Here is a 57,671-nt window from a genome sequence, read left to right as displayed (position 1 = left end):
AAAAACTCAAACAATTGTTGCAACTGGCCGTCGAACATACGCCCTGGCATGCCGAACGCATAATCAATTCCGGAATCGATTTACACCCGGACAGTCTGCCGGATTTCGAAGACCTAGCGCGGCTGCCGACGATGACCAAACAAGATGCCCAGCTCAATGGCGCACAAATGGTATGGCGTGAAGTACCGGGCGGCGCCTATCAATATACAACTGGCGGATCGAGCGGGCAGCCATTGATTTTTTATTACGGCAAATGGCGTCAAGCCTCCGATGCCGCCGGTAGGATACGGGCAAGACGTTGGTGGAATATTGATATCGGAGCGAAAGAAGTATTTCTATGGGGGGCCCCCATTGAGCTCGGTAAAACTGATCTGATCAAACGACTACGTGACAGTATCATGAATCAGGTCATTTTGAATGCGTTCGAAATGTCGCCTAAAAACATGAAAACTTATTTGCAATTTCTTGAGAAATTTCAACCAAGCTGTATCTATGGCTATGCCAGCAGCCTTGCTCTATTAGCTAAATTCGCTCAAGTTGAGAAAAAACACATAAGACTTCCTAAACTCAGAGGAGTTTTTACAACCGGTGAACCGCTTTACCCTGATCAGCGAAAATTAATTCAGGAAACATTCCAAGCTCCTGTAGCCAATGAGTTTGGCAGTAGAGACAGCGGTTTTATTGCCCATGAATCGCCAAATGAGCAAATGCTCTTGATGAGCGAAAGCAACATTCTGGAAATACTTGACCAATATGGTAAACCGGTGAAACCAGGTAAAATCGGGGAAGCCGTGATAACCGGTTTATGTTCGCAAGCACAACCCTTTATTCGTTATCGAACCGGTGATATGATCAAGGCCACAGATAATACCTGTCGAGAAGGCCGAGGATTACATGTCATCGAAGAAGCATTAGGGCGCTCAACCGATTTCATCATAAAAAAAGACGGCACTATAGTACACGCACTAGCGGTTATCTACGTTCTGAGAGCCATCGAAGGCATAGAAGCCTTCAAAATTATTCAACATACAATTAGCGAACTGGAAGTGCAGATAGTAACGAATGCATTATGGCAGCAAAGCTGCCGACATCAAATAGTCGACCAACTTCAGCAACGCCTGGGTGACGTTGATATTATGATTAACCAGCTAGATGCGATTTCTGCGGAAAAATCCGGCAAACATCGCTATGTCGTCAGTCATGTACCGCTACCCACAGGCATTTAAAAAAGAAGTGTCATGCAAATAAAATGCTACATAAAAATGGCTTACTCAATAAATATTGTTTACCATCGTAAATCAAATGGTTCAACTAACTTGATTATTCGAACATAATTCACTTAAAGAAAATACCACCTCAGAATTTAAAAATTAATGTCAGCCGCAAAAAAAAGCATCTTCGCCTATCGTGAACTCATCGCCGCTCTGGCATGGAAAAATATCGTCGTCCGTTATAAACAAGCCTATTTGGGTATTTTATGGGCGGTGCTGAAACCCGTCATGCTCATGCTGATTTTCACTGTAGTCAAGAGCTTTGTCGGCATTGAAACCGGCAATATCCCCTATCCTATACTCACTTTTGCCGCCCTCCTACCCTGGATTTTCTTTCAAGAATCCGCGTCTGAAGGCGTCAATAGCGTTACCTCTAATGCCGCGTTGATAAAAAAAATCTATTTTCCCCGGGAAGTCTTTCCCTTGACGGCCATGGTCACTAAACTAGTCGAACTGACGATCAGCTTTTTCATCCTAGCCGGCTTGATGATCTATTACGAAATGATGCCCAGCATTTATGCCTGTTGGGTGCCCGCCATTATTCTTTACACGATGATCGTAGCACTTACCATCAGCTTTTTTGGCGCGGCGATGAATGTTTATTACCGCGATATAGCTCAAGCGTTACCCGTCGCTTTATCGCTGTTAATGTATGGTTCTCCGGTAATGTATCCGTTGAGCTTGGTCCACAAAAAATTAATCGAAGAACAGGCAGCTGGCATTTGGTCCAATGATTTATATACTCTGTACACCTTAAACCCTCTAGCCGGCATTATCGACAGCTTCCAGCGGGTATTGCTTAAAGGCTTGCCTCCAGACTTCGAAGCTATTTACCCCGGACTGATATTAACTTTAGCCATGCTCCCTTTTAGCTACTTATTTTTCAAGCGGGCGGAAAACTGGTTTGCCGATGTTATCTGAAATCCGATAGAAAAACATACATTTCTTAAAATATTAAACCATCAAAGTTAGAAGAAGACACCCTATACCCATGCCCATCATCGAAGTCAATCATCTCACCAAAGAATATCAACTCGGCCATTTAACGAGCCTGAAAGAAACCGCATTGAATTCTTTGAGAAGACTGACCTTTCGCACCCCGCATGAAAGAGAGCGCTTCAAGGCCCTGGACGACGTCAACTTCCATATCGAAGAAGGCGAAGTCGTCGGCATCATCGGCCACAACGGCGCAGGCAAGAGCACCTTGTTGAAACATCTTGCCAACATCAGCAAACCGACTAAGGGTGAAGTGATCGTGCGCGGCAGCGTCGCCCCGTTGATCGAAGTCGGCGCCGGCGTCAATCCGGAATTGACCGGACGGGAAAATATTTTTTTGAATGGCGCTATTCTTGGCATACCTAAAAAAGTCATCAAGCAAAAACTGGATGAAATTATCGAGTTTTCGGAGCTAGAGAAGTTCATCGATACGCCGGTTAAACGTTATAGTTCAGGGATGACCGTTAAATTGGGCTTTTCTATTGCGACTAGCATGGATGCTGATATTTTGATAGTGGATGAAGTGTTAGCGGTGGGGGACCTTGCTTTTCAACGGAAGTGTTTTGATCGGATGGAAAGCTTAATTAAACGCAGCGGAAAAACTGTATTGATAGTCAGTCATAACCTTCGCCAAATTCAACGTTTATGTTCAAGAGTTATTATGCTTGATCACGGACATGCGGTTTCTGATGGAAAACCCGATACAGTATGCGGTCAGTTTTATGAATATAGTAACGATAGAATCTACAATACAACTCTTAATCAACAAAGCCGGCAACGCTCTGATTTCAAATCTTCGGGTGAAATCGAAATTAAATCTATAGACATCCTTGACTCAAATAATAATCATATAGAAAAAATCAAGACGGGGGATCCTTTACATTTACAAGTTGAACTTAATTTTCAAAACTTCGTAGAAAAACCCGAATTTGTTTTCGGCACCCACACGACGGATTTTATATATCTCACCGCCTGCTCTACCGCCATCATCGACAATCATCCCAGCTTTTCCAAAGGTGAACATACAATAAATTGTTTCATACCATCCTACCCCATGGCTCCCGGTGTTTATTGCATACGTATCGCCATTTTCGACCAGAATCGGCGTATCATTTATGCTGGAGAGACCCTGAAAATTTTCTCAGTCTTACCCAAAGGCAATGAAATGAAAGAAGCACCGCTCAGATTGATTGATCTTCAATCTTCTTGGTTTTTTGATAATAATAAAACTCCTGAAAGTTTTTCTAGAATAGATTATCCAAGTGAAAAAATATCTAATAATTTATAATTAATTTTCTTTATTTGAAAATACTATTTTCCTTCTATGAATAACCAAGCATTTCAACCTCCAGCTTTTATTGTTGGAAAAGAAAGGAGTGGAACGACTCTTCTCTCGGCCATGCTCAATCGACATCCAATGGTATGTGTTACCCCGGAAACTGATTTTCTTTATAAGTTATTTAATTATCCTGGAGGAGATGCTGGCTTTATAAAAGATTGGCCTCAATCACTATATTCAATAATAGATAAAATGGACCCCACTGCCCATTGGAACAAACCTGCAAAGCAGGTTTATGATTATTTGAATGGACACCCCGTCTCGGGCAAAGAGGCTTTTATGTCATTAGGAAAAATAATTTGCAATAGATACGGAAAACCACTTTGGATAGAAAAAACACCAAATCATATTTTATGCTTACCGTTTATTCGTCAATTATTTCCTAAATCTCCAATCATACATATAGTTAGGGATGGACGTGATGTTTCAAATTCATTAACCAAGGTAAAATTCGGAAGTCAGAATTTTTTTGAAAATCTCTGGTTGTGGATGGATGCCGTTAGAAAATTTAATTCCTTTAGTGAAAACGATGGTAACAACATAACTATACGCTATGAAGATTTAATACAGAACCCTGAAAAAACGATACGTGAAGTTTGCAAATTTTTAAATATAACATATAACCACGAAATATTAACTCCAAACGGGTCTGAATCCGCATTGATAATTAAACATGAAAATCATATGAATCAAGCTTCAGAACCTATTGACACAAGTAAGTTAGCGAATTGGAAAAAATCCCTAACACCCGAATTGCAAAAAGCTGCATTGATGATTGCTCATAAAGAACTTATCCAATACGGATATGAAAACGCTTCTTCCGACAATCCAAAAACTTTATGTATCTCAGTGCTTCTATTGCTATCTAAGCAGCATCGACAACTCTATGATTCAATTCTTTATACAATAGCCAAAACTACCCCCCCCTATACTTTTGAATCGACATATTCTCTTAATGATTATATTCCAAAAAAACAGCCATCATTATGGATTATTGATGATATTCCTCTTCCCAACCCTGATCAAAGAAAGAGTTCTATAGTTTTTTTTCTATATCTAATAAAAACATTGATATATATTTTAAAATTTAAAATAACGGGAACCCGGTTTGTATGGATACTGCACCCCAACCAAGAGAAATCTCGACATTGGCTTATCCATAGAGTTGGAGAGCTATTTTTGGCTAAAATAGCAAATATAATAATATTGGTTAAAGATAATAAACATAATATTGAAGAAATATATAGATTTTACCGGTTAGATAAAAATAATTGCATCTTAAGTGACAGCCCTGACCTATGCAATAGACTAGTAAATCACATCAAATAGCTTGATTATATTTCAATTTTACCAATAATATACTGACAAAATTAAAACATCACTTAATAGATAAAAACATTGAGAATCATATGTTAAAACCAATATATTGGAAGTTAGCGCCAAAATTGAAAAGATTTCTCGTAAAAAAACTGAAACAATTTTCAATGTTGGGGAAAATAAATTTTGTAGTTACATTATCCATTAATAGCACCCCCTTTCGAATTCCTATGTCCAATGGCATTGGTTATGAAAATGTATTTATGACCGAAATGTGGATGGTGGAAGTGCTAAAGCGAGTTTCTACTTTAAATTCGGGTAGTTTTTTAGATATTGGCGCCAATATTGGTCAATCATTGTTAAAATTACGAGCCGTGTCAAAAACAACCCCTTGGCTTGGGTTAGAACCGAACCCAGCTTGTTCAGCTTATTTAAGCAATTTAATCCGTATAAATAATTTCGAAAAGTCGTTATTGATTCCTATCGGACTGTACAATTCTTGCGATTTGCTGCAACTGGATTTCTTTGCTGAAGGCAATGCGGTAGACAGCGGGGCATCTCTGGTAAAAAACCCTGCGTTTAGGCCGTCACGGCCGGTTATATTCAGTCAAACGGTTCCTGTTTTCACTTATTCAGACATACAGAAATTTTCACCTGAAGCTCCCGGAATCATAAAAATTGATGTTGAAGGCGGGGAATATGAAGTACTGGAAAGCTTAGTTGATCTACTTCAAAGCGAACACCCCATTATTCTGATAGAAATTCTCCCTATGAGTAGCGAAGAAGATACTTTTGCTAAGAATATTCGCCTTGAAACATATTTTAACGATATGAATTATCTTCTATATAGAATAGAGAAAAATCAAGAGCGATTTTCACATCTTGTGTTGTTGGAGGCCATTGGTACTAACAAGGAGCCCACAGGATGGGATTACTTGGCAGTGCCATTGGTAATGCAAGAAACAGTAGAAAAGAATTTCCCCTGTTAAAGGAAATTGGGATGACTATTTATTACCTCTGTCCCGACATCAAATTTCCCTGCGGCGGCATAAAAATAATTTACCGCCATGTGGATCTGTTGAATGCTAATGGCTTTGATGCGTATGTCTTACATCACAAAAAAGGTTTCCGGTGCAATTGGTTTAATAATCGGACTCGTATAGCCTATTTAAAACCGGAACCTTATAGGCGAATTTATAATAAAGTAGGTAAGATGCTGCAACCCGAAGCCATGCGAAAAATACCAATTTCTCAGGGTAAACAGACATTTATTGATGTCGGCGACATTCTCGTAATACCTGAAATGAACGGTCCTGATATCGCCCAATTTGGAAAAGGTATAAAAAAAATAATCTTGAATCAAAATGGTTTTATGACTTTTAAAGGTTATTCTTTTGCAAAAGATCGCTTGTTTAATCCTTATACGGATGAGGACACTTTGGGAGCATTGGTAAATTCTCAGCATTGCGAAGATTATCTGCATTACACATTTCCTGAAACGCAATTGTATCGTTTCTATCTTTCTGTAGATCCCGATCTATTTTCCTATCAAGAGCAAAAGAAAAAACAAATCTGTTTTTCCAAGGTAAAAAACGCTCAGGACGCCATGCAAATTATTAACATTTTAAAGTTCAGAAATGCTCTTGATAATTTTGACATAATCCCTTTTGTTAATATCCAGGAAAAAGAAGTTGCCAAACTAATGAAAGAGTCTTTGATTTTTCTTAGCCTGGGAAACCGCGAAGGTTTTGGCCTACCACCGGCAGAGGCTATGGCCTGCGGATGTATCACAATAGGCTATCATGGCTGGGGAGGTGAAGAGTTTTTCAAGCCTGATCATTCCTTTCCAATCGACGATGGAAATATCATTGGTTTTGCGGATACAATCGAGAAAGTGATTCGTGCATATAATCAAGATAACACCTTCTTTCTTAGCGAAAGAAAACAGGCAGCTGATTATATTGCAAAAACTTACTCCCTTGAAAATGAAAAACAGGCACTCATAAGTATCTGGAATACGTTAATTCATTGAGATACTCATTATTATCAAATGTTATGAAAAAAAAAGCTCGTGTAATCTCCTTTTACCTTCCCCAGTTCCACCCAATCCCGGAAAATGATGAGTGGTGGGGCAAAGGTTTTACCGAGTGGACCAATACGGCTAAAGCCAAACCGCTGTTTCACGGACATTACCAACCCCATGTTCCCGCCGATCTTGGTTTCTACGACTTACGCCTACCGGAAACGAGAATAGCGCAGACCGAGATGGCCCGGCAGTATGGTATCGAAGCGTTCTGCTATTACCATTACTGGTTCGCCGGCAAACGTTTACTTGAACGCCCATTCAATGAGGTGCTGCAGTCGGGAGAACCGGATTTCCCGTTTTGTCTATGTTGGGCGAACGCGACATGGTCAGGGATCTGGCACGGCAATCCCCACCGGATTCTGATAGAGCAATCTTATCCCGGCACCGAAGACTACGAGGCACATTTCCGCGAACTATTGCCAGCCTTTAAAGACAAGCGCTATCTAAAAGTTGACGGCAAACCATTGTTTGTCATCTATAAGCCAAAGGATATCCCGAATGTTCAACACATGGTTCGGCTATTTCGCCAGATGGCAATAAAAGCCGGTTTTCCGGATATCTATCTTGTCGGGGTATCACATCACGATGGATGGGATCCAAAAGTTAATGGCTTCGATGCGGCAATTATGCAAAACTTACCGGGCTTAACGGGGTCAATCCCATGGCGCCACCCACTGCTTAAGTTGAAGTCCAAGATCAAGGACGGCCGGCTCTCAATATACCGCTATAAAGACGTATTAAACAGTCTCATCCCTGATAAAACCAAACAATTAGAATACCTGCCATGCGTGCTCCCTAACTGGGACAATTCACCGCGTAGCGGTATCAATGGCTTGATTATTGAAGATTCGAGTCCGGAACTTTTTAAACAAAGCTTAGATAAAGCATTTGAAAATGTTTCGGCTAAACCCGCCTCTCACCAGCTTGTCTTTCTCAAATCCTGGAACGAATGGGCGGAAGGAAACCATATGGAGCCAGATCTGAAATACGGTCATGCTTATCTCGAAGCCTTAAAAAGCAGTTTGGAAAAATGAGCAACTCCCCCATTTTTATCTTTTCAGCAGGATGGCGTTCCGGAAGCACATTACTGCAGCGTCTCATTTCCTCATCCGGTAAGGTATTGATTTGGGGGGAGGCCGGCGGCGCTTTGGATTGTTTCTCTGACTCCTTTGATCGCTATGGACAGATGCTTGGCGATGGAAACCAACGGTTTAAGCACGGATTTGGTGGAAATGGCGCCAAAGAATTTTCTCGATTCATCGAGGCGGGAGACAAACGAAACCACCATTGGAGTGCTTGCATGAACCCTCCGGCCGAACATATCGCCTCAACGTATAAAAATTTTCTCGATCATCTATATGGACAGCCTGCCTTTGATCTAGGATATTCATCGTGGGGTGTAAAAGAGGTTCGCTCTGGTATTGAAACCGCCTATTTCCTAAAAAACATATATCCGGATGCGAAATTCATATTTTTAGTAAGGAATCCATTTGATGTTATTTTATCCATCAAGAAGCGTAATTGGATGGATTATGTTGATCATCCTGCTCCGTTGCTTTTTTATCTAAAGCACTGGAAAAAACTAGCCAATGAATTCAGAACGGCGACGCTTGGTTTGCCGATCAAATACGAAGACTTAGTGAACGACCCGACAACGATAAACAAGCTAAGCGACTATCTTCAATTATCTGATATTCCACACGATTTCATTCAGGAAAGCCATGCTGACTGGGAATCAAATACTCAAGTTGAATTATCTCTAATTGAAAAAACAGTTTTATCTTATATGCTTAAGACTGAGTTAAAGACTTATCACTATCAATGTCCAAGTAAATAAAAATGCCGATTATCGATCCGTTATCAAAAAGACTTTTGTGCGGAGCCGGTCACAACGGTCCTGTTTCGTTAATGTACCACGCCATTACACCAGGGACTTCTCAACCTGATTGGCCATGGGCTTTGAGTTTTAAGAAATTTTGTGGCCAGCTTACTTTATTACAAGATCATGGCTGGTCAACCTTGTGTGCTAATCGGTTGTATGTGGATCTTAGGACACTCCCGGCAAAGTCCGTTTTAATCACGTTTGATGACGGCTATGCGGATAACTATCAAGCATTTGAAGAACTGGCCAAACGCGATATGAAAGCCACATGGTTTGTGGTTACCCAAGACATCGGAAAAATGTCTTCATGGATCGATGAAGGTGTCCCCTCCAGCACTTTGCTGACTGAATCGCAGTTATTGGAAATGCGGGATGCGGGTATGGAAATCGGCTCACATACTCTTACCCATTGTCGCCTGACTCAAGTCAGCCAGCAACAAATGGAGCATGAGACCTCAGAATCAAAGAAGTTTTTGTCTAATCTATTAAACCAGCCCATCACCGCTTTTGCTTATCCTTACGGGCTTTATAATCAAGACATAATTAACGCGGTGCAAAACGCCGGTTATAAAACTGCCTTTACTACCCGCACCGGTTTCGGACTCGTTAATCACAACCCTCTTGAAGTCCGGCGTATTTCGATAATGGCAAGTGATTCATTGGCTACTTTTGCCCGAAAATTGGCATTTGCAGACAACAGTGTGGGCTGGAAAAAAATGACCCATTATTCTTTTTCTAGAATAAAAGACAGGTTAAAAAGACAGTGAAATTGCCTTCCCCCCTTATTTCAGTGATTATGCCCTGTTTTAACGGTTCAAAACATATATGGAACAGTATATCCAGTGTTTTGCATCAAACCTTCACAAATCTGGAATTAATAGTTGTTAACGACGGCTCTACGGATAACACCTTAGAAATATTAAATACCATAGAAGATAACCGATTATGGGTTATCAACCAGAAAAATGCCGGTGTCTGTAAAGCCAGAAATAATGGACTAAAGGCCGCAAAAGGAGAATTCATTGCTTTTCTAGATGCCGATGATACCTGGGCGCCTGACTGTTTATCTAAACTTTATCAAGGGCTCATTAATCACCCTCATGCGGCTCTCGCTTATTGCGGATGGCAAAATATCGGTTTAACCGGTGGCCAGGGCAAACCTTTTATACCCCCTAACTACGAATTATTAGAAAATAAAAAAGCATTGTTGTTCGAAAACTGTCGTTGGCCTATTCATGCGACTTTGACACGCCGTCTCGCCATTGAAGAAGCCGGTTTATTCGACGAGCGTTTACTGACCTCGGAAGACTTTCTGCTTTGGTTAAAAATTGGAACTCGACACCAAATAACTTTAGTGCCTGAAGTATTGGCATACTATCATCACCATGATGGTGTGCAAGCAACCAAAAATTCAGAAAAAACCGCGATAAACCATTGGCTTGCCCAGCAACTCTTTATTAAAGAAAATAAAACGTTTTCGCAAAATTTTGACACACAACAGCTTCGTAAATTAATGCACGGCGAACTTTTAAGACGCGGCTACGAGTGCTACTGGAAAAGAGACTTAAAAGCGGCCCGCACCATTTTCAGATCCGTCATGAAAAACCACTATGGTTCTTGGCGGGACTGGAAGTATATGCTACCGTCATTACTGCCTTATCAATTACATCGCGCGCTTATTGAAAAAATGGATTCCACACCATGAAAAAGCTGACCGTCGCCATATGCAGTTATAACCGTGCGCAACGATTACCCGAACTCATTCGTGCTTTAAGGGCGCAATCCTGCTCTGTCCCGTTTGAAATCCTGATTATCGATAATAACAGCACCGACAACACGCAAACGGTTGTGGCCGAATTATCACATGACGAGGGCGCTCCTGTCCGTTCAGTTATCGAGAACGAACAGGGTATACCTTTCGCCCGTAACCGGGCCATAGCTGAATGCTTGCATAGTGATTATATGCTATTCATCGATGATGATGAATTGCCTTGGCCGCACACACTGGAATCGGCTGTTCATTCACTGGATGTCGAAGGCGCTGAATGTGTTGGTGGACGTGTAAACATCAATTTTGGAGCATATATTAGGCCAAATTGGTTAACTGACGATTTGTTACCTTTTTATGCGGAAATAAATTATGGAACAAAACCGTTTTGGATAGATGATGCATCGACCCCCGTTTGGACTAGCATCGTCGCTTATAATATGGATTTATTTAGAAATAATCCCGATCTGCGTTTTGATTATCGATATAACCGGAGAGGAAAAGGAATTGGCGGAGGTGAAGACGGTATTCTGTTTCAGGAATTATTGAAAAGGAAAGTTAAAATCCGCTATCAGCCGGACATGGCTGTCGATCATTTTGTTGAGGACTGGAAAATGAAACGAAGTTATTTTTTAAAGCTTCACTTCATCGCCGGTCGAAAATACGGCCAATTTCAGATGGATGATTATGATCGCACGATACTTGGCGTTCCCCCTTTTATGATCCGGCAATTGCTGCAGCAAATCGGCAAGACGCTGAACTTATATCTACGGAACAAGCCCGGCGCACTACGGCAAGCGATGAATGCCTCCCATGCCATGGGCAGCATCTGGGGAAAATTCCTGGCTCGCAATGAAAAAAAACATACAGCTGATGCCGCCTGAATTTCAAGCTATCGAGGTTTTGATCTGCACACATAACAGATCGGAGCTTTTACAACGAGCCATCAATTTTTTAAATAAAGCCGAACGCCCCCGCCATTTAGAAATTTCGCTATTTATTGTAGCCAATGCCTGCACCGATGAAACCCATCAGTTTCTAAGGCATTACCAGGAAGAATCCGATCCCGACTTACTTCCATTGAAATGGCTGGAAGAGCCCCTCCCCGGCAAATCCAACGCCTTGAACAGTGCGATACCTAAGTTGACGGCCTCGGTGATCGCCATGGTAGACGATGATCATAGAGTCGATACGCAATATTTTATGGCTATCGATCAGGCTTTAACACAATATCCCGATGCTGATTTTTATTGCGGAAAAATCATTCCGGACTGGAACGGTTCCGAACCCCAATGGGTGCATGACCAAGGAAAATACCGCATTTATCCGCTACCGGTGCCTCGCTTCGAGCTAGGCGGCGAAGCCATTCAAGTCACGCGCGACATCGCCGTACCGGGCGGCGGGAACCTGGTAGTCAAGAAAAAACTGTTTAAACTGATTGGCGACTTTTCAACCGATTTTGGACCTGTTGGTCATAACCTAGGCGGAGCGGAGGATCTCGAATGGGTTATTAGAGCTTACAAAGCCGGAGCGCATCTGCAATATATTCCTAATATGGCTCAATATCATTATGTGGACTCAGAACGAATGACGCTTTGTTATGTAATGAAGAAAGCGTATGAACGCTCATCATCGACTATCAGGCTAAAAGATGATGCGCGAAATTATGCCGGATTGTTTCCCCGTTATTTAATCAGGAAATTAATGGAGTATTCCGTTTATATCCTATTAAGTTTATCCTGCTCAGCTCGCAGATTTTACCTGGTGAGACTTGCGGCTACGCTGGGAGAAATCAAAGGCTTTCTCATGGCAAAAAGGAAAAAGGCATGAATGCATTAACAAAAACCGCAAAATTATTTGATCGAGAAATCATTCGGAAGAATTTAATCGAACTTAATTATCGGGTGAAAGAAAATATCTATTATCTTACCCATCCTTTCATGCCCGATCCAGTATTTATCGTCGGCTGTTCGCGCGCCGGCACAACCGTCACTTTTGAAACGATCCGGACTTCCCCAGACCTTCTTTCATTTCCTTTTGAAATCCCACAATTTTGGCACAGCTTGGTAGGCCCCTTGAATAAAGACTGGGATTCAGAGGCCGCATCGAGTCATGACGCTCGTTCTCAGCATCGAGAGCAGGCGTTTGCTTATTTTTATTCCAGGCTTGGAAAGGGTCTAGTGCTGGATAAAAGCTGCATCAATGTCATGCGCATACCTTACCTGAAAGCCTTGTTTCCCAATGCTTATTTCATCTATATCCAACGTGATGGCCGCGACAATATCAGTTCCTTGATGGAAGGATGGAAGCAACGTGGACGTTTTGACTTACACCAGTACTTGGGCAAACTGCCTGAGACAGTACAGATTAATCAAGGTAAATTCAAAGACTGGTGCTTTTTTCTCCCTCCCGGCTGGCGAGATTACAACAACGCTTCCCTTGAAGAGGTTTGCGCCTATCAATGGTTGACGGCAAACCGTATGGCTTTGGAAGCTAGAACCCTTATTTCCGACGATAAATGGATTCATCTTCGCTATGAAGATATCTTCGAAGATCCCGTCGAAATGTTTAAAAGCGTTTTTGAACGGTTGCAACTGCCATTCTCCGAAAAACTCAAGTCACATTGCGCCACTCTGAATAAACGCCCTACCAGCATAGTCAGCGGACCGCCGAAAAAAGAAAAATGGAAAAGCCAAAATCCTGAGGCCATAGAGAAGATTCTACCGGTCATTGAACCTATGTTGAAGGAATTGGGATACGAGTAAATTCTAATTGGAATTATTGTATTGGTGTGATTATTTTAAACAATGAGTAACACTAACCTTGAGTGATACGCCGGTACTAAACTTACATTATCGACATAATACTAACAATGCCCCATTCTCAATCATTAATCAGCATAATCATCCCGGCCTATAATGCTGAAACATACATAAAAAAAGCACTCGATAGTGTGTTGACTCAAAGTTATCGCCATTTTGAAGTATTAGTCATAAATGATGGCAGCACCGATAACACCGAAACTATCGCTAGAAGTTATGATGACACAAGAATAAGGCTAATATCACAACCGAATGGAGGACTAAGTAATGCCCGCAATACCGGTATTCGCTCCGCCAAAGGCGATTATCTGGCTTTTCTCGATGCCGACGATTACTGGATGCCTGAAAAACTGGCTCTTCAATTAGAGCTATTAAATCATCATCCTGAAATTGGTTTTTGCTCTACTCGGACTCGGGTAGAAACACCGACAGGTGAATTTATTAACGACTGGCCTTGCCCTAATATCAATACTTCTACCTTGCATACCATTTTTGCCCAAAATGCCGCCATTGCCGGCAGCGGCTCCAGCGTTATGGCGAGAAAAAAACTACAACAGCAGGCCGGATTTTTTGACGAATCGCTAGCCAGCCTTGAAGATATAGATATGTGGATGCGCTATGCGGCACTTGCCGAATATGCCTGCTTGCCGGAAACAGTAACCGTCATCACCAAACGCCCAGACAGTATGAGCCGTAACTTGAAAACAATGCGAGATAATGCCATTAAAGTATTACGAAAAAACAGATCATTATTGGACCAATCTGCGCAGAAAAGTTTTTGGCGATCCTGTTATGCCAGCATGTTAACGGATTATGCTAAATGGGAGGCCCGAAGTGGAGACAACGTACAAGCCATTCTTCATCTATTGGAAGCCTTTATTTACGCCCCTCTGCATAAAGGCCGGCTATGTCTGGGACTATTATTTGCGGTTATGTTTAAAAGGCCGTTAACCTGATATGGCCTCAATCCTGAGCGAATCCCTTTTCTCTGCGGGCTGGGTAGCCATTACTATAGGCGTAATACTGCTTATTCGCTCTTTATTGAATTTTTCCAGAACGGGGCCCAAAATCAGAAAGGAAGTTCAAGAAAAGTTCTTTATTTATGGCGTTTACGCCCTAACCAGACTGGCTTTCTGGAGTTGTCTAGTCGCTTTTTATCTTGCCTTTCCTGGCTCGCTTTTAAGCTCCTTGACTTGTCAATCTTTTGGCCCGAATAATTCCCTTATCATTTCTACCCTAGCCGGGATAATCAGCTTTGCATTATTCACTGTTCGGCAATTCCTTAATCATCTGCGTCACACCCCAGGAATCATTGCAACCTCCGCTAATTTTGAGATCGTACGGCTCCATAGCATCTGGCAAAAACTCACCGTTAACAATTTAAAAAGCATTGACTTTATCCTTCTTTGTTTATTTGCCGGTCCTGACTTGTTTTTCTTAGCCGATTTTTTGCTCGATCGTCAATGGCATGACCTTATCTTTTTATTTTTGCTATCGCTAGTTTATTGCCTGCCGCTGTTTTGGAATAGTATGCAGCGAGAACCGTCTGCTGTCCCTCACCAAGCTGATCAAAAATATCCCAACATCGTCATGATCGGATCGGATACCTTACGGGCGGATCATTTAAGCGCCTATGGCTACCACCGACCTACCAGCCCATTTTTAGACAAACTGACGAAACGAAGTACATTATTTCAATCCTGTTATGTGCCTTTGGCAAGAACCGCTCCCAGTCTGGTGTCTCTGTTCACAGGCTGCTGGCCTGATACTCACGGAATAAAAGACAATTTTATTTCGGATGCTCAGACTCAAAATATGAACCTACCCTCTCTGGCCGCTTGCTTGGAAAAAGCCGGTTATCAAACGAGTACTATTAGTGATTGGGCGGGCGGTGATTTAGGCAAATTTAAGCTGGGCTTCCAAAATAAAAAACTGCCTGAGGATCAATGGAATTTAAAATATTTAATCAAACAAGGTCCCAAGGATATTCGATTATTCTTATCGCTTTTTTGCCATAATAAATTCGGCAAAATTGTATTGCCGGAGCTTTATTATTTAGCCGGCGTTCCCTTGACTCGGCAACTAGGACTTGAAGCCCGCAATGAATTGGCAAAGTTATCGAAAGAGAATCGCCCTTTTCTGCTAAATCTCTTTATGGGAACAACCCACCCTCCTTTCTCTAGCAATTATCCTTATTATCAGTTGTTTTCGGACCCAAATTACCAAGGTCGTTCCAAATTCTGTATGTCGAGACTCACCTCGCCGGAAGAAATTATTGAAAGCCAGCAAGAACCCAGAGACGCCTTCGATCTTGATCAAATCATTGCGCTCTACGATGGATCGATTCGGCAATTTGATGACGAAGTTCAACAAATATTTAACTATATAGAAAAATGTGGACTTAACGATAATACAATAATTGTTATCTACAGCGATCATGGCATGGAATTATTTGAACATGACACCTGGGGACAGGGAAACAGTATCAACGGCGATTCAAGCGCGCATATCCCTTTAATTATTCACTCCCATCACTCCAAGCTAGGCACCGTACATCGTGAAAAAGTCAGAAGCATCGATATCATGCCGACACTATTGGATTTGTGCGGTGTAAATATTCCGGAAACAGTTCAAGGCGTTTCGTTAAAGCCGGTAATTGAAGGCGAAGCTATCAACCAAGAACTCACGGTTCTTTATGAAACCGGTATATGGCTGTCGACGCCGCCAAAACAAAAGGCCGGCCATATCACTTATCCCGATATCTTTAATCTACTGGAAATACCCAATCCCAAAAGCGGAACGCTCTCTATTAGCCCTGAATACGTTGAAACTATAGAATCCGCCCGCGACTGGCTTATATGGCGAGGGCCATGGAAGTTGAAATGCTTTGCTTTAAATAATGGGCCACATTATGAGCTGTATAATACCGACAATGATCCGTTCTGCAGAAATAATATCGCTGAAAAGGATTTTGGTATTGTAGAAAAACTTTTAACCGCGCATAAGAAATTAATGATTAAATACTGGGAAAAATAAAAAGTAAGTGCCTAGTAATAATTTTAGTTGCAAAAGCCATCATCCATGATAACTGGATTTCGGCAATCCATACCGGAATGACGAAGCCCCTAAGACCGTCTTACTTTTTTCTAGGTACTATAGCTAGCCAAATGGTAAATTGACTGGATATATTCATAATAATAGGAAGAAAACAGATGCCTATCAAATCATTATTTAAGAAATTCTTTAGGATATTAGACTATAAAATTGAGAAAATCGATCCTCTTGAAGAGAGCATCCCCGCTGGTTACAACCATTCACCTTTTTTGCCCCGTATATATCGGGGGGCACTAGATCGTTATCTCTATTTCAAGGATATGCTTTGCATGGTCCAAAACGTAAATGGGGACATCGTAGAATGCGGCGTTTCAATAGGACATGGGGCCCTTTTATTCACCTTATTAAGTGATTATATAGATAAGCCCAGAACATACTATGGGTTCGACTCTTTCGAAGGTTTTCCTGATCCTATCGAGAAGGACGAAAGTACGCCAATTACAAGCAAAGGTTTCTGGGCAAACCCACCGGAAACAGTATTGAAGGTTCTGCGTGATGGCCGTTTAGACGAAAAGCTTATTAACGAGCGTATACATCTTCTTAAGGGTTGGTTTGACGAAACACTCCCAAAGTACCAAGGACCTATCGCCCTGCTTCATCTTGACTGTGACCTTTATGAATCCTACACACTTGCCCTAGAAAATTTATATGATAAGGTTCAGCCGGGAGGAGTAATTATGTTCGATGAGTATCGTGATAACCGCTGGCCTGGGGCAACCAAAGCGATAGATGAGTTTCTTAGTGACAAGCCAGAAGTGATTCAATCACATCAAAAATGTACCTGGAAATACTATATCGTTAAGCACTAAATAACTAATCAAGTTTTTTTCCGTTTCTTTTTAATCGCAAGAGTTTTCCGGCTTTTAGAAAAAATACATAATCACACTGATACTTAGTGTCGCTGCTTATTATGTAGAGATTAAGGAAATACTTTAACAATAGAATTACTCAAGAACAAGCGCCAGGTGATAAATTCATGAAAAAACCCGTTGTATGCTTTTTCAGCATGAGCGCAGGAAATTGGGGCGGAGCAAGCAGAGTACTGTTTACGAGCCTACCTTCGCTCGACCGAGAGAAACTTACGCCACTTCTGCTTTTACCGTGTCATGGCCCTATCGAAGATGAATTGAAACAATTAGATATCCGTTACTCTGTTTGGGGAAAGCTTACCGAGCCCGGTTCAGTTATAAATTATCTACGTGCTTTTTTTAGGGCTTTGTTTTTTTTCCGCAGAGAAGAAGTCTCGGTCATCCATATCAATAGCTCCAATTTCTGGAGACCAGCGGAATTATTGGCCGCTCGGGTGCTTCGCATCCCGATTATTGTTCACTACCACGTCATCAATGACGAGCCTTCTCCATTTATAAACTTATGTCAAGCCGCCATAAGTGTTTCCAAATATACTGCCGAGCATTCCTTACCCGTCAAATTGCAAAAACCGGTCATCTATAACCCAATTGACCTTACTAGATTTGATGCCGGAAACAGCATGCGTAGGGAACTGGCAATTAATCCCGAACATATAGTGGTGGCCTTTCTTGGTCAAATAAGAGAAATTAAAGGGGTCGCCGATTTCATCGAGATGGCTCATCAAATTAAAAATCCCAATGTTCGTTTCCTGATCGCCGGCGAATGCCGTGATCCCAATAAGTTTGCGGGCTCCTATACTGAACGAAACCTACAGGAACTGTTTGCGGATGACTCCCGTATCCGCTATATCGGTTATGTAAAGAAGGTAGAAAATGTCTATCACACTGCGGATATTATAGTTGTACCTTCGCGTTGGCAGGAACCTTTAGGGCTGATTAATCTGGAAGCAGGAGCATGCCGCAAACCGGTGGTGGCTACCCGTGTGGGCGGCATTCCAGAGGTCATACATGATGGCAATAATGGATTTCTGGTTGATCCTGGCGATACATCAACCTTGAAAGCCCGTGTTGAACAACTTATCAATGACCCGGATCTGCGGCACAGAATGGGAGAGGCCGGTAGGCGCCTGGTGGAAAATGAATTCACCGCCCAGCCCGTAAGACAATTTCAAGAATTACTTTTGAGTTATGTCCACCCAACTAAATAAATGCGGCAAAATTCTTATTTAGAATCAGTTTAAAATAAGAAAAAAAATCTTATCCAAATAATATCTGTTTTTATGGACACTATGATTTTTTTAACCAATAAAAAAGTTCTATATAATTTGATATTAAAGCATAAAAATGAACTGGCATTTTAATTTTTAAGTGATTGGTAATAAGTATAGTTGTATAAGTCATCATCCATGATAACTCACACGATTACCCACAAATTGGAAACATTCGATAAAATAGATGTTTTTGTCTGAATTAAGATGAGTTGGGTAGCACAGGAATTGGGGGCGTCGATTTGGGCGATGCACGGAGAACGAATAGGTTGATCAAATTGACAGAGCAATTAGCCGTACAACCACAGGCGAGTTTGCCATTAGCGGCGATGGGTTGGGGCGAAACGAAGGCCGCCTATCGTTTGCTGGGTAATGAAGCGATTGAGCCTTTGGATATTCTCAAAGGACATGCGGATCGTAGCCTGGAAAGAGCGCAAGCCCATCCCGTTGTGTTGGGCCTTCAAGATACGACCGAATTGGACTTCAGTAGTCAACCGGGAATTGCCGGGTTGGGTCGCTTAAACTACGAAGCGCGACAAGGTTTTTATGTGCATCCCACCTTGCTCGTGACGCCAGACGGTCAAGCACTGGGGGTAACCGACGCCTGGATGTGGTCGCGCAAACCGAAGGATGAACCGGACATCAAAGAGAGTCTGCGTTGGATAGAAGGCTATGGCAGGCTTGCCGACCTGGCCGAACAAACACCCGGCACGCGTTTTGTTTATGTGGCGGATCGAGAGGGCGACCTGAGAGACTTGCTGGAAGAAGCCCAGCGTCGTCACCATGCCGCCGATTATTTAATCCGGGCGCGACACAACCGCAAGCTGGCCGATGAAGACGATAAGCTGTGGGATAGCGTAGCGGCGAGTTCGCCGCTGGGTCAAATTGAGTTTACCCTGGAAGCGAATGGTGAGCGCAAAGCGCGTCAGGTCAGGCAAAGCCTCTACGCACAACGAGTGACGTTGAAACGCAAACGCAAAACGGATTCCGACTTATCGGTCACGATCATTTTAGCGCAAGAAGACAATCCGCCAGAAGGCGTTGAACCGATTGTTTGGCGCTTGCTCACCAACCGGTTGATAGACACCTTGGAACAGGCGGCGGAACAGGTCGATTGGTATCGGCGTCGATGGTTGATTGAAATCTTCTTTCGGATTCTCAAAACCGGTTGCCGAGTCGAAAAGTTGCAATTGTCTGAAATTGACCGGTTGCAACGCGCTTTGATGATTTATTTGATCATTGCTTGGCGTATATTACACGTTGTCACATTGGGGCAACAGTGCCCCGATTTACCTTGTGATGTGGTGTTCGACCCCGAAGAATGGCAAGCGGCCTGGATTGTCAAGCATCGCAGTCAGCCACCCGAAACGACACCGTCGTTAAACGACATGATCCGGATTATTGCCGGTTTTGGTGGTTTTCTGGGGCGAAAGAGCGATGGTCAACCCGGCCCTAAGGCGATTTGGGAAGGGATGGAAAAAGTGAGGCATTATGCCGTTGGCCTGGAGATTGGAAAGGCTGTTTTCGCTTCGGGGTGAGATGTGGGTAATCGTGTGATGATAACTGGATTCCGGCAATCCATGCCGGAATGACGAAGCACCTAAGACCGTCTGAATTTTTTCTAGGCACTTATGCCATGAAGAAATAATTTTTTATATTAATAGGCATAGTAATGAATTTTGGAAGTACTTTATTGAGTATATCAAATCATCTCCCATGGCGTGTTTCACTTAAAGTAAGAAGTATTTTAGGAGTTATTCCAGATTTTTTTATAATGGGCTTTCCTAAGTGTGGAACAACATCATTGTATAACTATCTAATTCAGCATCCTGAAGTAATGAAAGCTGATGGTAAAGAACAATGGTATTTTTCGACCTTCCCTATTGAACCGATCGAATATTATAAATTTCGTTATCCATTCCGAATTGATAAATTTATACATAAGACCATAAAAAACAGACAATTGCTTTTGGGTGACGGAACTCCTGACTATATTTTCAGAGAAAAATCAATCAAGCTTATAAAATCGACCGCTCCAAACGCCAAAATAATTATTTTAGTCAGAAACCCAATAAAGAGAAGTTATTCTTATTACAAACATGAAAAAAGAGCTTGTAGGATAAATCAAAAGTTTGAACAATTAGTTCAATATGAGTACAATATGTTTAAAAAGAAAGGAATTCTATTACATGAGAACTTATATTCCCACCCTCAACTGAAAGACACCTTTCTTCTTGGCAGTATATATTCAGAGTACTTGGAAATTTTATTAAAATATTTCGACATAAACCAAATTTTATTAATTGATTCTGAAACTCTCTTTAATGAACCTAAAACAACCTATAAAGAAGCTTTACATTTTCTAGAACTAGAAGATTACGATAATATAGAATTTAAAGCTTTCAACTCAGGTAATTACAACATTAAAAGTATCCCATGCAACGACTTTCTTAAATCATTTTATACACCATATAATAAAAAATTAAAAGAAATGTTTAGTAAAGAATTTTCCTGGTAAAATATTTCTTCCCCTTTCGACCCTAAATAACATGTTATCGTCTAATGGTAGCTGATAAGGACTTATTGCGATGCACTTACCAAGATGCTATAGCCAATAGATTGGATTCGTATAACAATAACGAGCATAGTGTACATTAGAAATGCTATTCAATTCCTACGTTTTTATTTTTTTATTTTTGCCAATTACTTTTTCTCTATATTTTTACTTGGCCAAATATAAAAATGGGGAGAGTGCGATAGGATTTTTAGTATTAGCCTCTTTATTCTTTTATTCCTGGTGGAACCCCGCTTATCTGGCCCTCATTTTATGTTCGATAGGAATCAATTATGCATTAGGAGAAACAATATCTAAACAACGAAAAAAAGGCAATAAAAGATCCTCAAGAATCTTTTTAATAGCCGGCGTTAGCTTTAATTTAGGCCTTATAGGATATTTCAAATACACGAATTTTTTAGTTGATAATATCAATAATCTGTTAGGTTCGAACATTCAACTAGAGCCTATTGTTCTACCCTTGGCGATATCCTTTTTCACATTCCAGCAGATCGCCTATCTCATCGATGCATTTAAAGGAGAGACTCAAGAGTTTAAGCTCAGTCATTACGCATTGTTTGTCACGTTCTTTCCACAGCTTATCGCCGGGCCCATTGTCCATCATAAAGAAATGCTGCCGCAATTTCTGCACTTGGAAAATACGAGGCCAAATTTAGAAAAAATAGCCAGCGGAATCGCTATTTTTTCAATGGGATTATTCAAAAAGGTTGTACTTGCCGATGGCGTGGCCCAATACGCCACGCCTGTGTTTGACTCGATAGATTCGATTGAAAACCTATCATTTTTTATCGCATGGGGCGGCGCTCTCGCCTACACCTTTCAATTATATTTTGATTTTTCCGGTTATTCCGATATGGCTATCGGCCTTTCTCTCATGTTCGGCATATCTCTTCCAATAAACTTCGCGTCGCCATATAAATCAATCAGTATTATTGAATTTTGGCGCCGCTGGCATATGACGTTATCTCGTTTCTTGAGAGATTATGTCTATATCGCCTTAGGCGGCAATCGTAAAGGCGATACACGACGTTATATCAATTTGTTCACGACGATGCTGCTTGGCGGGATCTGGCACGGGGCGGGATGGACGTTTGTTTTGTGGGGAGGATTACATGGCGTGTACCTAATCATCAATCATGCCTGGCATTTTATAAAAAGACTGTTTAACTTACAGTGGTTAGATAATAGTCCTGCGTGGAATCTCGTGGCATGGTTAATCACTTTTATCTCGATCGTCAATGCTTGGGTATTATTCCGTGCCAAGAATTTGGCCGACGCCTTAGAAATTTTCAAAGGCATGTACGGTTTTAATGGCATCGCGCTACCTAACGCAATTTACGTCCGCCTGCACTTTGCAAGCGATCTGCTAAGCGGCTTGAATATTACCAGTTATATTGGTGGAGGCACGCAATTTGTTTATACCTATACTTGGGTCGGAATCTTATTGATCATCGTACTCGTCATGCCTAATACACAACAAATTATGAAGCGGTATTTCGATTATTCTTCTCATACCGAACCACATTATGCACTTTTTAATCAAGGCATCGCATCGCAAGCATTAACTTTTCAATTCAATAGAGCCTGGGCCTTTGTCATGGCTGGCATGTTCGTGTTCTCCATTTTTGGTTTAACACGCGTTTCAGAATTTTTGTATTTCCAATTTTAGTCATGTCGCCCAAAAAATATTTATATTGGTATGCCGCATTAGTTATCGTCTTGTCTGGTTTGCTGGCGACATTCAATATGCTGGTTGACCATTATTTGTTGTTTGGCAGCGAAAGAATATCCGGGTTCAACGAAAAAAAACCCACTTCAATTAATCGTACCAAGCTATATAAGTCATATGAAGTAATGCGCGTCACACCCAACAGCTTAATCGTGGGCAATTCTCGTCCTGAAATGGGACTAGCCCCCCAATCAAGCTGCTGGAAAAGCGAACATGGGACCGTATATAGCTTAACCTTTCCCGGTTTGAGTGCTTATGAGCAAATTCGCGCTCTGTTTCATGGCGTATCGAGTAGTAACGTCTCCCATATATTATTGGGGGTAGACTTTTACGATGTGTTATATCGAAGAAGAAACAATGATAATCCGTTTGCCTGGCCTCACAAGAGCTCGGAGTTCCTCGACCGATTGCTTGTGGATGAAAATTTAAAAGAAAACGACCGCTTTTGGAGGACCCAGTTAAGTGATTCGTTCATGGCACTTTTTTCGTTGAATGCGGTGATCGACAGCCTCTATACCATCGCTTTACAATCGCCGAACAGCCCGGACAGGACCCGTTTAGGCTTCAATCCAGCCAGAGATTACCAAGAAGTGATTCAACACGAAGGGGCATGGGTTTTATTTAATCAAAAATTAAGCGAACTTAAATCTCACTTTTCCAAGACTGGTATGAGCATTTATACTCCTCCTTACCGCTGGTCGATCGAACTCGAAGCTCTAAAGCGAACCATAAAACTCGTTCAAAAACATAACATTCATCTAATTATATTCATCAATCCTTACCATTATAGCTATCTGGAAAGTATTCGTGAGGCCGGTTATTGGGATGGAATTCAAGCGTAGCTTAACGAAATTAGTATCGGAATACGGAAACGCCAATATTGAACTTTGGGATTTTTCCCTTTATTCGGAATACACGGCTACCCCCATTCCGAATAAAGGCGAAGATATTCGCTTACGCTGGTTCTGGGAGCCCGCCCATTATACCGCACAACTCGGCGACATCATGCTTGAAGAGTTTTTTGGCAAGGATTGCGTATCGGACAAGCTTTCAGTCCCGTTAGGCGTCCGATTGAATGACATCGTTATAGAAAAACATCTAAACAATCAGATCAAACAGAGAGATTTATTGCTACACAATGGTAAATTAGCCCTGAACAAAGCGATGTGAAGCGGAATCGGTCCGGCTCTTTATGAATGACAGCATCTACGGCATTCCTTCTCATTCTATAGGGAAATCAACCACTCGTCTGAATCTATTTTGGTTGGGTACCCTGGAATGCTTAAAGGAGTTTTGTCTCGCCGGTAATGTAAAATACCGACTCATACCCCCGCAAGTGAAATCTGCAGGGATGAACCTATCGAAAATTGCACTTCACAATCCCCCACAACGCTTCTTTGCTACTTGCGTTGTCCGGGTTGAGCGCCTTTGAAATATCGACAAGAACGAATTAAACAAGGTAGGGGAAACATTTATTGACTCATACTTTTAATCTGTCTTTTCTTTTTAAGCAATAATTTTGAATTAGGTTTTTTCTCTAGCGCTTGCTCCAGCCTTTTACGCGCTTCTTTTTTGTTGCCCATTTTCAGATAAATATCGATTAATCCTATATGAGCTTGCGTATAGTTTGACTTAAGACGGATTGCTTCTTCGTAATCGGCTATCGCTTTGCTTAAGTTTCCTTGCATTTCATAGGCTCTGCCGCGATATCTAAGCACGGTTGGGCGCAACGCAAATTGGTTATTCTTCGCCTCAAGGACATAACTCAGCTCACTGACAGCGACACTCAAAGCATACCCCTGAGCGCGTTTATCGTTAAACATCTTTTGAGCATTGTTCAGAGCATTCAAACCGGGGCACAGATGCTGAGGATTCCTGAAGTCATAACGCTTCTGATGTCTCGCCAACAACTCTCGATCTTTTTTTGCCCAGCTGGTGCAAAATGGCGGCAAAGTTCTAAGTTCCGCTTCAGTGATATCACCATAATATCTAACGGCAAATGCTGGAAAAGTAATAAACATCAAGAAAGTAAAAAAAACGCAATTTAATAAGGTATCTTTAAATTTCTTCATCATAGCTACACCTCTTCAGATGTTAATTTAGCGACATATTCCCACGAATAACGCTTATGGGCCCTATCGTAAGCTTCACGACCAAGATCTTGCCGAAATTTTTCATCACTGAATAATTCTTTGAGTGCTTTTATGACACTTTCGATCGAGCTGCCATCAACTCTCAATCCTGTGACTCTATCTAACACAGCCGAGCCTGTCCCTCCCGAGCTTCCACTGATTACCGGTTTTCCGCAAGCCGCCGCTTCGAGAAAAACCATACCAAAACCTTCGGTGTCACCGTTGATTTCCCTATTAGGCATGGCAAACACATCACAAGCGTTGTACCATCTCGGCAAGTCATCCATATCCACATGGCCTAATAGGTGAACACGATCAGAGACGCCATTTTTTTGTGCTAAATCACGTAAATATTGTTCATCTTCACCAATACCGATGATGGCGTATTGAACCTCTATCCCTGCTTCGATAAGGGCCGGTAATGCTTTGATGACCTGGTCAAATCCTTTACGCCGGCTCAAACGACCTACCGACAGAATTAATTGTTGTTCTTTATTCAAATTAATTTGTTGATGTAAATCACCAAAAGGCAGTCCGGGTTTGAACCGATCTATGTTGACGCCAGGCGATATTAATTTGATTTTCTGGTTATCTATATTGAGCTTTAACAGTTCATTTTTTGTGAAGTCACTATTAGCGATAATCTTATCCGCATGCCTATAAGCAAAGCACATTGCTTTAAATTTAGCCGGCTGGCGCCAGGTTGTAATCTCCTCTCCATGCGCATAGATTACCACCGGTTTAAAAAACAGCTTGCCGACTAACCAGGAAACGAGACCTTCCGGTAAGACTCGCCCGGCATGAATGGCGTCTATTTTATGCTTAAAGCAAATCGAAACAGCCTTAGCAAACAACTTAACATAAATACCCAGCGACTCAGGCCTTAGCCAGGGCACTCTTTTTAAGTCCACCCTGTGGATGCTATTAGGGTGCGCGTCATCGTATTCCTTAGCACCAGCCACATCAGCCGTTACGACATGAATATCCTTCCCTCCCAAGCGACGATAGACCTCGTCAAACCAAACCGCCGTGCCTCCCTTGGTGGGTAGAAATAATTCTGTAACAACTAGTACATTCTTTGATTCCATGTTTTTTTGCGTACGTTTAAAAAGAGAAGAAGCGGAACAAATAATCCGCTGATGTACAACCATTTTTTGATCGATTGATTAGCCCACAATCTATCCATACAGACGAACAAGCGGGCGCCAAAGGAACGCTCTATAAAGTTTTCATTTTTCGACGCCAGCTTATCGGCTAACTCATGAGTCGATAAAAACATGAGTTCAGGGTATTTTGCAAGCGCTCCGGAAATTACTTTCTCCAATTCCGCTATTGCATTTTTCGTTGCGTCATCATCCTGAATAAAATTAAAACGATGAGTTTCTAACAGTGTCGGCTGGCCTAATTCTGTATTTTTCATCAACGTATTGATCGCCATATCGGATGTATGTCCAAGGCTAGGTTCAAAATAATCGTTTCTTACCATATAAATTAAGCCGGAATCAGATAATTGTCCATTGACAATTTTTTGACGTGCTCCATTAGGCTTGCCTTCTTTATCTCGACCATTGAAACATTGTCCCGGCGTAACCAGATATTCAATATTATGGCGCTTCCAGCTTCTTTCTACCGATAGATCCCAAACAAATGTAGGCGGCACCGCTACCTTAGGATAGAAACCGAATAGCTGTTTAAAAAAACCGACTTCTTCATCAACCGCCTTATCGATTTCATCTTGACTTAAAGGCGATGTCGGCAATTGTTCAGCATTTACCCATCGGCTTTGCAACACGGACGGAAGCGTTTCGGTTTGAGGAAACTTATCCTGGTCCAGCCAATGCCGAATCTGCTCATCTGAAACTAACGCACGCATTAGATTATCAGGCCAGTAATGCGCCATTCCATGTAACTGCAAATCAAACACACCTTGGTCTAAGCCATCGATCAAGGCTTTATTTATCGGAGAGAAAACCGGATGATCGAGTCGTATTTCTTTATATTTTTTAAATTCCGCTTGCCTGATTTTTTCGCTATCCGGAACAGACAGCACCACTCCTATTGTCATCACCGGATGATGTTCATATTTATCGACATATTTGCTCAGTATTGAACTAATTCGAGCTAACGAGCGAAATTGAATTAAAGGGCCCGCCCCCCAATCGTCGCTTTCGAATATCAATACCGGAAATTTTAAAACCGGCTCTTTCCAGTATGAAGCAATCTCATTGCGGTAACGACCAATGATGATAAAGCACCAAATAAAAAACCAACTTGCTACTAAAATAGCGGTCAACATTAAAGTCATCAGTCTAATTATTGTTTATTTGTAACTACTCACTCCCATTCGTAGGGTGGATAAGCGGAGCGCATCCACCGGGTCGGCATCTTTGGTGGATGCGCCCTTCAGGCTTATCCACCCTACATGCCCTGCCGCGTTCGATAAGTGGGGCGAGCAGTTACGTTTATTTCAAGCTTATAAATTCTAAATTTCGGCCTTTAATGCATTAACCCGATAATTATTTTTCATGTCCTGTTGAGAAGATTCCAATTGTTGCTTTGATAACAAGACCTTACAAATAACTATTATTGCAACCATATGATAGTATAAGTCGAAATAAGCCAATCCTAAAAAAGCCCCGGAAGCAGCATATCCGATTAAACTCACTTGCAGCATAGCAGCCAGATCGGACATCCACTTTGTTTCTTCAAATTGTTTCGCCTCCTTAATAATCTTTCTAGCCGAATGCAATGTCAACATCCCCAATAACAGGAATAGACTCAAGCCAATAAAACCATGCTCCCCCAGCACTTCGAAATAAATGCTATGGGCATCATGTGCGTCCCTGGGATTTGGCGCATATAAAACAAAACTAGGATATATAAAGCATTCGTAGCCGCCACCAAAAAAATTATCTTTAGCCAAATTATAAGCCATCCACCAGGCATTGATTCGGCCCATGGCGGATGCATCGTTTTCATAAGACTGTATGGTACTCATTCGGCTATGCCAGGATTCGGGCATAAAATTAAAAATTGCGGGCATTAAAATAATCACCAGCAGAATCAAAAAAAACTTCTTCCGGCTTTTTATGATTAAAAACATCCCCATAACGCTAAGTCCCACTAAAGCGCCTCTCGACTGAGTACCGATAACTGAAATCACACATAGCCACATAGTGATTAGCAGTCCCTGGCGGAGAAAATTATTGTCGGTTGTTAATTGCAAATATCGTATCAACGGGATCACCATGATCAACGCCAAACCAATTTCGTTATTCCCATAAATGAACGTTCCACTGGGGCCGTATACAGCATAACTGCCTCCCGTGAGGATGGTGAAGATTCCTCCTTTAAACCCGTAGAAACCAATCGATAAAGCCGTAACCCAAATCATGGCCTGAACTCGCCATTTGCTTTGCATCAGAATAATTGTGACAAAGGTCATCAGTTGTATTTTCCACACTTTATCCCATTGCATCCATGCAAAAGCCGGATACATCGAGAATATGGTAGTAACAAACATCCAGATTATAAAAAGCATGAGCACACGCGTTTCTATCGTCCACGGTATGTTTTTAGGTTCTTTAGAAAGAAACATGCTAATTAATATGGTAATCGCTGTAATTTGTGCGAACGGAAAATCATGTGCGAATCCCCATGAAAGTTTATGCGGATTCATATAACCCAGCCATTCCCACAAAAGAATACCAATGTATGGACGCTGCAAAATAAAGGGAAGCGTGCCAAAAACAACTAGTGTGACAAATATATCTCTCATGCTAGAGGCAATTTATTAGAAATTGCGTGTATATTATTTTTCGAAGATTGAGACATGACAATAGATCCTAGAACCAATTTGGAATACCTTTTATGGTAATAACGATATTTCAGACAGTTGTCTTGTGCTAACGGCCTGATGTTTTTGATTGGAAGGCAGCCCATAAATGCAGGGATTAATTGGCTCTCGATCCGGTATTTTATTTATTATTGCTACAGAACACTGTTTAACGAACTTTCTATCGCAAAGCGCGTAAACATATGGCTTATTACTTGCCGTTATGCCGTTATGCCGTTATGCCGTTATGCCGTTATGCACAAGTATGTCTTAGGTTGTGCTGAGCGATAGAGAAGCCCAACATTTCCGGCGCGCCTCAATTTGTTGGGCTTCATTTTATTCAACTCAACCTACACAAATTTAAGACATCCCGCAATTTGTGTATAACGATGTGTGCTTACCCTTGAACCATAGCCAGAGTCAAAGTCATCTGTGGTTAATTCATAGTCATATTAAGTTATGAATAAGAACGTCAATGCTGCAACAGGGGAGCGGCTAACTTAATTTACACTCATAAGTTGAATAATCATTTGTCTTTCCCTTGCAGCCATAACTCAAGCATCATCAATATCCATATTAATTCGCCGTAATAAGCGGCATGGATGCTCTGATGCATGTTGATAGCATGATCAAAAAACTCTTTACGAAAATAACCACGCTTAGCTAATGAATTAATGCTGTCATATGCGAGCTCTTTCAGCGGTTGATGATCTTTTAACCAAATTCCGAAAGGTAATCCGAAACCATGCTTGGATTTATTGATAATAGGCTTGGGCAAAAAATCCCGCATCGCTCGCTTATAAAACCAACGCAATTGTTGACCTTTCAATTTATCGTTCGAAGGAATTCTGCAGGATAACTCGACAATCGCTTGGCTTAATAAGGGATATTGCACATCGACACCGACCATTTCACACATTCTATTGACTTTGACCAAGTCATTGTCATGTAACGTTGTTTTCCAGTCCATATAGAGCATACGATTCAGTGCAGAGGCTTGCATCGGCCGGTTATAGCAATCCCTTAGAGTCTGCAGCGGAGACTCGGCATTGATTTCCTGTAAAAAATCTTCCGCGAAGATCTCTTCAGCTGGATGCCGGTTTAAATAATTATAATCCTGCAAACGATCGGGTAGTGGTACTTCGGCTTGTTCCACATAACGCTTTGCCTTGAAGATGATTTTATTTTTTAGGAAGATGTCTGGAGCGTGATAAAGCCCTGTTTTCAGAACCTGCCTGGCTAAACCAGGAATTTGGTAATATTTCTGAAACAGCAATTGTTTGGCATAGCGTTCATTGCCGGCAAATATCTCATCTCCTCCATCCCCTCCTAACAGTACCTTAATACCATTTTCCTTGGCCATTTTAGCGCAATAGTAGGCGGCCAACGCTGATGAATTGCCGAACGGCTCGTCATAATAAGCCGCGATCTTAGGTATCGCAGCTACCGTATCATCCGGGGTGACATAATATTCATGCGCCTTGGTTTTAAAATGGTCGACCGCGATACGCGCATAGTCTATTTCATCGTAACCTTCGACAGGAAAACCGATGGAAAAGGTTTTCGCTCCCCCAGGAAAAGCATTGGCCAAGGCGCCGGCAACAGTCGAGCTGTCCAGACCACCACTTAAAAAAGCCCCCGTTTCTTCAGCCGAACTGGACAAATCCTTTACAGAGTCGTCAATCATTTGCATCAACTGCTGCCCAGCTTCTTCTACCGAAATCGCTTGCTCGGAAAACTCGGGTAACCAGTAATGGCTGATTTGTATTTTTCCGTTCTGATAAACCAGAACCTGACCACCCTCTAGTTTTTTGACCTGTTTATAAATAGTATTTGGGCTAGGGCAATGATGGAAATAAACATAGTCGTAAATCGTTTGGGGGGATATCTCCGCATTGACTTCCGGGTGTTCGATCACACTATCAGCGCTCGAACCGAATACGAGACCGCTTTTCGTTTCGGCATAATAAAGATTGGTCTGCCCGATAGGGTCGGTCGCCAGAATCAATCTTCTGTTATTCAGATCGGCCAATGCCAGGGCGCCTTTCCCCATTATAGTTGGAAGGCAGCTTTCCCCCATATCCTGGTACCTTGAAATTTTCTCCCTTAACTGACTCCGTTGGCCATGATCAGCGTCGGAAACCGCACATAACCAACCGTCCGTTTCGATAAGCTGTCCATGAGGGGCGGCGCACACCACAAAGGAATCCATTTTTTTGCTGTATTGACCGCGATGTTTCTTGGTAATTTTTTCAATGATATCCTGGCATAACGGTGCGTTGTTTTGATAGTCAATAGTCGTTTCAACCCAACCCGCAATAAATCCCATTTTTTCAACCTTCATTAATCTTTATAAAATAATCGTAAATTGCATTGAGCTCGATGGCTAAAAGATATTTTCAAGGTGTAGCCTACTCATCTCGTAATGCTATCTCGCCAGGATGATTAACAAAAGAATGATAAAGAGCAAGCCACTGACATTTTACTTTCGACCAGGTATATTGCTGAACCTGCTGCAACCCATTGGTAATTAATGTTTCACACAATAAAGGATCATTTAATAATCTTTTTATTTGATTTGCCATTGATTCGGCTTCATTCACTTTTGCCATTAAAGCGGTTTCACCGTCCTTGACTATATAAGGTATACCGCCGACATCGGTTGTAACTATGGGTACACCACTTGCCATAGCTTCGAGAACCGAATTAGGCATATTATCCACAGTCGTTGGATTAAGCATGATATCCGCTGATTGATACAGTTCCGCTATTTCGATGGGCGTCAATTTACCCGTAAAAACAACATTATCCTCAAGTCCTAGTTTAAGAATAAGTTGATGTAACTCTTCTTTTTGCGGTCCGCTACCAGCAATCGATAATTTAATCCGGGGGTGTGATTGTTTCAATATTGCAACTGCTTCGATTGCTGTTTTAATTCCATAAATAGCTTCCAAATTTCGCGTTACGATAAGGTGAGGAGTTTCTTTACGCTTCCCTCCTTTGTCTCTTGGGGAAAAACGTTCCAGATTAATAATATTTGGAATGACTTCGGATTTAAAACCAAAATCTGCAAAGACATGTTTCAAGTATCCCGAGGGAACAATAATAATTGAAGCTTTGTTCATTGAGGGACGGATCCATTGTATGGATTTTTCAAAATAATTTCTCGCTTCCCCGCCTCGATAATTTATTATGACCGGTTTTTTTTTAATCCACCCTATCCAAATAACAGGCACGGCAAACAACTGCCAGGACCAACCGGAATTAGCCAATACATGCAGAATATCCACCTTTGCTGTTACTCTCCACAAATTGTTCAGATAGGGAACAATGCGAAATAAAGCTCTTAGCCCCCTTATCTTTTCGATTATTTTGTATCGATAAGGAGCATTAGTTTGCACCAATGTAACCTGAATCCCTTCACCTTGTAAGAGTTTATATAACTGTTTAGTTTGGTTAGCCATGCCACCAAAAGGTGGAGGCAGCGGGCCAATCAGGCCGATGTTCAATGCATCCTCTTTTAGAGTCATGGTTTTAATCAATCAATTTTGGATAAACATGTTGATAATAACCAACGCTTTTTTGCCAATTCCTTTCTTGCTCAACAAAATTACGTCCATTCCTTTGTAGCGTCTCCCAAACATTCCTATTCTGCAACAGCTTGATTAGTTCTTGAGTCAAACTATCAACATTACCCGCCTTAAACAAACATCCATTCTGTTCATGCTTAATCAACTCCTTATGCCCGCCAACATCGGAGGCAACGACTAAACGACCTTGCGCCATGGCTTCTAACGGTTTCAGCGGAGTGACTAAATCGGTCAAGCGCATCGACAGACGTGGATAAACAAATATATCAACTTGGTTGTAATAATCTTGCACGCGATCATGCGGCACTCGGCCAGTGAAGATAACCTGTTTTTCAAGCCCTAGCTGAGCCGTTTTTTCCCTGATCAGCGTTTCTTGGGGCCCGCCGCCAACCAGTAGCAAACAGACATTGGGGCTTTCTGCCAATATTTTGGGTAAGGCCTCCAGCAACAATGGAATCCCTTCATAGGCATAGAAAGAACCGATAAAACCCAAAACGATTTTATCGTTCAATCCCAATTCCCGGCGTAACGATTGATCCGCCTCAGCGCCATAGCTAAACTTATCGATGTTGACCGCATTGGGAATGACCGTCACCTTGTCTTCCGCTATGCCACGGCTCACGATATCCTTGCGCAGGCCTTCGCATATCGTCGTGATGGCGTTGGCTTTTTTGAACACCTTAGTTTCCAAGGCTTGAGTAATGCGGTAACGCGGACTTCCTTCACGAGTCGTACCGTGATCAACCGCCGCATCTTCCCAAAAGGCCCGGCATTCATAAACCAACGGAATCTGGTGTTTTTTTGCGGCCGATAGGGCCGCTAAGCCATTCAATGCCGGCGAATGGGCATGAAGAATATCGGGTTTGATTTCCGGGATGATTTCATCCAACCGTTTCGACAGCGACTTAACGATCGCCCACTGGTTGATGAATGGTATTTTGGAATAGATAACCGCCGGTTGTTCTGACCGATAAAAAATCAAACCATCTACTTCTTCCATCGGCTTTTTCGTCGCATTATGTTTGGCAGATGTCACATGAAAGGTCTCCCAACCCAGCTTTCTTTGTTCTTCTAATATAGCCCGGGTTCTGAAGGTATAGCCGCTATGTAACGGAATGGAATGATCCAATATATGGAGAATTTTCATAGTTATTTTTAGCTCTCCAGAGCGTTTCCCGCTCCGGTTAAAGAACAAAACTGACCTCAGCAATTAACACATTAACACAAAAAGGCAACGAAAATACTCTCCGGAATAAATATCATGCCGTAACTAAACCTCTACTATCGACGAGGGCGTCGCTCCTAACATTGGTGTTGCAAAGCGAACTTCACGCGACTTTTTATAAACAAAAACTATTTGACTATTTCGCCAATGTTTTCAAATATATAATTGCCTCAAGCGCTATCGGATTGATCTTGATTGGTTAAATTATCAATGCTTCTTTGTTTCAAGCGTTTCTTACTTTTCTTCATCAAATGCGGCAACAATAAAGTTAACGGCATACGCAGATAATGAGACCGAACATAAAGCAACCACCTGGCAAATGCCACTTTTTGACTCGGATAATCGGGATTTTCGGGTAACAGCGCAAGCGGCGCCAGATACTCCATTAATAACCTCACAATGCCTGCGGGCCGACCCTTGTGTCTTGTTATCAGGTGTACTGGAATTGGTGTTTTAAGCAGCTTGCTAGAAAAGTAAAGTGCGTAATATAGAGGACGCTCTAATTCTAGTTCATCAGCTCTCATAATTAGCTTGTCCCAAAAGCCCTCGATCTGTCCTCCAAATAATGTCAGAAGTTCATGCAAATCCACCAAATCCCTGAAATCACCGGCATTCAATTCGGCATCGTAAAATAAATGGACGGCGCTATGCAGCACCATATCGCAGGGAGCAAGCACTTTAAAGTCACATTGCGCAACCTCAACGGCATCTTTTAATAGCGTTTCCGGCTCTGGGTGCAGCCGGCTGGTCAGCGGCAAAATGGTATGATGAATATCGACCTCGATAAAACGATCTCGATGCCGTAACGGTGGAATTTCATGCATCCAGGTTCGGTAATAATGCTGATCATAGTCATCGAGTTTAGCTGTTTGCCAACCCTGACCAGTCAGGCATTGCTCAACACGCTCAATATCTTTTTTGGCAACCAAAATATCGATATCAGAAACAGAGCGGCCCTCCGCCATGTCAAGCTTCAGCAATTGATAGGCGCCGCCTTTTAAAACCACGATATTGACATCGAGTCCTGCCAGGGCTTTAGCGATTCTGTTCAGCTCCCACATCGCCAAACGCTGCCGATATTCAACCAGTTTTTGCGCCGCATAGAAATTGTCTAGCGCTTGCCGAGGCATCGTTTGCCGAAGCCCAGTTTGTGCGAACTTGGAACCAAGAGCGGCGACGAGCTTAGCCGGTCGAGCGCAACGAATTAGCTGTTCCCATTCTTTAGGTTTTAATTGCCCGCAGCTTTCCGGTCGAGTTAATGCAGCAAGCAATAACTTTTGTGCATTCAAAGACTTATTGACCATGACTTGCTGAAATCAGTTGATCGAGACGATCGATGACCTCGTCCAGATTGCCGTAAGTAAGGCTGTAACATGAACAGGAGTTGATGATATCCCTAAGCCGCTGGAATCCCGTCAATCCCATCACCTCATAGTTAAAAGCGTGAGTGGCCAATTTGACGAAGGCGAAATGCTTCGGCAACTCTTGTATTAAAATTTCAGAATCCTTTTGATATCGAGGAAAAATCACCAATGCCGGCTTCGCCAATTGCTTGCATTGGTCTACACTTGGACTCGGAGACTTTAGGTGAGCGACGGTGCCCTTCCGAGTTTTGGGAAACAAAGGACCAATCGTCGCAGTAGATGAAAATTCTCGAATGACCTGGATCGATTCGTTTTTCAGGGGTACCGGTCTGGGCATTGGTTGAAGCAAGCCATCCTCCGCCCGCACCAAACCGAATTCATCCGACAAAAAACGCCAACCTCTACGCCCGAGCGCTGCACTCAACGTGCTTTTTCCCGCCCCTGGAAACGCTGGAAAGATGATCGCTTTGCCCATTTTTTCGACAACCGCCGAATGCAACATCAAATATTGATGTGCCCGGCGCGCGATACACCAATTCAATCCCCACTCAAAAAGCGGCAAGGCATGACTGAGAGGAAAAGGCTCAAACAAATCATGACCGTCAACGGAAAACAAAATCTGCGGTCTGAACCAACGACGCAAGCCGACCGGTTGCTTCATGTCGACATGAAAATCGACAAAGGATTGTTGGGCGAGGTCGAAATCTTCATAAAGCAAAGAAAGATTGCGTAAGACGCCTACATCCTGAGTACGCAGTCTTACCACAAAGGGTCCTATATCAAAGGACAAACCAGCATCGCTTCGCGCTTTGCTAATAAGCGCATCAAATGTAATATCCTTAACCTTCACGACCAACGGATTCAATCAGTCCTAATTCATGAAAATCGTTGAGCACTTTTTCGACTTCCAGCTCAACCTCAGCATATTTTTCTACATCAAAAATTTTTTCGATTTCTTTAAGCAAGGCTTTCAGAGTCACTGGATGTTTTTGAATCAACGTTAATATTTCGCCAGCAAACCCGTTTAACTGATGTGTCGCGCCTGACGATGAATGATAAATAATGAAAAAGTCAGCCCATTTTTCAGAATATATCGGTGAATTGCAGGAAACCGTCCATACCCGATCGTCTAACATGTCGTATAAAATACTATTGCCTCACTAAATCATTTAATCAGGCAATTGATCTCCCGGACTTGCCGAATGCCAACAACTGTCGGTGATATATGACGTATCATCAGTGGCCTTGCCAATACCGACGACACTTCCGTCGCTATCCACTCTGTACAGGATCCAACATTGAGCTGGAACGGTGGCGTCATACTGTACATTAGAATCGCCACCTGTTTTTTTCATTTTTCCAGAATTCCCTACTTTTTCGTAAGTGTCCTCAACTATTAGCCCATCGCCACCAATAGTTCCAAAATCCTCTGGCATCCAACCTTCTTGGACATCGTCTGGATTGTAAACCTTAAAACTCGATCCATCTAAAGAAAGCGTAATGCACCATACTTGTTTTCTCAACCACTCATCATCTTCGTCCACCAACAGCACCGGTTGTTTTGAGGCATCCTTGATCCTGCAAATTTCCGAACTGTTTAGCGCAAAAGCCGCCCCGCTTCTTAACGTAAGGATTGCAGGCGCCGCTCCCATTGCTCCTTTAACCAGTGTGCGCCGCTTTCCAGAAATTTTGTTTAGTTTCCCAGCTGAACCCGTTTCATCTTTTTTTGATGGTGTCATATCGTTCATTTTCTTCACCCGAATGTCATTATGAACCTACATTTTCCTAAACCACACTTTCATATAATCTAGACAAGCTGAGCGCGCGCCCTATTCATTAGTCTGTTAAAAATCTATCCTACATAGGATTGCATGAACTTCAAATCTCGGACAACAGCTCATTTTTCCATGATACTGAAACAACTGATCAATATTGAGCAGCCGTTTATATCAAAATCTATAGTTATCTGTTTAGACAACTATATCAAAATTAAAATGTAACTGCTCGCCCCACTTATCGAACGCGGCAGGGCCGATTTTTGCTCCCTGCAAAATCGGCATTTCCGCCATCCATAGCGGTCAGCATGTAGGGTGGATAAACCTGAAGGGCGCATCCACCAAAGATGCCGACCCGGTGTGGATGCGCTCCGCTTATCCACTCTACGAATGGGGGTGAGTAGTTACTTAAAATGAACATATAAACTGTACTTAAGTACAGTATCAAGCTTTACCCCTCAGGCGAGAAAAATTGCATTAGCCCGGATATTTCATGTTAAAGGGATGCTTATAGTTATCGCCTTTAGCGCGTCCCTAGCTGCCGGACGACTATGAGACGATGACGAAACAAACAAGCTTTTAACGATAAACCTCTGTCGCAATGCTTAATAATTCGAGAGAAAATTCAATTTTTACGGCCTCACATGACTAGTGCAGCGTCCATTTTTCTCTGACGAGTTATCTCCTTAGGCAAGTGCATAAATTCTTAGATATTTTTTAATACATTTGCTCGACATTACAATAATGATGCTGTAGTGGGCAATCTAACAGAAATTCGTCATGCCCGATAGTATTTATAATTTTCATTTCGCAGTCTTTTGGGAGCGGTGGCTCAAACAGAGCAACTTCCAGAAGAGAATTGAACTTTAACGACTAAACATGTGCTCATCCAACCTGATAACTTTCTGACAATAAGGACGCCATTCGCATTGAACCAAGAACAATGCTTTTACTGATTCTCTCCCACACCAACATCGAACAAACTTCTTTACAATCCTCTGCCGATGGCGTAATAACGAATGCCTTTGCTTTTAAGGAGCTGTGGGTCATATAGGTTTCTGCCATCAAAAATCACCGCATCATTTAATGTCTTTTTGATGAAGTCGAAATCCGGGCTCCAGAAGTTTTTCCATTCTGTCACGACGATTAGCGCATCCGCGCCATTTAAGGCCTCTTCGGTGGAGCTGGCTAACCTAAGTCCGGCCTTGTTGCCATAAACCCTCGCGGCTTCGTCCATCGCTTCCGGATCATAGGCCCTAACCTGAGCGCCGGCCTCGATCAATGCCTCGATCACCACTCGACTCGGCGCTTCCCGCATATCGTCCGTTTTCGGCTTAAACGCCAATCCCCATAAGGCAAAGGTTTTTCCTTGCAGGTCATCTTTATAGTGCTTTTTGATTTTATTGACTAAGACGTGCTTTTGCCGGTTATTGACGTTTTCAACGGCATTGAGCAATTCCGCCTGATAACCGACTTGTCGCGCCGTTCTTTCCAGCGCCTTGACATCTTTCGGAAAACAGGAGCCACCATATCCGCAGCCTGGATAAATAAACGAATAACCGATGCGACTGTCGGAACCGATGCCGTTTCTGACCTGTTCGATATCCGCTCCCAAGCGTTCGGCTAGATTAGACAATTCGTTCATAAAACTGATTTTGGTCGCCAACATCGCATTGGCGGCATACTTGGTCAGTTCGGCGGAACGCACATCCATCGTGATAACGCGATCATGGCTGCGGTTGAATGGCGCGTAAAGCACTTTCAGCAGCTCCGCCGTTCTGGGGTTATCGGTGCCAATGACAATACGGTCGGGTTTCATGAAGTCTTCGATCGCCGCCCCTTCCTTCAGAAATTCCGGATTGGAAACCACATCGAATTCGGTTTCTACGCCGCGTTGCTGCAAAACGCTTAAGATCTCTTGCTTGACTTTATCGGCCGTTCCAACGGGGACGGTGGATTTATCGACAATGATACGGTATTCATTCATATGTTCCGCGATCGATTTGGCGACCGCCAACACATATTGTAAATCCGCTGCCCCATCCTCATCCGGCGGCGTCCCGACCGCGATAAATTGAAAGGTGCCATGATTGACGGCTTCCGCTATATTGGTGGTGAATTTAACGCGCCCTGCATCCATATTGGCTTTCAGCATCTCGTCCAAACCCGGCTCATAAATCGGGACGATTGCCTTATTTAGGTTGTCTATTTTGTCTTGATCGATATCAATGCAAACGACATCGTTACCGGCCTCAGCCAAGCATATTCCCGTGACCAAGCCAACATAACCGGACCCAAAAACCGTTACTTTCATTAAAGTTATCCCTGATTTGTTATTTAAATATTATCTAAAAAAATGCGTTATTAAGAGCCTAGCAATAAGTCAGATGGCTTTAGGAGCTTCGTCATTCCGGCATGGTTGGCCGTCATGGATGGCGACTTATACCACTGCACTTATTACCGATCACTTAAAGTTCAAAATTTTCATGACTTCCCATGATTATTCTGACCGAAAGCCTGCGGAGTATTTATGAGATCTTTTAATCGATAAATTTAGGGCATCGCATACCATGGGCAAGCATTCGAGATACTCAATTCCATGGATGGTACGCAATGCAGCCCTAACTTAACTGTAAATTGTCAATTTTATAATAAAACGCTAACTGTTTTCCAAAAACGACTCGAACATCAACAACGACCAGATCGGCGAACTGTAATCCCTTAACCCGCTTTGGTGTTGATCGACCATTCTTGTCAAAAATTTCTGATCGAACAAGCCGCACCCCGCCATTGTTTCCCCGAGCAAGGACTCTCTGACCTGCTCTCTAAGCGGTCCTTTAAACCAGCTTGCCAGCGGCACAGCAAAACCCATTTTCGGGCGATATAGAATCTCATCGGATAAATACTTTTCCAAGCCTTTCTTGAAAATATATTTCCCTTCCCGGTTTTTTAGCTTCAATCCTGACGGCATGCTCGCCATCCATTCGACCAGCTCATGATCCAACAGCGGCACTCTGACTTCCAAGGCATGCGCCATGCTGGCCCGATCCACCTTGGTCAGGATATCGCCCGGCAAATAGGTTTTGATATCCAAATATTGCACGAGGGATTGAGCATTGCCAACAGGGGCATTTTTCTGATGGCGCCTGAATACCTCGACGGCTTGGTAACCCTGCAGGTCTTTTTTCAGTTTTTCGCTGAACAAGGCCGAACGGATGCTGTTGGAATTGACCGAAACGCTGTGGAAATAGCCTTCCAGCGAGTCCCGTCCGATCGATTCCAATGTGGACTTGGCGCGAAATATTTTCGGCGCCCAATCGGCTTTTGGATAGGCTAGCCCAAGAAAACCAAACAGGGGCTTACGCATTGCATCGGGCATTAAAGACCGCATGCGATCTTCATAAGTATGCCAGCGATAACGCCGGTAGCCGGCCAGGTTTTCGTCGCCGCCATCACCGGATAGCACCACGGTCACCTGCTTCTTGGCCAGCTCGCAAACTCTATAGGTCGGTAAGGCCGAGCTGTCGGCATAAGGTTCGTCGTAAAGCCCCGCCAACTGATTCAACAATTGAAAATCATCGGGATCGACCTGTTCCGTCCGATGTGCGGTGTGATAGCGCTCGGCGACTTGCCGCGCAAATTGCGATTCATTGTACTTGGGATCGCCAAAGGAAATGGAACAAGTGTTGACGGGATCGGGCGAATTTTGCGCCATCATCGCCACCACGCCGCTGGAATCGACGCCGCCGGATAGAAAGGCGCCCAGCGGCACATCGGCCATCATGCGGATTTTAACCGCCTCTTCGAAGCGAGCCATCAACTCTTCCGCCACTTCATGTTCCGAACCGAAAGACTGTTCGGAGAAACTGACGTCCCAATATTGCCTTGGCTGAAAAGTAGCCTGTCCCCTTTTTAGGGTCAGGGTGTGGCCGGGCTCCAGTTTGTAGACATTTTTGTATATCGTTTTGGGATCGGGGATGTAGCCGAAGCCGAAATACTCTTCGATCGCGGTCGGCTCCAGCTCTTTCGGCATTAAAGGATGTTCCTTTAACGCCTTCAACTCCGACGCGAAGATGAACTGGCCGTTAGTCAATTCGGCATAATATAAGGGTTTGATGCCCAACCGGTCCCTGGCCAGAAACAGGGTTTCAGACGTTTTATCCCAAATCGCGAAGGCAAACATGCCACGCAACTTTTCCACGCAAGCTTCGCCCCAGGCGCGCCATCCATGCAGGATCACTTCGGTGTCGCAATGCGTGTCGAAGTGATATCCCAGCGCTTCCAGCTCCTTGCGCAGCTCCAGAAAATTATAGATTTCACCGTTGTAAGTCAGGACGACATTGTGATCGGGGCTCAACATCGGCTGCTGTCCGCTGCTCAGGTCGATAATGGATAAACGCCGGTGGCCTAACCCTAAACCTGGTTCGATATGCAAGCCGCCTTCATCGGGCCCGCGATGGAACTGACGCTCGTTCATGCAGGAAAGCAGTTCCCGATTAATGTCCCGCTTTTCCTTCAGATCAAATATTCCGACGATTCCGCACATATCATATCCCGTTATCCGCTAAGTCTTGCCATGTCATGCAGCTGGGCATCATTCGCCTTCTGATTTTGTAGGATGTGCTGAACAACGTGAAGCGCATCGATCAGAATACTAATGCTGTCTCTGCCAATTAACAGCATTGTATAACTTGCCATGACAAAACGTAACTACTCACTCCCAGTAGGGTGGATAAGCGGAGCGCATCCACCAGGTCGGCATCTTTGGTGGATGCGCCTTTCAGGCTTATCCACCCTACATGCCCTGCCGCATTCAATAAGTGGGCGAGCCGTTACGGCAAAACAACGTTTATTTCCCAGCCTTTTGCTGACAAGAATTATACACCTCCAGATACTTGTCAACCATGACCGCGATTGAAAACTTCCGCAGGACCCGCTGATGCCCCTGATGCCCATGCAAACGCCTTTTCTCCGGATCATTGCTGTAATCTGCGATACTCGCCGCCATCGCTCGATAATCTTCTTTTTCCACCAGGCTTCCGGTCACGCCGTCGTTCACCAACTCCGCATTGCCGCCCACATTCGTTGCAATCACCGGCAAACCGCTTGCCATCGCTTCGAGTATGGTATTGGAAATGCCTTCGGCTTGCGACGGCAAAACAAAAATATCCAGATTACGCATGATGCCGGCGATGTCATCCCTCGCCCCCGGCAGCCAGGTCAGATGATCGAGTTTTTTTTCCGTCAACATCCTTATCGCCTGTTCTCTAAGCGGCCCGTCTCCAATAATCACCAAACGGACTGTTTGTGTTAACTCAGGCTGTGTTTCCAGCAATTCAACAAACGCCTTAACCAAGGTCATCTGATCCTTGACGCCATGCATTCTGCCGACAGTGCCTATGTACAGATAGCTATCTTTGAAAGCGAACGGGCAATCCTTTAACGGTGATTTATGTTCGACAGGGTAGAACTTTTCCGTGTCGACACCATTACAGATGCGAAAAATTTTATTCGGATCGATCCCGACTTTGCTTTCCAAGTAAGCTTGCAGATGTTCGGATAAAGGAATGAAGCGCTGGATCAACAAACCCAGCAGTCTTCTCAGCAGCTGATATTTTTTATTGGCGCCATCGGGATCGAACACATCCCAGCCATGTTCGCCATGAATCCGGCATTTTACGCCGGCCAGAAAAGCCGGCAGCTGATACTCGATCGTGGCAAGATTGCGGGTATGGACGATCGCCGGTTGCAGTCGCCTCAGCAAACGATACATCGTTATAAAAGACCGCCAATCATGACCTTCCTTTTTATTCAGCTCATAAATCTCGACATCGGCCCGCTGCAATCGATTGCTGAAATCGGTCGAATGCTTGATGCAAATGATCGCATGCCGATACTGGTCTTCCGGCATCCGGTTAATTAAATTAACCACGCCGTTCTCCAAGCCTCCTACGCCCAGACTGTAGATTATATGGGCGATCAAGGGGCGAGCATCGTTTTTGGCGGTCATCTTGATATTTTGGGGATGCGATAAAATGTTACCGTGCTGACGACTAATGGCTTGAAGAAGCATTCACAAGTCTCAGCAGCCAATCAGCGCGCTCTTTTCAACGTATTGCGGTCAAAATCCCGATCGGTCAAGCCGTTTCTGAATTGATAATTTTCCCACGACAACACCGTGCTTTTCCCGTTTTGGTGGTTCGTCATCACCACTTCATCAGGGCGCCAGTATTGATCGAGATATTGTCGATAACCTTTGTTTTCCAGAGTCTTCAACGGGGCGTTTTTACGGTCATAAAAATCGATTTTGAGCGGAATATAGCGCGCCTTGTCTATCCAGGCAATTTCCCGGGTATAGCCGGAATGTTCGTATTGCGGATAGAATTCAACGACGAAACAATCGATCCCCTTAAAGACTTCATCGCGCAGGTATTTATAATTGAATTTTTTCACCTCGAATGAGGTTAAGTCTTCAAAGGCAAATTCACTGCCTAGATAAGGACCGGACTTGTTGCTGGAGGAAATACGCTTGACCCGTTTCAGGGCCGGCAGATAGAGCCATTGCTCATCCGCTTCCAACGCATGGGTAAAACTTAAAAAAGCCGTCCCCTTGATGTCTCTGGGACTGCTAAAAATGCTGAGACTCTTGTCGCCATCGCCGATCACCTCTAAGGTCCGCATTTCCAGCTCGCGAACACTCTGGTCGCCGCTACGATTGATCAAAATCATTTTCAATTCGGCGACACTATCACCAAAACCTGTATCCCGGCGATCCAGTTCCTCGACGATTTCCAATCCCCGCTGTTCCGGTGTCTGGGCGTAAACGAGCGGCTGCAGCAGCGCCAAAATGAATAACAAAAGAATCTTTCTCATAATTTGTTTCCGGTTTTACAAGTTTCCATTAAATAAGTCCCGTACCGTAGGATGTGCTGAACAACGTGAAGCGCATCGAGTGGGATTAATCACCTCCGGAAGGCACAAGTGCGTCCTCCCACATTTTCGTGCTGTCTTACTTACAGTCAGCGAACTCGTTGATCAAATATAACATATTAGGCGTCTGAATTACTTCTTGTCCAACGTCATTAAAAGCGGCGGCAAAAGCAAAAAATCCAGCAATAAGGCAATAGCGATCGTCAGCGCCGTCATCAAGCCCAAATCCGAATTCATCGTAAAATGGGAAAACCCCAACACACTAAAACCGCTGACCAATACCAATGACGTAATCCACAACGCCATCCCGACGGTCGAAAAAGCGTAACGGACAGACTCCTGTCTGTCAAAGCCCTGCTCTATTCTAGCTCTGCGGTATTTGCTGATGAAATGGATCGTATCGTCCACGACGATACCCAAGGTAATCCCTGTCACCACCGATAAAGCCAATCCGACATTGCCATTAAAAATCCCCCACAAACCAAAAGCAATACCTGATGGCAACAGATTCGGCAGCAAACTGATCAATCCTAGTCTGACGGAACGGAAGGCGAATATGAGAATAAAGGAAATCGTCATCAAGGCAAAAACAGTCCCCACAATCATGCGACTGATATTGCGTTTGCCGATATGAGCAAACATCAAGTTAGGGCTTGAAACATCGAATTGATAAGCACTCATATTCGAGGCTAACCAATTGGAAAAATACGTTTCAAGCTTTAGCATTTCATTAGAACTTAACGAATCGATGGTCACGATAACCCGTGTTCCGGACTTATCCATGTTGACTTGATCATTGATATCCAGCCCATAAGGCAAAGACATCTCGTACAACAACAAATATTGCGCCGCCAGATCACGGGCCTCCGGTAAGCGATACCATTCCGGCTTATCACCATGCATGCTTTTATTCAGTCTCTTATAGGTATCGGTAATGATATTCACATGCCTAACTTGGGGCTGTTGTTGCAGCCATAGACTAAACTGCTGCAACTTTCCCAAAAATTCCGGTTCATTGAGCGCCCCGCTCTCATCGGCATGAATGGAATATTCGAGGGTATAAATTCCGCCCATGTTTTCATTCAGAAAATCTGTCGCCTTTCTAAAAGCCACTGCTTTGTCAAAATATTTTACAAATTCGTCATTCAATTCATTGCGAGGCAAAAACGCCATAATGCCTAGTGAGATTAACACAGTAGAAATCAACAAAGCTTTACGCCTATTGACCACAAACGCCGAAAACCCAGCCATTCTATCCTGAGCAGATTCCGCTGTAACCTTGACCCGTAGCGGTACAATCGTCATCAGCGCCGGCAAAAACGTCACTGTCAAAAGCAAGGCGATCACAGCACCCATGGCAACGATATTGCCTAAATCTCTGAATGGGGGGGAATCGCTGAAATTCATGCTCAAGAAACCGATTGCCGTGGTGATGCTGGTCAATGCAATCGGTTGGAAATTAATCCTTAGGCTTTCTCTGATCGAGTGCAGCTTTTCATGGCCGGCTCGCATGTGTTGTAGAAAAGTGACTAACAAATGTACACAATCGGCCACCACCAAGGTCAAGATAATAATCGGCGAAACCGCCGAAGTTGTCGTCAAGTAAAATCCCATCCAACCAGCTGTCCCTAAAGCGGCGAAAGTCGCGAACACGATGACGAGCACCACGCTCAATGTGGCGACAATTGAACGTAAACACAGCATTAAGACGAGCACGACGATGCCGTACATTGCCGGCACCAATGTCGTATTATCATGCATCGCCTGCTCGGTAAACGCATTGCCCATTATTAATAATCCGGTCAAATGCAACCTTACCATAGGATAAACCGTCTCTATCTCTGCGGCTATTTTCCTTGCAAACTCGGTGACCTCGACAAATTCATCACTGCTTTTTCCCGGTAATTGCACGGTCACATTGACGCCTGATACATGACCGCTCTTGGAAACCAAACGATTGACCAGCAAAGGCTCATTCACTGCCACAGTCTTAATATATTGGAGCTGTTCGGCCGATAACTTTTCCGCATCCTGAACCAAATCGGCGACGATCAGCTCATCCTGTTCCGCAACGGTATGCTGAAAATTGGAAATCGAATCGACGCGATTGGAATAAGGAATTTGCCAGGATTTCTCAGTCAAATCCTTGATTGCCTGCAAGACCTGAGGGTCGAACACATTCCCTTGCACAGGCTCCACCACAAAAAGCACATTATCACTTTTATTATATTCCTGTTGTATCGCTTCAAATGCCTGTAACTGAGGATTATCATCACTAAAATAAACACGATAATCGCTTTTAATAGTCAGATGCACAACGCCTGCCGCCAAGCCAAAAACCAATAGCAAGGACGTCAGCATCACCCACCAGGGATGCCGGGTTACAAAGCTTCCTAATCTAAAAACAAATAATTCGTTATGCATGCTTAAATCCTTCATTTCCATGAATCAGGGGAAGGCCTTGGATCAACTCTTAAAATTTTGGAGCAGCTTGACCCCAGAAAAGCCTTTGATTTACAGTATTATCGCAAAATCTATGAGGTAGCGAATATTGAAATCTACTGATTGCATTTATTTCAATGAGATTAAGAGCGAAATCCAAGTTACATAGCGCAAGTACCTCTACCTAAGAACACAAATTTTCGCCACCTCGGAGCTTAAGTATTTTTCAGTCTCCATAAGAGCAAGTCATTGATTACTTACACATCCCGCTTTATACGGTTGCGATATTTCCATCCTCCTTGGCGATTTCAGAACGAGTAAAGCAGTCGGGCAATACCAAAACATTGGATGCTGCTAAACCAGCTGGAGATCATATAAATTCTTCCGACACTGGCCTTGGTATTGAAGCAGATTTTCCGCTTGCTCAATTTAGTTCTAAAACTCAGCCCCTAACACGTCTGTGATCTTGCGTATTGCAATTCGTTTAACTGCCATATCTCTATACAAAAATCGAAGTCGGATAGTCAGGATAAAAACAACGCGTTAGGAATGTTTCAGCCATCCTGAGTTGAGCTTGGGTACTAGCAAAGTTTTTTTATACTTTATAAAAATAGGAACCGGAGGCCTCAGGTTTACGCATGACAAGCTGCCAAACGGGTGCGATCCGGGTAGTAAACGTCGCAGAGCACTGTAATAAATAATAAATCCACATTCGCTTAAAACGTTCATCATACTTTTCAGGATTAAGCTCATGTATTTCATCCCATGAGTCAATGAAGTTGTCATGCCAGGCATTCAGAGTCGGTGCGTAATTGGGGCCTATATTTTCTACATGCTCTATCACGAACAATCCTTCTGATGCTTTTGCAATCTGGGTCATGGAAGGAAGATAAGCCCCTGGAAAAATATATTTTTGTATCCAAGGACTGGCATAATCCGAGGTATTAAAACCTATGGTATGCATGAAAAAAATCCCTTCTTTATCTAGTAAATCATGAACCTTTTTAAAATAATCTCGGAAATACTTTTTACCGACTGCCTCGAACATCGCGATGCTAACTATACGAGGATATGTTCCTTGGTGATCCCGATAATCTCGATAAAGTAGCTCTACTGGCAAGTCTTTGCATAGCTCTAGGCCAAGATTAATTTGTTCCTGGCTTACCGAGAGACCAGTCACTTTAATATCCTTATAATGTTCAGCCGCATACCTGGCAAAACTTCCCCACCCACAGCCTATCTCCAATAAATGATGCCCAGGTTGTATTTTTAGTTTTTCACATATCCTTTGCAGCTTATGCTGTTGGGCTTCTGCAAGACTATTCGCACCGTTCTCCCACAGCCCACATGAGTAAACCATATAGGGGTCGAGCATTCTTTTATAAAGCTCATTGCCAATATCATAATGATGTTTGCCAATATTTTTTGAACGTGTTTTGCTACCATAAGGAAGCAGCTTTTCACGCAAAATGATTAACATCGCCGCAGGGCTTTTTAGGGTATTTGCTATTAACCCAAGTGCGCTGTAAAGCTTGCAAAACATTTCGTACATATCCTCGCAATCCCACCAGCCATCCATGTAAGATTCTCCCAAGGCAAGCCTGCCATCCGACATAAATCTCCTATAGAAATCTTGGTTGTTTATTTGCGGGTCGCATGGTCTGTCGCCATTTATTTCAATTCCAGCTAACGCAAAAATTTCTTTTACTTTTTTCTCGCTGCTATTCATATCAACCCCTTCATAGATGCCTGATTAGTGGTATTCATTAACAAAATGTGCTTTTAGCTTTGAAGTGGGCTTTTCTCTAACGCGTAAAGTCCCGGGTAATTGTGCAACAAAACCGAGAATGATCAAAGAGCCTTTTCTTCCCAAGCCGGTGAACTGAGTATACCTTATCATTATAGTGGAAGAAGAGACATTAGGCTGGTGATAGTTAGCTTAGCAATTGCTGGAGTTGAACTTTGTAACGGAGTATGTGAACAGAGCTGTCAGACATATACCTTAGCTAACTGCTTGCTCTAGTGAGGATGTTTAAACGTAAAAAACCGCCAACCTCAAGCAACGATTGGCGGTTTTTCTACAAGCTTGACACTTATTTTGTCTAAGCGAATGGGTGGGTACTAAGCTTGTTTGCGACGGGAGACCCCGAAACCCAGCATACCGATACCCAGCAATGCTAAGCTGGTTGGCTCAGGTACATTTGTAAAAATAATATTCATCACAGCTTGGTCTACTTCTGTCTGCACACCAAGAGTTGTGTTAATAGTTGAAAAATTTCCGGCTTCAATAGAGGCGTTAAAGAAAGGAACCGGATCGGTAAAATAATTCATGCCTGCTGGCGTCAAAGACAGACTTGTAGTAACACCAAAGCTTCCGCAATCGTTATTGTCGCCATTAAAGCATTGAAGTGGATCACTTGCTAAAACTATTTGTGTTCCACTTCCTGAGATAACCTGATCACCACTAGCAAGCAATACATCATTGCCATCCGGTGTGATAGAAGTTACAAAACCATCTATATTGCTGTTGTCATTATCTAAGTCAGCGTAAAGTTCAAAAGTTCCGCTAGTAAAGGTGAATGTATTCAATATTACATTTGTTGAACCAATGATACCTGGATCTGAGGTGAAGGTTCCCGTGCCGGTAAAAAGACCATAGATGTCATATCCATCGGTACTGTTGGTAAGGTCAGAGCCATTTCCAGCGATGTCAGTCGCAATGGTCCATGCGCCGGCATCAAAAGCCAATGCGACACTAAAAGTATTTGCACCGGTAATAGTTACGAGCTCGTCATATTCTCCATTGAGAACTTCCGATGTAAAATTTCCGTCATAAGCAGCATCCAATGAATTCTCATCGATAGTCGCAAAATTTTGCGCGTTGGCATAAGGACTGGTAACGGCGGCTAAGCCGAATACTACAGCCCCTAATAATTTTTTATGTGCTGAAGTCATGATTAATTCTCCTACGAATTGTTAATGTTCGCAAATGAACAAGCATTAACTGTGCCAGTGATCATTTTTTGGTTCCTGCGGGGCAAATCGTCTATCTGAATCAGCAGGGTTAATTGTAGAGTAATTTCGCTTGCTTTCATGCAGAAAGCCTTATCTAACGGACTTTTCAGACTAGTGAGAGACAAGCTTATGCAAATACCCTTTAATTTTGTTTTTAACGGTAATTTCAATTCCCGAATGTTATACGTTGGTATTTGCCGTGTTAAGTTAAGAGCTCGTAAAGAAAGTTGACACTGAATGTCGCTTGAATACTTCGCTAAGTATAGCGACCTGTCGCGGATTCACCGCTAGCAAGCTACACCCGGAGCGATCGTGATCGCTTTAACCGCCATCACTGCCTTTGGCGATTGATTTACCGGAGAACGGTGCTTGGCTAACGCAAAACCGATTACAACTTCCTTGTGTAAAATTTTTCGACAATCAAATCATTTTGCCGTTTGTATTGCTTGGCGAGCAACTGAAGAGTCTTACCAGCAGCTCACTCAAACCATGATGAAACGCTTCTTACTGAATATGAAAACGGAGTGCGTTAGAAGCCGAAATTATGCTAATCAATATAACTATATGCGGGAACCCACGAACCATGCCATAAAATTTGCACAACATCCGGTGATTACACTCGACATTAAGCCTCTGTCTTGCAACGCTTATGAGCGATGACTGAAAAACAACCTCTTTATGTAGCAGGAAGAGTTGATCATTACCTTCCCCTAAATACCCAGCATTTTCTTCGCCAGAAAAAACTTAAGCTTTTGTATTGGATTTCTGTTGCCTAACCAGAGATAACCATTTTTTAGTCGGTTCAGGCGGGCATCATAGCAGGTGTAATACGGGATAGGCTTCAGCTCTTCGGGATGTAGAAGTGCTAATATGGCTTTAGTGATAACGATGCCGGTTGCCAGCTTACAGCCAGGGGCAATACTCGGTGCTTTACGTTTAGCCAAGTCTATTGAGCTACGGTCCACTAAGTATTTCAGATGAAACCCTGCCGGTGCACAGGCTATAGTCATTTTTAAAACCTGCTGTTCGAATGGGGCATTGTAGTCGAGATCAAAATAATCATCAAAAGACATGCCTTTTGAAGTGTAAACCAACACACCAACGCCAAAACCAAGCGGCACGCCAAAAATGGCAGGTATATTCCGCTCCATGCACGCATTGATGATTAACTGATGGGCTTCTATTTCAAAAAACTCAACGGCATCGATGAAGACGTCGACGCCTTGCAAAAAGTCACCGATGTTGTCAACGTTGATGCCTTCTCCATAAGTTCGTATAGTAGCCTCGGGGTTTATATCCAAAGCAAGTTCTTGCATGACATCCATTTTTTTCCGGCCGACGGATGATATCGTTGCCCCGTACTGTCGATTGAAATTGCCCAGTTCAAATTCGTCGAAATCTGATATTTTGAAATTACCGACCCCGGCACGGGCAAGAGTAATTAAATAATCACCACCGACCCCCCCCATGCCCGCAATGGCAAAAGTGGCGTTTTTTAATCGAAGTTGTTCTTCTAGTCTAGTAATTCCAATGTTTCGGGAAAACGCCAAATCATAATCAAAAGCCTTCATTTGAAATTCCTACTCAAAAGATAAAGCATAAATTTACGATAAAGATACAACACTATTTAGCTTTAATTTGTTTCAATAATTGGATTGCTTCTTTTTTTTCAGCAAAATCCTGTTCGCTATTTACGATAGCCTCCAAAATCTCAGCGGCTTTTTGCTTATTACCATTTGCATCATAGGCTTCTGCTAGATGATATTTAATATCGATGGCTTTAGGCGCCAGAGCAGCGGCCTCTTTTAGTATCGCCAAACTATCGACCGGACGTCCTTGTTGAAGAAGAATGTATCCATATGTGTCGGCAATAGCTGCAGATTTAGGCGCCTTGGTGTAGGCTTTTTCCGCCAACCCCAATGCTTTGGTATTTCTTTGTTGCGCATACATCCAAGCCAGATTGTTTAGCGCCAAAACATTATCAGGCTGCTGATCCAAAATGATCCGATAATGACTTTCAGCAAGCTTAGTGTCATTCTGGGACTGATAAATCGTCGCTAATCTGTAATGGAGAGACAGGTTATTCGGTTTTTTCAACAGCGCCTCATTCAGCATATTGATCGCTTCCTCTGATTTGCCCTGGATATTAAGCAAATTGGCCAAAGTAAACAGAATTCTATTATTGGCTTGCAACTGATAAGCTTTTTTATAGGCTGCCGTAGCCTTATCCAACTTTTTGTCGGCTATATAAGCTTTACCTTGCAATAATTTACCTAAGGGCAACGTGGGAAATTGAGCATCCAATTTATCAGCAATTTCCATTGCATCCTGGGTTCGATCAAGTTGAATCAAGTAGGTAGCTTTCAAATAATTGGCTTGAGGTTGATCGGGGTTTATTTTTGCCGCCTCGTCCATCAACGCCAGTGCGTCTTTCTCCTTGCCTGCCTGCTGGCTGAGCAAACTAGCTAACAGTAGACGATTTTTAATATCTTGTTTGTCTCTATCGATAATCCGCCTTAGATTTTGTTCGGCCTGATCTTTTTGATTGTTAGCGAGCTGCGCAGCGACCAATGCGGAAATCACATTATTATTTTTAGGATAACGATTGCTTAATTCTTCGCTGATCGCCAGAATTTTTTCCGGTTTCTTTTGTGAAGCATAATATTTACCCAGGTTTTTGAGGGTTTTTAATTCGGCCGGTATGTTCCCTTTTACTTTTTCCAGGGCCGTTATCAATATATTTTCAACTTCAAGCAGGTTTTTCTGTTTGAGAGCCACATCCGCTAAAATAAAGTAAGCTTGCAATGCTTTATCGTTAACGGCAAGACCCTTTTCAGCATACTCCTTGGCTTGCTCCAGTTTATTTTCCGCCATGGCCAATTTAGCTATTCCCAAATATGCCAGAGTATCTTTCGGATTCACCTCGATGGCTTGTTGGTAACTTTTTGCAGCGGCAGCCAAATCTTTATCAAGAATGTTCAATAAAGCGCGCAGATCATGAAAAACGGCTACATCCGGCTTACTCGCCAATAATTCCGCGACCTTTTTTTCAGCCTCTTCCTGTCGATGTTGTTTAATCAGTTTAAGCACATGTTGATAATCGCTTTTGTTTTGCTCGATTTCATCTTGTAGCATCACTTCCTGATCCATATCCATAGGCACATGGGCGAAACTATCAGGCGTTAGTAAGAGCTGGCCTGGACTTTCAAATTCGTCTTGTCGCTGATCTTGAAAATCGTATGTGGCTGCGCCGGCATTCATGCTAGCGCTAAGTCCTAGAATGAGCGTTGTCCGATGCAATTTTACAATTACGTTTTTTTTTATCATGATGTTCTCTTGAATTATCGATCGTCATTAAACGGTTTAAGTACCGAGAAAAAAGTCAGACTGCATTAAATGCTTCGTCATTCCGTCATGGATTTCCAAAACCCAGTTATCTTGGATGATATCTTATACAGCTGAACTTATTAACACTCACTTATTCTAAAGTTGAGTCAGCTGACAATTTCTGCTTTCCCTAAAGGATAGTTGGCGTTATCGGTATTGAATAGTCTTCGTTGCAAAAAACCACAAATTGACTTCTATCTGGGATAGATGAATTGTGACAGAGGCGGGCTATGTGACAATCATACGCAAGGTTGTCATCGAAAATATTATTAACTGCAAAAATGTTGGATTTCATTTCATAAAACTCAACATAGCGTTTACGATAGTCTCCCGAAAAGAAAGTCAACTAAGGTCAAAATACTTCAACGCGCTCTCAAATCCGACGTTTCAACACCGCTAATCACCCGGGAACACAAGCTACGGCAAAGATTCATTAATACTTTGTTGGCTAGTTCGCTTTCATATTTCAATAAGCGCGACATCGACGGCTCGTCAAGGCTCAATATTTTTACTTCATCGGTGGCGGCAATAATGCTCGCCGAGCGGGGAGTTTTTAAAAAGAACGCAATTTCGCCAATCATCTCTCCCGGTGAAATGACGGCCTGTAATTCGCCGTCCCTTCTAACTTCGACTATCCCCGAGAGCAATATAAACATTGTCTTTGCGGCATTATCCTTCTCGATAATATGACCACCCAAATTACATTCGATAATATGGCTTTTTTCAATGACTCTTTGAATTTCATCTGTGCTAAGTGAATCGAATATTTTTGGTTTTGTATTGGCAAGCAGACTGGGGTCGGCATAAATGTGTTGTAAAAAGTCAGACTGATTACAGCCAGATTGACTGAGAACATTACGTTGACTTTCGATCAAGTTTAGCAATTGTTTGGTGTGGCGGCAATGACTCAAATCCTCTTCCCGTGTCAACATTCCAAATGGAGAACCTACCCGTTTCAAATGTTCATAATCACCAGAAATAAGCACCATTGGTACGACAAGACCAATTCCGGGATAAGAATAGGTTTCGGTGAACGGTCTAAAGCCAAGTTTTAAATAGGAGTTGAGATGATGTGGTTCACAATCAAGTAAAACAGCTTCAATGTGATGATTTAGCACGAAATGCATAACTTCTTTATACATCCGCAAGGTTGCAGTGGAGCCTCGATGTTTTTCATCGACCATTAAACGTTCAACAATACAGATTTGCTTCTCATCCAGAAACTCCATAAAAGGCGTTAGATGGTAAGCTTCGATCAAGGTTTGACTGAATGTCGCGTCACCGCCCCAAAATAACCTTAAAGTACCGATAGGTTCTCCGTCCTTAATTGCGATAACCGCCCTGGCATTTTTGTCGTATTCGTCCCGCAATTCCTTCAAAACATGATCGCCCTTATCCTTAAGCCTGCCCATACACTCCACATAGACTTTATACCTCAACTGATAAGACGCGCTAAAGTCTTCATCGGTTTCGGCAAATCTCACACCGTCTTGCATTTTGCACCATTCCATATCAAAAAATACCAACGCCTTCTATATTCCCTTAAACAAGGGCGGCACTCTAATCTCTCTCCTAAGCGTCATCCTCAACAACGCAAGAAAAGAACCACTGTTGATTCACTAATGATTGGATATTCTAACAATTAGAATAAAGATAAGGAATGTTTAAGACAAATTAATTTATCTTAAACATTCCTGTATTCTGGAAATGGCGGATAAAAAGCTAGAAAATTCTGCGTTGCGGATATCGAATTTCTAGTAGTGTTAAGGAAGGTTGGTTTCGCTGAAAACCTGAGCAACCATAAAAACAAAAGTATCAATTAAGCGCTTAGTCTCATCTTAAAGCGGGCTGCCATTTTTTTATTATTCAGGTTATCTACGTTATTTACCGTCTTGATACGATTCCTGTATAACATTGAAAAATCAACATTTCTCGACTTACACTTGACCAATGTTCTCAATTCGTCAACCCGGCGGCAATAACCGACATCTTCTTTCGTAATCAACTTAGTAAAGGGAGACCCTACTTCCTTCAAGTACATAAAATCACCCGTAATCAATACCATGGGAACGACCGAGCCAATGCCAGGGTAATTATAAGTTTCCGCACAAGGGCGAAAACCAAGCTTCAAATAGGAATTCATATGATGCGGTTCGCAATCAATCAGGACTGCTTCCACTTTATGATCAAGTACAAATTTCATCACTTCACGGTATAAACGTAAAGCGGTCGCAGAGCCTCTATGATGTTCTTCGACCATTAGTCTTTCAATGACACATATGTCCTTTTCACTCAGCCTTTGCAAAAAAAGATCCAAAGGATAAACTTCTTTCATTGAGTTGGAGAAGGTAATATCGCCTCCCCAAAAAACCCTTAAAGTACCGATCGGCTCGCCATTTTTTATCGCGATTACGGTTCTGGCCACCTCATCGTATTGATCTCGTAATTCCTTGAGCATGTGATTCCCTTTTTCTTTAAGTCTCCCCATCGATTCAACATAAATCTTATAACGAAGCCTATAGGAAGCGCGTCGTTCGTCTTCAGTTAGAGCAAATCTTATTCCATCCAGCATAATTAACAGCTTTTCTGCTTGGTTAAATAATGTTGAGGTCAATGCTATTGCATAAAGATTAAACCAAACTTAAATTTATCATTATTTAGAATCAATGCAGGATTATTGCTGCCAAACATTTTATATCGTCTAGCAACATTGACTAATATTTATTGGAAAAACTGAGCTTGCGGACTAGTCTCTGTTTGCTTCGCAACGGAGGAACCATTACAAGTTATTGTTTCTTAAGCTAACACTCTTTCAGCTAGATTTACAATTATAATCAACACTAGAAAAAAATCTCAAACTATAAATATTTATCGATATCATGCACTTTCAAGCCCCAAGCCATTAAACTTTCAACCCGATGATTGGCCACGTCCAACCTTTTTATCATCGTTCCAAACAACTCCTTATAAAATAAATACCCTTGAATGGGATTAGCATCTAGATAAGAACTTAGGCTTTCTCCATCAATTTCTAATAATTTCACATCAGTTGCCGCCGTAACCGTTGCCATTCTTGTTTGAGAACGATGCAGACAAATTTCTCCAAATATCGATCCGCTTTCAAGATCACAGACTCCGGGTTGAATCTGCCTACGGTCATCGAGTTCAACCTTGCCTGCCACTCTTAAGACACCTTTTTCGATAAAAAAAAGCGTTTGACCTAAATCGCCTTGTTTTATAATGATTGAATTGGCATCGTAGTTGCGGCGATGCCAAGCAATCCCCTCTTGTAGTTCTGATGCAGAAAGAATTTTTTTCAGTATGTTTCGCAAATTTTCGCCTTGCATTATACTCAACTCTATTGTTAGAACAGTATAAACAGTTAGCTGCCAAAAATCATGATTTTAATCTGGGTTAGGTAAAAAACGGGTATATAAAATACCGTCGTAACTATTTAGCGTCTTGCAGTCTTTAGGCAGCAGGCCATTGGATCGGGTCGCGTTCTGACTGCAGTCATCCTGTTACAGACAGCCCGATAAATCAATACCCCAATCCCTCTGAAAAGAACTATGCTGAATAGTTACATACCGTCTTTTGCTTTCAGAAAATCGTTATCTCTCGTAATACAACAGATGATTTCAATCTGTCCCATGACTCGCATCGCCAGTAACGCCAAAAATTTTTTATGCGCTACATTTATCGATCAATCGTTGTATTTTGACGAACTCAACGACAAAGCCGATTTTCCTGAGATTTTCCCATGCAGTCTGATTTCCTGCGCTTTATTGGAAAAGGCCTTGAAGAATCATCATGATTTCGAGAAAAAACCGATGGTTTATACTACGCATCAACTCAGCATAGATCGCATGCTTCTCAGCCAATTAAAGAGCAACGATGCGCTGCATATTCTGGCCAGGGAATTATCCGACCAGCCCGATTCTTATGAGTGTTATGGACTGATTCACGACAATCAAGTTCTTTACCGGGGCATTATCTCGCTGACGTCTTTACAAAATATTTTGCCATAGCATCTCGAAACGAAACAAAAGTATCGCGCCGAGTACGGCGCTCCTACCGGGAAAACCCGCGCCCCTAAACTTCAATACCGTATTTATTGAACAATGAATAAAGCGTCGGTCGCGTGACGCCTAACAACTTTGCCGTATTGGTGATATTGTTGTCGCAATAAGCCAACGCCCTTTGAATAGCGGCTGTTTCCGCTATTTCCCTCACTTGTTTTAAATTAAACGGCAGTTGCTCCTTGCTTTCACCAAGGTCCATGTCCAAATCTTCCAGACTGATATTCACACCGTCACTCATAATAACCGCCCGCTTGATCTTGTTCTCCAGCTGGCGAATGTTGCCGGGCCAGGAAAAATTTTCTATCGCTTGAGCCGCCTCCTTGGTGAACCCGGTTATTTTTTTATTATTCTGCTCACTGAATCTTCTTAACAGGGCTCTAGCGATCACAATGGCGTCACCCTCCCTCTCCCTCAATGGCGGAATAGTCAACGCCATCTCGCTGATGCGATAATAAAGATCTTCTCTGAAACGCCCGGCTTCAATCAGGCTTTGTATATCCTGATGCGTTGCACAAATGATGCGCACATCGACGGCAATTTCCCCCCTGCCGCCAAGCCTTTCTATGGTTCGTTCCTGAATAAAGCGCAATAATTTGGCTTGCAGAGGAAACGGTAAGTCGCCGATTTCGTCGAGAAAAAAAGTGCCTCCGTGCGCATATTCTATTTTGCCTTTGGTTTGTTTAACCGCCCCGGTAAAGGCGCCTTTTTCATAACCGAACAACTCGCTTTCCAGCAGATTTTCCGGGATTGCGGCGCAATTGACGGCGACAAACCGCTTCTCGGCTCGGTCACTGAGCTGGTGAATGGCTTTCGCAAAGACCTCCTTACCGGTGCCGCTTTCGCCTAATAACAACGCGG

General features: G+C 42.8%; 47 protein-coding genes (2 of these 47 cut by a window edge). 23 read left to right on the top strand and 24 right to left on the bottom strand.

Annotated elements, in window-relative coordinates:
- The 22 genes from Q9L42_RS11015 to Q9L42_RS10910 all read left to right on the top strand — a co-directional run.
- Positions 1 to 1,226 carry the 3' portion of a phenylacetate--CoA ligase family protein gene (locus Q9L42_RS11015; RefSeq protein ID WP_305908364.1) on the top strand. Its footprint begins 136 nt before the window's first position, so 1,226 of the gene's 1,362 nt are visible here — the last part of the coding sequence; its start codon lies beyond the left edge, outside the window; its stop codon occupies positions 1,224 to 1,226.
- Positions 1,227 to 1,373: 147 nt separating this feature from the next.
- The gene (locus tag Q9L42_RS11010) at positions 1,374 to 2,192 is read left to right on the top strand and encodes an ABC transporter permease (RefSeq protein ID WP_349431076.1); all 819 of its coding nucleotides are present in this window, start codon (positions 1,374 to 1,376) and stop codon (positions 2,190 to 2,192) included.
- A 70-nt stretch (positions 2,193 to 2,262) separates the two neighbouring features.
- Positions 2,263 to 3,555, top strand: coding sequence for an ABC transporter ATP-binding protein (locus Q9L42_RS11005; RefSeq protein WP_305908367.1), 1,293 nt, complete (start codon positions 2,263 to 2,265; stop codon positions 3,553 to 3,555).
- 36 nt (positions 3,556 to 3,591) lie between these two features.
- Positions 3,592 to 4,935: a sulfotransferase family protein gene (locus Q9L42_RS11000; protein WP_349431075.1), complete on the top strand. Its 1,344-nt coding sequence runs from the start codon at positions 3,592 to 3,594 to the stop codon at positions 4,933 to 4,935.
- 80 nt (positions 4,936 to 5,015) lie between these two features.
- The gene (locus Q9L42_RS10995) at positions 5,016 to 5,912 is read left to right on the top strand and encodes an FkbM family methyltransferase (protein ID WP_349431074.1); all 897 of its coding nucleotides are present in this window, start codon (positions 5,016 to 5,018) and stop codon (positions 5,910 to 5,912) included.
- Positions 5,849 to 6,955 (top strand): glycosyltransferase, encoded by a 1,107-nt coding sequence (locus Q9L42_RS10990; RefSeq protein WP_349431073.1) that lies wholly within the window; start codon positions 5,849 to 5,851, stop codon positions 6,953 to 6,955. Before Q9L42_RS10995 ends, Q9L42_RS10990 begins: the two co-directional genes overlap by 64 nt.
- A gap of 23 nt (positions 6,956 to 6,978) precedes the next feature.
- Positions 6,979 to 8,043 carry a glycosyltransferase WbsX family protein gene (locus Q9L42_RS10985; RefSeq protein WP_349431072.1) on the top strand — a complete coding sequence of 355 codons (1,065 nt, stop codon included), beginning with the start codon at positions 6,979 to 6,981 and terminating at the stop codon, positions 8,041 to 8,043.
- Entirely contained in the window at positions 8,040 to 8,846 is an 807-nt protein-coding gene (locus tag Q9L42_RS10980) for a sulfotransferase family protein (protein ID WP_305908373.1), read from the top strand. Before Q9L42_RS10985 ends, Q9L42_RS10980 begins: the two co-directional genes overlap by 4 nt.
- A gap of 2 nt (positions 8,847 to 8,848) precedes the next feature.
- Positions 8,849 to 9,658 (top strand): polysaccharide deacetylase family protein, encoded by an 810-nt coding sequence (locus tag Q9L42_RS10975; RefSeq protein ID WP_305908374.1) that lies wholly within the window; start codon positions 8,849 to 8,851, stop codon positions 9,656 to 9,658.
- On the top strand, positions 9,655 to 10,596 hold the full coding sequence (locus Q9L42_RS10970; protein WP_349431071.1) for a glycosyltransferase family 2 protein: 942 nt from the start codon (positions 9,655 to 9,657) through the stop codon (positions 10,594 to 10,596). Before Q9L42_RS10975 ends, Q9L42_RS10970 begins: the two co-directional genes overlap by 4 nt.
- Positions 10,593 to 11,543, top strand: a complete 951-nt coding sequence (locus tag Q9L42_RS10965; protein ID WP_349431070.1) for a glycosyltransferase — start codon at positions 10,593 to 10,595, stop codon at positions 11,541 to 11,543. Before Q9L42_RS10970 ends, Q9L42_RS10965 begins: the two co-directional genes overlap by 4 nt.
- Entirely contained in the window at positions 11,464 to 12,489 is a 1,026-nt protein-coding gene (locus Q9L42_RS10960) for a glycosyltransferase (RefSeq protein WP_349431069.1), read from the top strand. The genes Q9L42_RS10965 and Q9L42_RS10960 overlap by 80 nt, the downstream gene beginning before the upstream one ends.
- Entirely contained in the window at positions 12,486 to 13,424 is a 939-nt protein-coding gene (locus Q9L42_RS10955) for a sulfotransferase family protein (RefSeq protein WP_305908377.1), read from the top strand. Before Q9L42_RS10960 ends, Q9L42_RS10955 begins: the two co-directional genes overlap by 4 nt.
- Positions 13,425 to 13,531: 107 nt before the next feature.
- A complete protein-coding gene (locus Q9L42_RS10950; protein WP_349431068.1) occupies positions 13,532 to 14,437 on the top strand; it encodes a glycosyltransferase family 2 protein in 906 nt (301 codons plus the stop codon).
- Position 14,438: 1 nt separating this feature from the next.
- A complete protein-coding gene (locus Q9L42_RS10945; RefSeq protein ID WP_305908380.1) occupies positions 14,439 to 16,517 on the top strand; it encodes a sulfatase-like hydrolase/transferase in 2,079 nt (692 codons plus the stop codon).
- Between the two features lie 176 nt (positions 16,518 to 16,693).
- Positions 16,694 to 17,404, top strand: coding sequence for a TylF/MycF/NovP-related O-methyltransferase (locus tag Q9L42_RS10940; RefSeq protein WP_305908381.1), 711 nt, complete (start codon positions 16,694 to 16,696; stop codon positions 17,402 to 17,404).
- 167 nt (positions 17,405 to 17,571) lie between these two features.
- Positions 17,572 to 18,672 (top strand): glycosyltransferase family 4 protein, encoded by a 1,101-nt coding sequence (locus Q9L42_RS10935; protein ID WP_305908382.1) that lies wholly within the window; start codon positions 17,572 to 17,574, stop codon positions 18,670 to 18,672.
- A 338-nt stretch (positions 18,673 to 19,010) separates the two neighbouring features.
- The gene (locus tag Q9L42_RS10930) at positions 19,011 to 20,270 is read left to right on the top strand and encodes an IS4 family transposase (RefSeq protein WP_432648835.1); all 1,260 of its coding nucleotides are present in this window, start codon (positions 19,011 to 19,013) and stop codon (positions 20,268 to 20,270) included.
- 134 nt (positions 20,271 to 20,404) lie between these two features.
- On the top strand, positions 20,405 to 21,250 hold the full coding sequence (locus tag Q9L42_RS10925; protein WP_305908383.1) for a sulfotransferase family protein: 846 nt from the start codon (positions 20,405 to 20,407) through the stop codon (positions 21,248 to 21,250).
- Positions 21,251 to 21,458: 208 nt separating this feature from the next.
- The gene (locus Q9L42_RS10920; RefSeq protein ID WP_305908384.1) at positions 21,459 to 22,976 is read left to right on the top strand and encodes an MBOAT family O-acyltransferase; all 1,518 of its coding nucleotides are present in this window, start codon (positions 21,459 to 21,461) and stop codon (positions 22,974 to 22,976) included.
- 2 nt (positions 22,977 to 22,978) lie between these two features.
- On the top strand, positions 22,979 to 23,878 hold the full coding sequence (locus Q9L42_RS10915; protein WP_349431067.1) for a hypothetical protein: 900 nt from the start codon (positions 22,979 to 22,981) through the stop codon (positions 23,876 to 23,878).
- Positions 23,862 to 24,206, top strand: a complete 345-nt coding sequence (locus tag Q9L42_RS10910; protein WP_305908386.1) for a hypothetical protein — start codon at positions 23,862 to 23,864, stop codon at positions 24,204 to 24,206. The genes Q9L42_RS10915 and Q9L42_RS10910 overlap by 17 nt, the downstream gene beginning before the upstream one ends.
- A 302-nt stretch (positions 24,207 to 24,508) precedes the next feature.
- Here the strand turns inward: Q9L42_RS10910 and Q9L42_RS10905 are convergent, their stop codons facing one another.
- From Q9L42_RS10905 to Q9L42_RS10795, 23 genes are all read right to left on the bottom strand, one after another.
- A complete protein-coding gene (locus Q9L42_RS10905) occupies positions 24,509 to 25,111 on the bottom strand; it encodes a tetratricopeptide repeat protein (RefSeq protein ID WP_305908387.1) in 603 nt (200 codons plus the stop codon).
- A gap of 2 nt (positions 25,112 to 25,113) precedes the next feature.
- The gene (locus tag Q9L42_RS10900; protein WP_305908388.1) at positions 25,114 to 26,256 is read right to left on the bottom strand and encodes a glycosyltransferase family 4 protein; all 1,143 of its coding nucleotides are present in this window, start codon (positions 26,254 to 26,256) and stop codon (positions 25,114 to 25,116) included.
- Positions 26,235 to 27,473 carry a hypothetical protein gene (locus Q9L42_RS10895; protein ID WP_349431066.1) on the bottom strand — a complete coding sequence of 413 codons (1,239 nt, stop codon included), beginning with the start codon at positions 27,471 to 27,473 and terminating at the stop codon, positions 26,235 to 26,237. The genes Q9L42_RS10900 and Q9L42_RS10895 overlap by 22 nt, the downstream gene beginning before the upstream one ends.
- A gap of 177 nt (positions 27,474 to 27,650) precedes the next feature.
- Entirely contained in the window at positions 27,651 to 28,946 is a 1,296-nt protein-coding gene (locus Q9L42_RS10890; RefSeq protein WP_349431065.1) for a putative O-glycosylation ligase, exosortase A system-associated, read from the bottom strand.
- Between the two features lie 583 nt (positions 28,947 to 29,529).
- Complete coding sequence (locus Q9L42_RS10885; RefSeq protein WP_349431064.1) at positions 29,530 to 31,347, bottom strand: asparagine synthetase B family protein; 1,818 nt, start codon at positions 31,345 to 31,347, stop codon at positions 29,530 to 29,532.
- 67 nt (positions 31,348 to 31,414) lie between these two features.
- Positions 31,415 to 32,533, bottom strand: coding sequence for a glycosyltransferase family 4 protein (locus Q9L42_RS10880; RefSeq protein ID WP_349431063.1), 1,119 nt, complete (start codon positions 32,531 to 32,533; stop codon positions 31,415 to 31,417).
- 4 nt (positions 32,534 to 32,537) lie between these two features.
- Entirely contained in the window at positions 32,538 to 33,740 is a 1,203-nt protein-coding gene (locus Q9L42_RS10875) for a TIGR04063 family PEP-CTERM/XrtA system glycosyltransferase (RefSeq protein ID WP_349431062.1), read from the bottom strand.
- Positions 33,741 to 33,988: 248 nt separating this feature from the next.
- Positions 33,989 to 35,122, bottom strand: a complete 1,134-nt coding sequence (locus Q9L42_RS10870; RefSeq protein WP_305908395.1) for a nucleotidyltransferase domain-containing protein — start codon at positions 35,120 to 35,122, stop codon at positions 33,989 to 33,991.
- The gene (locus Q9L42_RS10865; protein WP_349431061.1) at positions 35,112 to 36,032 is read right to left on the bottom strand and encodes an HprK-related kinase A; all 921 of its coding nucleotides are present in this window, start codon (positions 36,030 to 36,032) and stop codon (positions 35,112 to 35,114) included. Before Q9L42_RS10865 ends, Q9L42_RS10870 begins: the two co-directional genes overlap by 11 nt.
- Positions 36,022 to 36,318, bottom strand: a complete 297-nt coding sequence (locus Q9L42_RS10860; protein ID WP_305908397.1) for an HPr-rel-A system PqqD family peptide chaperone — start codon at positions 36,316 to 36,318, stop codon at positions 36,022 to 36,024. The genes Q9L42_RS10865 and Q9L42_RS10860 overlap by 11 nt, the downstream gene beginning before the upstream one ends.
- Before the next feature lie 33 nt (positions 36,319 to 36,351).
- Positions 36,352 to 36,930 carry a hypothetical protein gene (locus Q9L42_RS10855; protein ID WP_305908398.1) on the bottom strand — a complete coding sequence of 193 codons (579 nt, stop codon included), beginning with the start codon at positions 36,928 to 36,930 and terminating at the stop codon, positions 36,352 to 36,354.
- 1,015 nt (positions 36,931 to 37,945) lie between these two features.
- Positions 37,946 to 39,271, bottom strand: a complete 1,326-nt coding sequence (locus Q9L42_RS10850; protein ID WP_305908399.1) for a UDP-glucose dehydrogenase family protein — start codon at positions 39,269 to 39,271, stop codon at positions 37,946 to 37,948.
- Between the two features lie 345 nt (positions 39,272 to 39,616).
- On the bottom strand, positions 39,617 to 41,503 hold the full coding sequence (locus tag Q9L42_RS10845) for an XrtA/PEP-CTERM system amidotransferase (protein ID WP_305908400.1): 1,887 nt from the start codon (positions 41,501 to 41,503) through the stop codon (positions 39,617 to 39,619).
- A gap of 303 nt (positions 41,504 to 41,806) precedes the next feature.
- Positions 41,807 to 42,967 carry a TIGR03088 family PEP-CTERM/XrtA system glycosyltransferase gene (locus tag Q9L42_RS10840; protein ID WP_349431060.1) on the bottom strand — a complete coding sequence of 387 codons (1,161 nt, stop codon included), beginning with the start codon at positions 42,965 to 42,967 and terminating at the stop codon, positions 41,807 to 41,809.
- A gap of 83 nt (positions 42,968 to 43,050) precedes the next feature.
- Positions 43,051 to 43,830, bottom strand: a complete 780-nt coding sequence (locus Q9L42_RS10835) for an outer membrane lipoprotein-sorting protein (RefSeq protein ID WP_305908403.1) — start codon at positions 43,828 to 43,830, stop codon at positions 43,051 to 43,053.
- 189 nt (positions 43,831 to 44,019) lie between these two features.
- Complete coding sequence (locus Q9L42_RS10830; RefSeq protein WP_349431059.1) at positions 44,020 to 46,311, bottom strand: efflux RND transporter permease subunit; 2,292 nt, start codon at positions 46,309 to 46,311, stop codon at positions 44,020 to 44,022.
- Between the two features lie 613 nt (positions 46,312 to 46,924).
- A complete protein-coding gene (gene cfa / locus Q9L42_RS10825; RefSeq protein WP_305908407.1) occupies positions 46,925 to 48,058 on the bottom strand; it encodes a cyclopropane fatty acyl phospholipid synthase in 1,134 nt (377 codons plus the stop codon).
- Between the two features lie 392 nt (positions 48,059 to 48,450).
- On the bottom strand, positions 48,451 to 49,284 hold the full coding sequence (pepA, locus tag Q9L42_RS10820) for a flocculation-associated PEP-CTERM protein PepA (RefSeq protein ID WP_305908408.1): 834 nt from the start codon (positions 49,282 to 49,284) through the stop codon (positions 48,451 to 48,453).
- A gap of 770 nt (positions 49,285 to 50,054) precedes the next feature.
- Positions 50,055 to 50,915 carry a ThiF family adenylyltransferase gene (locus Q9L42_RS10815; RefSeq protein WP_349431058.1) on the bottom strand — a complete coding sequence of 287 codons (861 nt, stop codon included), beginning with the start codon at positions 50,913 to 50,915 and terminating at the stop codon, positions 50,055 to 50,057.
- A 52-nt stretch (positions 50,916 to 50,967) separates the two neighbouring features.
- Positions 50,968 to 52,671 (bottom strand): tetratricopeptide repeat protein, encoded by a 1,704-nt coding sequence (locus Q9L42_RS10810; protein ID WP_349431057.1) that lies wholly within the window; start codon positions 52,669 to 52,671, stop codon positions 50,968 to 50,970.
- 422 nt (positions 52,672 to 53,093) lie between these two features.
- The gene (locus Q9L42_RS10805; protein WP_349431056.1) at positions 53,094 to 54,227 is read right to left on the bottom strand and encodes a GNAT family N-acetyltransferase; all 1,134 of its coding nucleotides are present in this window, start codon (positions 54,225 to 54,227) and stop codon (positions 53,094 to 53,096) included.
- Between the two features lie 323 nt (positions 54,228 to 54,550).
- Complete coding sequence (locus tag Q9L42_RS10800) at positions 54,551 to 55,345, bottom strand: GNAT family N-acetyltransferase (protein ID WP_305908414.1); 795 nt, start codon at positions 55,343 to 55,345, stop codon at positions 54,551 to 54,553.
- Positions 55,346 to 55,589: 244 nt separating this feature from the next.
- Positions 55,590 to 56,078, bottom strand: a complete 489-nt coding sequence (locus tag Q9L42_RS10795; RefSeq protein ID WP_349431055.1) for a cyclic nucleotide-binding domain-containing protein — start codon at positions 56,076 to 56,078, stop codon at positions 55,590 to 55,592.
- 303 nt (positions 56,079 to 56,381) lie between these two features.
- Here Q9L42_RS10795 and Q9L42_RS10790 point away from each other — a divergent pair, with 303 nt between their 5' ends.
- Positions 56,382 to 56,759, top strand: a complete 378-nt coding sequence (locus Q9L42_RS10790) for a hypothetical protein (RefSeq protein ID WP_305908417.1) — start codon at positions 56,382 to 56,384, stop codon at positions 56,757 to 56,759.
- Between the two features lie 64 nt (positions 56,760 to 56,823).
- Here the strand turns inward: Q9L42_RS10790 and prsR are convergent, their stop codons facing one another.
- Positions 56,824 to 57,671: the 3' portion of a PEP-CTERM-box response regulator transcription factor gene (gene prsR / locus Q9L42_RS10785; protein WP_349431054.1), read on the bottom strand. Its footprint extends 505 nt past the window's final position; the window shows 848 of its 1,353 coding nt (coding positions 506–1,353); its start codon lies off the right edge, out of view; its stop codon occupies positions 56,824 to 56,826.

It is taken from the genome of Methylomarinum sp. Ch1-1 (assembly GCF_030717995.2).
Lineage (GTDB): Bacteria > Pseudomonadota > Gammaproteobacteria > Methylococcales > Methylomonadaceae > Methylomarinum > Methylomarinum roseum.
This window is presented reverse-complemented; position numbering and strand designations above follow the sequence as displayed.

What these genes read in the sequence shown, in the direction of transcription:
- Q9L42_RS11010 (WP_349431076.1), top strand. Translation starts at nt 1,374, where the DNA reads ATGTCAGCCGCAAAAAAAAGCATCTTCGCCTATCGTGAACTCATCGCC.
- Q9L42_RS11005 (WP_305908367.1), top strand. Translation starts at nt 2,263, where the DNA reads ATGCCCATCATCGAAGTCAATCATCTCACCAAAGAATATCAACTCGGC.
- Q9L42_RS11000 (WP_349431075.1), top strand. Translation starts at nt 3,592, where the DNA reads ATGAATAACCAAGCATTTCAACCTCCAGCTTTTATTGTTGGAAAAGAA.
- Q9L42_RS10995 (WP_349431074.1), top strand. Translation starts at nt 5,016, where the DNA reads ATGTTAAAACCAATATATTGGAAGTTAGCGCCAAAATTGAAAAGATTT.
- Q9L42_RS10990 (WP_349431073.1), top strand. Translation starts at nt 5,849, where the DNA reads ATGGGATTACTTGGCAGTGCCATTGGTAATGCAAGAAACAGTAGAAAA.
- Q9L42_RS10985 (WP_349431072.1), top strand. Translation starts at nt 6,979, where the DNA reads ATGAAAAAAAAAGCTCGTGTAATCTCCTTTTACCTTCCCCAGTTCCAC.
- Q9L42_RS10980 (WP_305908373.1), top strand. Translation starts at nt 8,040, where the DNA reads ATGAGCAACTCCCCCATTTTTATCTTTTCAGCAGGATGGCGTTCCGGA.
- Q9L42_RS10975 (WP_305908374.1), top strand. Translation starts at nt 8,849, where the DNA reads ATGCCGATTATCGATCCGTTATCAAAAAGACTTTTGTGCGGAGCCGGT.
- Q9L42_RS10965 (WP_349431070.1), top strand. Translation starts at nt 10,593, where the DNA reads ATGAAAAAGCTGACCGTCGCCATATGCAGTTATAACCGTGCGCAACGA.
- Q9L42_RS10960 (WP_349431069.1), top strand. Translation starts at nt 11,464, where the DNA reads ATGCCTCCCATGCCATGGGCAGCATCTGGGGAAAATTCCTGGCTCGCA.
- Q9L42_RS10955 (WP_305908377.1), top strand. Translation starts at nt 12,486, where the DNA reads ATGAATGCATTAACAAAAACCGCAAAATTATTTGATCGAGAAATCATT.
- Q9L42_RS10950 (WP_349431068.1), top strand. Translation starts at nt 13,532, where the DNA reads ATGCCCCATTCTCAATCATTAATCAGCATAATCATCCCGGCCTATAAT.
- Q9L42_RS10945 (WP_305908380.1), top strand. Translation starts at nt 14,439, where the DNA reads ATGGCCTCAATCCTGAGCGAATCCCTTTTCTCTGCGGGCTGGGTAGCC.
- Q9L42_RS10940 (WP_305908381.1), top strand. Translation starts at nt 16,694, where the DNA reads ATGCCTATCAAATCATTATTTAAGAAATTCTTTAGGATATTAGACTAT.
- Q9L42_RS10935 (WP_305908382.1), top strand. Translation starts at nt 17,572, where the DNA reads ATGAAAAAACCCGTTGTATGCTTTTTCAGCATGAGCGCAGGAAATTGG.
- Q9L42_RS10925 (WP_305908383.1), top strand. Translation starts at nt 20,405, where the DNA reads ATGAATTTTGGAAGTACTTTATTGAGTATATCAAATCATCTCCCATGG.
- Q9L42_RS10915 (WP_349431067.1), top strand. Translation starts at nt 22,979, where the DNA reads ATGTCGCCCAAAAAATATTTATATTGGTATGCCGCATTAGTTATCGTC.
- Q9L42_RS10910 (WP_305908386.1), top strand. Translation starts at nt 23,862, where the DNA reads ATGGAATTCAAGCGTAGCTTAACGAAATTAGTATCGGAATACGGAAAC.
- Q9L42_RS10905 (WP_305908387.1), bottom strand. Translation starts at nt 25,111, where the DNA reads ATGATGAAGAAATTTAAAGATACCTTATTAAATTGCGTTTTTTTTACT.
- Q9L42_RS10900 (WP_305908388.1), bottom strand. Translation starts at nt 26,256, where the DNA reads ATGGAATCAAAGAATGTACTAGTTGTTACAGAATTATTTCTACCCACC.
- Q9L42_RS10895 (WP_349431066.1), bottom strand. Translation starts at nt 27,473, where the DNA reads ATGACTTTAATGTTGACCGCTATTTTAGTAGCAAGTTGGTTTTTTATT.
- Q9L42_RS10890 (WP_349431065.1), bottom strand. Translation starts at nt 28,946, where the DNA reads ATGAGAGATATATTTGTCACACTAGTTGTTTTTGGCACGCTTCCCTTT.
- Q9L42_RS10885 (WP_349431064.1), bottom strand. Translation starts at nt 31,347, where the DNA reads ATGAAGGTTGAAAAAATGGGATTTATTGCGGGTTGGGTTGAAACGACT.
- Q9L42_RS10880 (WP_349431063.1), bottom strand. Translation starts at nt 32,533, where the DNA reads ATGACTCTAAAAGAGGATGCATTGAACATCGGCCTGATTGGCCCGCTG.
- Q9L42_RS10875 (WP_349431062.1), bottom strand. Translation starts at nt 33,740, where the DNA reads ATGAAAATTCTCCATATATTGGATCATTCCATTCCGTTACATAGCGGC.
- Q9L42_RS10870 (WP_305908395.1), bottom strand. Translation starts at nt 35,122, where the DNA reads ATGGTCAATAAGTCTTTGAATGCACAAAAGTTATTGCTTGCTGCATTA.
- Q9L42_RS10860 (WP_305908397.1), bottom strand. Translation starts at nt 36,318, where the DNA reads ATGTTAGACGATCGGGTATGGACGGTTTCCTGCAATTCACCGATATAT.
- Q9L42_RS10855 (WP_305908398.1), bottom strand. Translation starts at nt 36,930, where the DNA reads ATGAACGATATGACACCATCAAAAAAAGATGAAACGGGTTCAGCTGGG.
- Q9L42_RS10850 (WP_305908399.1), bottom strand. Translation starts at nt 39,271, where the DNA reads ATGAAAGTAACGGTTTTTGGGTCCGGTTATGTTGGCTTGGTCACGGGA.
- Q9L42_RS10845 (WP_305908400.1), bottom strand. Translation starts at nt 41,503, where the DNA reads ATGTGCGGAATCGTCGGAATATTTGATCTGAAGGAAAAGCGGGACATT.
- Q9L42_RS10840 (WP_349431060.1), bottom strand. Translation starts at nt 42,967, where the DNA reads ATGACCGCCAAAAACGATGCTCGCCCCTTGATCGCCCATATAATCTAC.
- Q9L42_RS10835 (WP_305908403.1), bottom strand. Translation starts at nt 43,830, where the DNA reads ATGAGAAAGATTCTTTTGTTATTCATTTTGGCGCTGCTGCAGCCGCTC.
- Q9L42_RS10830 (WP_349431059.1), bottom strand. Translation starts at nt 46,311, where the DNA reads ATGCATAACGAATTATTTGTTTTTAGATTAGGAAGCTTTGTAACCCGG.
- cfa (WP_305908407.1), bottom strand. Translation starts at nt 48,058, where the DNA reads ATGAATAGCAGCGAGAAAAAAGTAAAAGAAATTTTTGCGTTAGCTGGA.
- pepA (WP_305908408.1), bottom strand. Translation starts at nt 49,284, where the DNA reads ATGACTTCAGCACATAAAAAATTATTAGGGGCTGTAGTATTCGGCTTA.
- Q9L42_RS10815 (WP_349431058.1), bottom strand. Translation starts at nt 50,915, where the DNA reads ATGAAGGCTTTTGATTATGATTTGGCGTTTTCCCGAAACATTGGAATT.
- Q9L42_RS10810 (WP_349431057.1), bottom strand. Translation starts at nt 52,671, where the DNA reads ATGATAAAAAAAAACGTAATTGTAAAATTGCATCGGACAACGCTCATT.
- Q9L42_RS10805 (WP_349431056.1), bottom strand. Translation starts at nt 54,227, where the DNA reads ATGCAAGACGGTGTGAGATTTGCCGAAACCGATGAAGACTTTAGCGCG.
- Q9L42_RS10795 (WP_349431055.1), bottom strand. Translation starts at nt 56,078, where the DNA reads ATGCAAGGCGAAAATTTGCGAAACATACTGAAAAAAATTCTTTCTGCA.
- Q9L42_RS10790 (WP_305908417.1), top strand. Translation starts at nt 56,382, where the DNA reads ATGACTCGCATCGCCAGTAACGCCAAAAATTTTTTATGCGCTACATTT.